Origin of the sequence: Leucobacter rhizosphaerae (assembly GCF_022919175.1) — a bacterium.
Classification (GTDB): domain Bacteria; phylum Actinomycetota; class Actinomycetes; order Actinomycetales; family Microbacteriaceae; genus Leucobacter; species Leucobacter rhizosphaerae.
The window spans coordinates 3,255,715-3,310,060 of the sequence record NZ_CP095043.1 but is presented as its reverse complement, the minus strand read 5'-3'; the positions used below and the strand labels follow the sequence as shown (position 1 = coordinate 3,310,060).

At 66.9% G+C, this 54,346-nt stretch carries 61 protein-coding genes and 2 tRNA genes (2 of these 63 running past the window's edge); 8 read left to right on the top strand and 55 right to left on the bottom strand.

Features of this window, described 5'->3' with window-relative positions:
* From MUN76_RS15285 to MUN76_RS15275, 3 genes are all read right to left on the bottom strand, one after another.
* Window positions 1-1,196: the 5' portion of a metallophosphoesterase family protein gene (locus tag MUN76_RS15285; RefSeq protein ID WP_244685950.1), read on the bottom strand. 136 nt of this gene lie to the left of the window's left edge; 1,196 of the gene's 1,332 nt are visible here — the first part of the coding sequence; the start codon lies at window positions 1,194-1,196; the stop codon falls past the left edge of the window.
* 761 nt (window positions 1,197-1,957) lie between these two features.
* Window positions 1,958-2,488 carry a hypothetical protein gene (locus MUN76_RS15280; RefSeq protein WP_244685949.1) on the bottom strand — a complete coding sequence of 177 codons (531 nt, stop codon included), beginning with the start codon at window positions 2,486-2,488 and terminating at the stop codon, window positions 1,958-1,960.
* Window positions 2,488-2,643, bottom strand: a complete 156-nt coding sequence (locus MUN76_RS15275; RefSeq protein WP_244685947.1) for a hypothetical protein — start codon at window positions 2,641-2,643, stop codon at window positions 2,488-2,490. The genes MUN76_RS15280 and MUN76_RS15275 overlap by 1 nt, the downstream gene beginning before the upstream one ends.
* Before the next feature lie 86 nt (window positions 2,644-2,729).
* Between MUN76_RS15275 and MUN76_RS15270 the strand changes: the two genes are divergently transcribed.
* Window positions 2,730-2,936 carry a hypothetical protein gene (locus tag MUN76_RS15270; RefSeq protein WP_244685945.1) on the top strand — a complete coding sequence of 69 codons (207 nt, stop codon included), beginning with the start codon at window positions 2,730-2,732 and terminating at the stop codon, window positions 2,934-2,936.
* A 30-nt stretch (window positions 2,937-2,966) separates the two neighbouring features.
* Here the strand turns inward: MUN76_RS15270 and MUN76_RS15265 are convergent, their stop codons facing one another.
* The 25 genes from MUN76_RS15265 to MUN76_RS15145 all read right to left on the bottom strand — a co-directional run bounded on the left by MUN76_RS15265 (window position 2,967) and on the right by MUN76_RS15145 (window position 15,846).
* The gene (locus MUN76_RS15265) at window positions 2,967-3,530 is read right to left on the bottom strand and encodes a hypothetical protein (protein WP_244685944.1); all 564 of its coding nucleotides are present in this window, start codon (window positions 3,528-3,530) and stop codon (window positions 2,967-2,969) included.
* Window positions 3,523-3,720, bottom strand: a complete 198-nt coding sequence (locus MUN76_RS15260; protein ID WP_244685942.1) for a hypothetical protein — start codon at window positions 3,718-3,720, stop codon at window positions 3,523-3,525. The genes MUN76_RS15265 and MUN76_RS15260 overlap by 8 nt, the downstream gene beginning before the upstream one ends.
* Window positions 3,717-4,076 carry a hypothetical protein gene (locus MUN76_RS15255; protein ID WP_244685940.1) on the bottom strand — a complete coding sequence of 120 codons (360 nt, stop codon included), beginning with the start codon at window positions 4,074-4,076 and terminating at the stop codon, window positions 3,717-3,719. Before MUN76_RS15255 ends, MUN76_RS15260 begins: the two co-directional genes overlap by 4 nt.
* Window positions 4,076-4,312, bottom strand: a complete 237-nt coding sequence (locus tag MUN76_RS15250; RefSeq protein WP_244685938.1) for a hypothetical protein — start codon at window positions 4,310-4,312, stop codon at window positions 4,076-4,078. The genes MUN76_RS15255 and MUN76_RS15250 overlap by 1 nt, the downstream gene beginning before the upstream one ends.
* Window positions 4,309-4,995, bottom strand: coding sequence for a hypothetical protein (locus MUN76_RS15245; protein WP_244685936.1), 687 nt, complete (start codon window positions 4,993-4,995; stop codon window positions 4,309-4,311). The genes MUN76_RS15250 and MUN76_RS15245 overlap by 4 nt, the downstream gene beginning before the upstream one ends.
* A gap of 267 nt (window positions 4,996-5,262) precedes the next feature.
* Window positions 5,263-6,057: a DNA adenine methylase gene (locus MUN76_RS15240; protein WP_244685934.1), complete on the bottom strand. Its 795-nt coding sequence runs from the start codon at window positions 6,055-6,057 to the stop codon at window positions 5,263-5,265.
* Between the two features lie 66 nt (window positions 6,058-6,123).
* A complete protein-coding gene (gene ssb / locus MUN76_RS15235) occupies window positions 6,124-6,597 on the bottom strand; it encodes a single-stranded DNA-binding protein (RefSeq protein WP_244685932.1) in 474 nt (157 codons plus the stop codon).
* Window positions 6,597-6,764, bottom strand: a complete 168-nt coding sequence (locus tag MUN76_RS15230; protein ID WP_244685930.1) for a hypothetical protein — start codon at window positions 6,762-6,764, stop codon at window positions 6,597-6,599. The genes ssb and MUN76_RS15230 overlap by 1 nt, the downstream gene beginning before the upstream one ends.
* A complete protein-coding gene (gene nrdH, locus MUN76_RS15225) occupies window positions 6,757-7,005 on the bottom strand; it encodes a glutaredoxin-like protein NrdH (RefSeq protein ID WP_244685928.1) in 249 nt (82 codons plus the stop codon). Before nrdH ends, MUN76_RS15230 begins: the two co-directional genes overlap by 8 nt.
* A gap of 285 nt (window positions 7,006-7,290) precedes the next feature.
* A complete protein-coding gene (locus tag MUN76_RS15220; RefSeq protein WP_244685927.1) occupies window positions 7,291-7,722 on the bottom strand; it encodes a hypothetical protein in 432 nt (143 codons plus the stop codon).
* Window positions 7,709-8,500 carry a hypothetical protein gene (locus MUN76_RS15215; RefSeq protein ID WP_244685925.1) on the bottom strand — a complete coding sequence of 264 codons (792 nt, stop codon included), beginning with the start codon at window positions 8,498-8,500 and terminating at the stop codon, window positions 7,709-7,711. The genes MUN76_RS15220 and MUN76_RS15215 overlap by 14 nt, the downstream gene beginning before the upstream one ends.
* A gap of 14 nt (window positions 8,501-8,514) precedes the next feature.
* Entirely contained in the window at window positions 8,515-8,802 is a 288-nt protein-coding gene (locus MUN76_RS15210; RefSeq protein WP_346730413.1) for an HNH endonuclease, read from the bottom strand.
* 503 nt (window positions 8,803-9,305) lie between these two features.
* The gene (locus MUN76_RS15205; RefSeq protein ID WP_244685921.1) at window positions 9,306-9,836 is read right to left on the bottom strand and encodes a hypothetical protein; all 531 of its coding nucleotides are present in this window, start codon (window positions 9,834-9,836) and stop codon (window positions 9,306-9,308) included.
* The gene (locus tag MUN76_RS15200; protein WP_244688815.1) at window positions 9,836-10,696 is read right to left on the bottom strand and encodes a PD-(D/E)XK nuclease-like domain-containing protein; all 861 of its coding nucleotides are present in this window, start codon (window positions 10,694-10,696) and stop codon (window positions 9,836-9,838) included. Before MUN76_RS15200 ends, MUN76_RS15205 begins: the two co-directional genes overlap by 1 nt.
* Window positions 10,686-10,832 carry a hypothetical protein gene (locus MUN76_RS15195; RefSeq protein WP_244685920.1) on the bottom strand — a complete coding sequence of 49 codons (147 nt, stop codon included), beginning with the start codon at window positions 10,830-10,832 and terminating at the stop codon, window positions 10,686-10,688. The genes MUN76_RS15200 and MUN76_RS15195 overlap by 11 nt, the downstream gene beginning before the upstream one ends.
* A 184-nt stretch (window positions 10,833-11,016) precedes the next feature.
* A complete protein-coding gene (locus tag MUN76_RS15190; RefSeq protein WP_244685918.1) occupies window positions 11,017-11,292 on the bottom strand; it encodes a hypothetical protein in 276 nt (91 codons plus the stop codon).
* Window positions 11,276-11,527, bottom strand: coding sequence for a hypothetical protein (locus tag MUN76_RS15185; protein WP_244685916.1), 252 nt, complete (start codon window positions 11,525-11,527; stop codon window positions 11,276-11,278). The genes MUN76_RS15190 and MUN76_RS15185 overlap by 17 nt, the downstream gene beginning before the upstream one ends.
* 347 nt (window positions 11,528-11,874) lie before the next feature.
* Window positions 11,875-12,429, bottom strand: coding sequence for a hypothetical protein (locus tag MUN76_RS15180; RefSeq protein WP_244685914.1), 555 nt, complete (start codon window positions 12,427-12,429; stop codon window positions 11,875-11,877).
* A 132-nt stretch (window positions 12,430-12,561) separates the two neighbouring features.
* Window positions 12,562-12,897, bottom strand: a complete 336-nt coding sequence (locus MUN76_RS15175; protein WP_244685912.1) for a hypothetical protein — start codon at window positions 12,895-12,897, stop codon at window positions 12,562-12,564.
* 205 nt (window positions 12,898-13,102) lie between these two features.
* Complete coding sequence (locus MUN76_RS15170) at window positions 13,103-13,270, bottom strand: hypothetical protein (RefSeq protein WP_244685911.1); 168 nt, start codon at window positions 13,268-13,270, stop codon at window positions 13,103-13,105.
* Window positions 13,271-13,566: 296 nt separating this feature from the next.
* Complete coding sequence (locus MUN76_RS15165) at window positions 13,567-13,827, bottom strand: hypothetical protein (RefSeq protein ID WP_244685909.1); 261 nt, start codon at window positions 13,825-13,827, stop codon at window positions 13,567-13,569.
* Between the two features lie 112 nt (window positions 13,828-13,939).
* Window positions 13,940-14,161, bottom strand: coding sequence for a hypothetical protein (locus MUN76_RS15160; RefSeq protein ID WP_244685908.1), 222 nt, complete (start codon window positions 14,159-14,161; stop codon window positions 13,940-13,942).
* 531 nt (window positions 14,162-14,692) lie between these two features.
* A tRNA-OTHER gene (locus MUN76_RS15155) sits at window positions 14,693-14,766 on the bottom strand.
* A 616-nt stretch (window positions 14,767-15,382) separates the two neighbouring features.
* The gene (locus MUN76_RS15150) at window positions 15,383-15,604 is read right to left on the bottom strand and encodes a helix-turn-helix transcriptional regulator (RefSeq protein WP_244685906.1); all 222 of its coding nucleotides are present in this window, start codon (window positions 15,602-15,604) and stop codon (window positions 15,383-15,385) included.
* Window positions 15,601-15,846, bottom strand: coding sequence for a helix-turn-helix domain-containing protein (locus MUN76_RS15145; RefSeq protein ID WP_244685904.1), 246 nt, complete (start codon window positions 15,844-15,846; stop codon window positions 15,601-15,603). Before MUN76_RS15145 ends, MUN76_RS15150 begins: the two co-directional genes overlap by 4 nt.
* Between MUN76_RS15145 and MUN76_RS15140 the strand changes: the two genes are divergently transcribed.
* Genes MUN76_RS15140 through MUN76_RS15130 form a run of 3 tightly spaced genes read left to right on the top strand, consistent with a single transcriptional unit; the run spans window position 15,847 to window position 17,969 of the window.
* A complete protein-coding gene (locus MUN76_RS15140; protein ID WP_244685902.1) occupies window positions 15,847-16,353 on the top strand; it encodes a helix-turn-helix domain-containing protein in 507 nt (168 codons plus the stop codon).
* 9 nt (window positions 16,354-16,362) lie between these two features.
* Complete coding sequence (locus tag MUN76_RS15135; RefSeq protein ID WP_244685901.1) at window positions 16,363-16,812, top strand: ImmA/IrrE family metallo-endopeptidase; 450 nt, start codon at window positions 16,363-16,365, stop codon at window positions 16,810-16,812.
* A complete protein-coding gene (locus MUN76_RS15130; protein WP_244685899.1) occupies window positions 16,812-17,969 on the top strand; it encodes a tyrosine-type recombinase/integrase in 1,158 nt (385 codons plus the stop codon). Before MUN76_RS15135 ends, MUN76_RS15130 begins: the two co-directional genes overlap by 1 nt.
* A gap of 67 nt (window positions 17,970-18,036) precedes the next feature.
* Here the strand turns inward: MUN76_RS15130 and MUN76_RS15125 are convergent.
* Together MUN76_RS15125 and MUN76_RS15120 are read right to left on the bottom strand one after the other, a co-directional pair.
* A tRNA-Leu gene (locus MUN76_RS15125) sits at window positions 18,037-18,110 on the bottom strand.
* Window positions 18,111-18,321: 211 nt separating this feature from the next.
* Complete coding sequence (locus MUN76_RS15120; RefSeq protein ID WP_244685897.1) at window positions 18,322-20,169, bottom strand: phosphoenolpyruvate carboxykinase (GTP); 1,848 nt, start codon at window positions 20,167-20,169, stop codon at window positions 18,322-18,324.
* A 131-nt stretch (window positions 20,170-20,300) separates the two neighbouring features.
* Between MUN76_RS15120 and MUN76_RS15115 the strand changes: the two genes are divergently transcribed.
* Window positions 20,301-21,770 carry a helix-turn-helix domain-containing protein gene (locus MUN76_RS15115; RefSeq protein ID WP_244685895.1) on the top strand — a complete coding sequence of 490 codons (1,470 nt, stop codon included), beginning with the start codon at window positions 20,301-20,303 and terminating at the stop codon, window positions 21,768-21,770.
* A 332-nt stretch (window positions 21,771-22,102) separates the two neighbouring features.
* Here the strand turns inward: MUN76_RS15115 and MUN76_RS15110 are convergent, their stop codons facing one another.
* The 10 genes from MUN76_RS15110 to MUN76_RS15065 all read right to left on the bottom strand — a co-directional run bounded on the left by MUN76_RS15110 (window position 22,103) and on the right by MUN76_RS15065 (window position 33,683).
* The gene (locus MUN76_RS15110) at window positions 22,103-23,434 is read right to left on the bottom strand and encodes an NAD(P)/FAD-dependent oxidoreductase (RefSeq protein ID WP_244685893.1); all 1,332 of its coding nucleotides are present in this window, start codon (window positions 23,432-23,434) and stop codon (window positions 22,103-22,105) included.
* A 189-nt stretch (window positions 23,435-23,623) separates the two neighbouring features.
* Window positions 23,624-24,106: a DUF501 domain-containing protein gene (locus tag MUN76_RS15105; protein WP_244685892.1), complete on the bottom strand. Its 483-nt coding sequence runs from the start codon at window positions 24,104-24,106 to the stop codon at window positions 23,624-23,626.
* The gene (locus MUN76_RS15100; RefSeq protein WP_244685890.1) at window positions 24,103-24,642 is read right to left on the bottom strand and encodes an FtsB family cell division protein; all 540 of its coding nucleotides are present in this window, start codon (window positions 24,640-24,642) and stop codon (window positions 24,103-24,105) included. Before MUN76_RS15100 ends, MUN76_RS15105 begins: the two co-directional genes overlap by 4 nt.
* Window positions 24,643-24,669: 27 nt before the next feature.
* The gene (gene eno, locus MUN76_RS15095) at window positions 24,670-25,950 is read right to left on the bottom strand and encodes a phosphopyruvate hydratase (RefSeq protein ID WP_244688814.1); all 1,281 of its coding nucleotides are present in this window, start codon (window positions 25,948-25,950) and stop codon (window positions 24,670-24,672) included.
* A gap of 132 nt (window positions 25,951-26,082) precedes the next feature.
* Complete coding sequence (locus MUN76_RS15090) at window positions 26,083-26,517, bottom strand: VOC family protein (protein WP_244685888.1); 435 nt, start codon at window positions 26,515-26,517, stop codon at window positions 26,083-26,085.
* A 100-nt stretch (window positions 26,518-26,617) separates the two neighbouring features.
* A complete protein-coding gene (gene hisS, locus MUN76_RS15085) occupies window positions 26,618-27,925 on the bottom strand; it encodes a histidine--tRNA ligase (protein ID WP_244685887.1) in 1,308 nt (435 codons plus the stop codon).
* 436 nt (window positions 27,926-28,361) lie between these two features.
* Window positions 28,362-29,726, bottom strand: a complete 1,365-nt coding sequence (locus tag MUN76_RS15080; RefSeq protein WP_244685885.1) for a toxic anion resistance protein — start codon at window positions 29,724-29,726, stop codon at window positions 28,362-28,364.
* Window positions 29,727-29,752: 26 nt separating this feature from the next.
* On the bottom strand, window positions 29,753-30,838 hold the full coding sequence (locus tag MUN76_RS15075; protein WP_244685883.1) for a hypothetical protein: 1,086 nt from the start codon (window positions 30,836-30,838) through the stop codon (window positions 29,753-29,755).
* A gap of 9 nt (window positions 30,839-30,847) precedes the next feature.
* Entirely contained in the window at window positions 30,848-32,668 is a 1,821-nt protein-coding gene (locus tag MUN76_RS15070; RefSeq protein WP_244685881.1) for a substrate-binding and vWA domain-containing protein, read from the bottom strand.
* Between the two features lie 199 nt (window positions 32,669-32,867).
* The gene (locus MUN76_RS15065; protein ID WP_244685880.1) at window positions 32,868-33,683 is read right to left on the bottom strand and encodes a MazG nucleotide pyrophosphohydrolase domain-containing protein; all 816 of its coding nucleotides are present in this window, start codon (window positions 33,681-33,683) and stop codon (window positions 32,868-32,870) included.
* 172 nt (window positions 33,684-33,855) lie between these two features.
* On the opposite strand from MUN76_RS15065, the gene MUN76_RS15060 reads away from it, so the two are divergent.
* The 3 genes from MUN76_RS15060 to MUN76_RS15050 all read left to right on the top strand — a co-directional run bounded on the left by MUN76_RS15060 (window position 33,856) and on the right by MUN76_RS15050 (window position 35,358).
* Window positions 33,856-34,098, top strand: a complete 243-nt coding sequence (locus tag MUN76_RS15060; protein ID WP_244685878.1) for a hypothetical protein — start codon at window positions 33,856-33,858, stop codon at window positions 34,096-34,098.
* Window positions 34,099-34,174: 76 nt separating this feature from the next.
* Entirely contained in the window at window positions 34,175-34,654 is a 480-nt protein-coding gene (locus MUN76_RS15055) for a hypothetical protein (RefSeq protein WP_244685876.1), read from the top strand.
* A 137-nt stretch (window positions 34,655-34,791) separates the two neighbouring features.
* Entirely contained in the window at window positions 34,792-35,358 is a 567-nt protein-coding gene (locus tag MUN76_RS15050; protein WP_244685874.1) for a hypothetical protein, read from the top strand.
* A 48-nt stretch (window positions 35,359-35,406) separates the two neighbouring features.
* Here the strand turns inward: MUN76_RS15050 and mfd are convergent, their stop codons facing one another.
* The 15 genes from mfd to glmU all read right to left on the bottom strand — a co-directional run.
* Window positions 35,407-39,048, bottom strand: coding sequence for a transcription-repair coupling factor (mfd, locus tag MUN76_RS15045; RefSeq protein ID WP_244685872.1), 3,642 nt, complete (start codon window positions 39,046-39,048; stop codon window positions 35,407-35,409).
* Window positions 39,045-39,635, bottom strand: coding sequence for an aminoacyl-tRNA hydrolase (gene pth, locus MUN76_RS15040; protein ID WP_429953381.1), 591 nt, complete (start codon window positions 39,633-39,635; stop codon window positions 39,045-39,047). The genes mfd and pth overlap by 4 nt, the downstream gene beginning before the upstream one ends.
* A gap of 156 nt (window positions 39,636-39,791) precedes the next feature.
* The gene (locus tag MUN76_RS15035; RefSeq protein ID WP_244685870.1) at window positions 39,792-40,376 is read right to left on the bottom strand and encodes a 50S ribosomal protein L25/general stress protein Ctc; all 585 of its coding nucleotides are present in this window, start codon (window positions 40,374-40,376) and stop codon (window positions 39,792-39,794) included.
* A gap of 194 nt (window positions 40,377-40,570) precedes the next feature.
* The gene (locus MUN76_RS15030) at window positions 40,571-41,332 is read right to left on the bottom strand and encodes a lytic transglycosylase domain-containing protein (RefSeq protein WP_244685868.1); all 762 of its coding nucleotides are present in this window, start codon (window positions 41,330-41,332) and stop codon (window positions 40,571-40,573) included.
* Between the two features lie 270 nt (window positions 41,333-41,602).
* Window positions 41,603-42,430 (bottom strand): DUF1684 domain-containing protein, encoded by an 828-nt coding sequence (locus tag MUN76_RS15025; protein WP_244685866.1) that lies wholly within the window; start codon window positions 42,428-42,430, stop codon window positions 41,603-41,605.
* Window positions 42,427-43,557 (bottom strand): LLM class flavin-dependent oxidoreductase, encoded by a 1,131-nt coding sequence (locus MUN76_RS15020; protein WP_244685865.1) that lies wholly within the window; start codon window positions 43,555-43,557, stop codon window positions 42,427-42,429. The genes MUN76_RS15025 and MUN76_RS15020 overlap by 4 nt, the downstream gene beginning before the upstream one ends.
* A 49-nt stretch (window positions 43,558-43,606) precedes the next feature.
* A complete protein-coding gene (locus tag MUN76_RS15015) occupies window positions 43,607-44,731 on the bottom strand; it encodes an LLM class flavin-dependent oxidoreductase (RefSeq protein ID WP_244685863.1) in 1,125 nt (374 codons plus the stop codon).
* A gap of 95 nt (window positions 44,732-44,826) precedes the next feature.
* The gene (locus tag MUN76_RS15010; RefSeq protein ID WP_244685861.1) at window positions 44,827-46,491 is read right to left on the bottom strand and encodes an ABC transporter substrate-binding protein; all 1,665 of its coding nucleotides are present in this window, start codon (window positions 46,489-46,491) and stop codon (window positions 44,827-44,829) included.
* Window positions 46,488-48,269: a dipeptide ABC transporter ATP-binding protein gene (locus MUN76_RS15005; protein WP_244685859.1), complete on the bottom strand. Its 1,782-nt coding sequence runs from the start codon at window positions 48,267-48,269 to the stop codon at window positions 46,488-46,490. The genes MUN76_RS15010 and MUN76_RS15005 overlap by 4 nt, the downstream gene beginning before the upstream one ends.
* Window positions 48,266-49,138: an ABC transporter permease gene (locus MUN76_RS15000; protein ID WP_244685858.1), complete on the bottom strand. Its 873-nt coding sequence runs from the start codon at window positions 49,136-49,138 to the stop codon at window positions 48,266-48,268. Before MUN76_RS15000 ends, MUN76_RS15005 begins: the two co-directional genes overlap by 4 nt.
* Entirely contained in the window at window positions 49,135-50,160 is a 1,026-nt protein-coding gene (locus MUN76_RS14995) for an ABC transporter permease (RefSeq protein ID WP_244685856.1), read from the bottom strand. The genes MUN76_RS15000 and MUN76_RS14995 overlap by 4 nt, the downstream gene beginning before the upstream one ends.
* The gene (locus MUN76_RS14990; RefSeq protein ID WP_244685854.1) at window positions 50,157-51,512 is read right to left on the bottom strand and encodes an amidohydrolase; all 1,356 of its coding nucleotides are present in this window, start codon (window positions 51,510-51,512) and stop codon (window positions 50,157-50,159) included. Before MUN76_RS14990 ends, MUN76_RS14995 begins: the two co-directional genes overlap by 4 nt.
* A gap of 116 nt (window positions 51,513-51,628) precedes the next feature.
* Window positions 51,629-52,600, bottom strand: coding sequence for an aldo/keto reductase (locus tag MUN76_RS14985; protein WP_244685852.1), 972 nt, complete (start codon window positions 52,598-52,600; stop codon window positions 51,629-51,631).
* Window positions 52,601-52,984: 384 nt separating this feature from the next.
* Window positions 52,985-53,962, bottom strand: coding sequence for a ribose-phosphate diphosphokinase (locus MUN76_RS14980; protein ID WP_244685850.1), 978 nt, complete (start codon window positions 53,960-53,962; stop codon window positions 52,985-52,987).
* 18 nt (window positions 53,963-53,980) lie between these two features.
* Window positions 53,981-54,346 carry the final stretch of a bifunctional UDP-N-acetylglucosamine diphosphorylase/glucosamine-1-phosphate N-acetyltransferase GlmU gene (gene glmU, locus MUN76_RS14975; protein WP_244685848.1) on the bottom strand. The gene runs 1,092 nt beyond the window's last position, so 366 of the gene's 1,458 nt are visible here — the last part of the coding sequence; its start codon lies beyond the right edge, outside the window; it ends in the stop codon at window positions 53,981-53,983.

Below are 54,346 nucleotides of genomic sequence, written 5' to 3'. Positions count from 1 at the left end.
TCGACCACTCGGGCGCTGGACCCGTCAGCATGGATCGCTCCGTGCACTGATGGCACTCGCCCGTCCGTGTGGCACAAAGCGCCAGGGTTTGCCGAGTACGTTTCGATCGGTTCACCGCGCGGCCCGATCACTGTTTTGTAGATGATTTCGGTGCGGTGCGTGTGCCCGGCCCACGTGTTGATGTGGGGTGCGTCCTGCACGTATTGGGCCATGGTGGATCCGCGACTGTTGGCGCGGGTTCCGTGGATGTTGCGGGTGGTGTCGTCGTCCCAGTGGGCGGCGGCAGGGTAGGCGTCCATGTAGTCGATGTTGAGCTCGCCCATCCGGAGGAGGTTGGGGAGTGACATGACGGGCCACGAGTCGGGCATGTTCGCTTGCTTCAGCCCGAATGCCGCCAGCGCGTTCTGTTCGATGAACGACTGCATGCGCTTGTCATGGTTGCCCTCAACGAGAACGATCTGACTGTTCGGGCATGCGGCACGCAGCAGCGACAGCATCAGGTGCCCGTCGTTCAACGCCATCTGAGTGGTGCGAGCGAACCCGGCCTCCTGCACGTACTTGCCCTGTGCGGCGAGGTCGAGGAAGTCGCCCAGGATGATGATGCTGTCGGGTTGTTCGGCACGGCATACGGCGATGAACACGTTGATCGCGGTCCAGTCGTGGAACGCTTCAATGGTGTTGCCGCCTGCACGGAACCCGATCTGAGTGTCAGCGCACTTCAACGAGAGTTTCAGGCCGTCTCGTGCGGGTTTCGGTGGCACCCACCCGGTGACGAACTGCACCCGTTCGGCGGGCTGGATCACGGGCCACTCAGGTGCGCCATCGTCCTTGCCTGCAACCTTCGGCCGCACGTTGTTGAGCTTGTTCCAGAAACCGCCACTCGGGTTCGTGGTGACACCCCAAGTGAACGTCACCTCGTCCGGGTTCTGGCCTTTGGACTCGATGAACCGGCAGAAGTCGGAATAGCCCCAAGCTTGTTCCGAGTTCAGAACGTAGTCGGCGCTACCGTCCGGGCGGTGCGTCTCCGACTCCCCCGCAATCACAGGTCCGGTGGTGGGGTTCTCGCGGCGTTCCCCGAGCTTTGCCCGGTCGCGCTTCACAGCATGCCGGGAGATCCCGTAGCGTGCCCCGATACTCGACGGCCATTCGTCGGTTCGGAGCACAGCAACATACTCGGGGTCGTTGAGACGCGACACTGTGCCTCCTGTGGTTCTGGACCCGCACTCGACCGCGTGTGTGCGCTCGTAGCGTGATGTTGGATTCGGCGGTGGGGGTTCCAAGAATGTGTGTCTGCCGCGTGCCATCGCACCGCAGACTCTCGACCGGCTGTCACCCCGAGGGCGTTTTCAGGTTGTCGAGCAACCCGGGCTAAGGGGTTGGGTTGGATGCCGCGGGGACGGCACCTCATGCGTGATGCGACCGTGCACAGTCGCTTGCCAAGATCACCCGTGGCGTTCATGCTCCCGTCACGCGCGGGAAGTCGTTCGGGCTAGACTGGCGCCCCAGCACGGAAGGAGGCGACGATGGTCAACCCGCAAGAGGAACAGATGCTCGAGCAGATGTTCGAGGATGAGTTCGGTCACTTGGGAGAGGGCGCTATGCGTGAACTCCGTGGCGAGAAGGACTGACCGCATGTTGTTCTGGGTGGGGTTCGGGCCTCTACCGCTCCCCACCCAAACAAAAAAGCCCCGATCGTGAGGACCGGAGCTGCCAGCGGAGCATAGAACTCCACCATCTATATTCATATTCTCACTTTTCTCACCTCACCGCAAGCCCTGACCATTCGTTTCTTGCTCAGCCGCCAGCAGATCAGGGACAGATAGCCACTTCTGACGCTTCGGACGCACAACCTTCACGCGCCCTTCCTTGATCCACCGGTAGATCGTTGCCTGCGACCTGCCGACTCTCGCGCCCGCGTCTTCGAGCTTGACGAAGTGATCCGTCAGCTGGGTTTCTCTCAACTGGCCTCCCGCTGCTCAAGCTCGATGAGCGTCACCGAGCGTTCGAACTCGTCATGGTTGAGGACGTACCCGCAGTAGCAGTCCACCCGGATCTCGTCACCCTCCCAACGTGGGGGCCTGTAGGTGAGGGTGAGTTGTTCGCACCCTCCGCAGCGCATGGCGTCGACCCTGTGCGGGCGGTCCTCCATCGGCCAGCGTGCGACCGCTGTGGACATTTCCCTGCCGAGTGATGCGAGCAGGAATTGGCCGAGCATGTCGTTCGCTGCGTCCTCTAGCTCCGTCCACCGGTTGAGTTCCCCGAGAAGCCGGTTGATTTCGATGTACGCGAGCTTGGTGGGCGGGATCCCGATGCCAGCACCCCCGGATGCGTCCACGCGCACGTCCTCAACCTCGAACCGCACGTAGCCGGCGATCCGCAACCAGGGCAGGAACTTGAGCGCGTAGTCAGCCGCCCACCGTGCCCGGTTCCACTCCTTCATCGACAGGTAGCCGATGTCCTCGTGTTCCAGCCGCTCAGTTGACTCCATCAGCCCTCCTTGTTCTTTGCTTCCGTTGCGTCGAGGTCGCCAGCGAGTCTCTTCACCCATTTCACGAGCGCCCACGGGTTCGGCTCTCTTCCTCGCCACTTGGCTGTTTCGAAATCCTCGACGGCGCGTCTCGCTTGGTCCGTGCGGTCGCTCATGTTTTCCTCTCTTTCAACGACGAAACCCCGACCAGCGGCCAGGGTTTGGATAGATAAACGCCGTCCAACCAAATAAGGTGGGCGGCATGGCATACGACATGGCTCGGCTCAAAGGCGCTTCGTCACAGATCATCTTCGACATCGCCGACCGCTACGGACACGAGCCCGCTGCTGGAATCGAAGCCCGCCTCCGATCCGCGATCGTTGCCGCTGGGCAGGAGCCCTCAGAGCACGTCGCCACGATCGCCCGCCGGATCGCGGACGGTGACAGAGGCGAGGAACTCTTCCGCTAGGCCTCCGCGGCGACTCGTACTGCATCAAGATCACACATCAGGGACCACCTCCCACGGGCCGGGATTGGCGGTCAGCCCGGGAGTTCGTCGGAGCAGTCGAACGTTATCTGGTGATTCATGCCGCAGATACTCGTCTTTGAATAAGATCGCAGCCTTGAGATCATGAGTAGCCGCAGGTCGAGCGCCGTTCAACGAGACGCCGTACTCCCACTTCTCTATCTCAATGCCGGCTCGCATATCTGCGAGGGCAGCGAGAATCCGGTCAGCGACCTCGAACACGTCTTGCGGTTGGCCTTCCCGCCCCTTGTCGTGGATCAGATCAAGGGGAATCAGGTTTGCAATCGCCTCCCGCATGGTTTCACGATCTAGTTCGCCGAACATGTGCCCGCCTTCCTCTGTCACCAATCTCCCTTCAGCGTACTTTGCCGCGCCTTCGCCGTCCCCGGTTTCGCTGCCGGTCAGTGACTCTTCGAGAGCATCAGCGCCTTTCTCGATCAAGTCGGCACCCCTGTGGTGGACGTGGATACTCGCTCGCAGCGCAGTCGCGTAGTCACGAAGCTCCTCGATCAGTTCGCGCTTCTCTGCGTCAGTCATCGGGCTCTCCCTCGTCATATTCGAACCATGCATTGACCCAGAAGCCGGGTCCGTAAGCGACGTTGAGTTCTCCGCCGATCCAGAACTCAAGCGCACCGCCGTTTGTTCGCATCTCATCAGCACCGACCTCGTGTTCCGTGAGGCCGTCCTTCACGTTTGGCGGCCGTTGAACAGTGAATCGCTTGCTCATCCTTCTCCCCTTTCTTCGTCATGCCCTACCACCAGAGACGGGGACAGGGCGCGGATCGTTGGGCACGGCCACTTCTTTCCCTCTCCACAGCACCAACAGTCAAACTGGCGTGATGGGTTCAGGTCTGTTCCGAAGTAGCGCGCAGGGACACTTCGGTGCAGCGCCTTCACTCGTTCGATGGACGCTTCAAGCTCCCGCACGCGGGCGATCATAGCCGGGACCACAGCATCAAGCGCAACGCCAGCATGCTTCCGGTAGTAGTCGTGGTCCTCATGGTCCGCACTCTTGCCATGAATTGAACGGGCGAGCGCAAACGTTGCATCGGACGTCATCCGGTCAAGATCCAGGTCAGACATCACGCATCCTCTCGTCGGTACGGGTTCATGGGTGCCTTGATGGGATCGACCCCCGGGATCCCCACCACCGTGCGCTTGTAGTACTGCTCGGTATCACGGCAGGCCTCGTCCCATGCTTTCTCGGCGGATGCACGCTCCACCTCAGCCAACCAACGGTCGAACTCCGAGTACCGGCACATGTTCAGCGTTGCTGCCGCACTCCGAACCTCCTCCGTCGTTGGCGTGTATTCACTCATGGTGTTGTCCTTTCAAGGTTCAGGTCGCCAGCAGTGACACCGAAACGGGTCAGGGTGGAGAGTTGGGTAGGGGTCAACGGGGTTTGCTCCATCAGTTGCTCCCCGATCCAGAACGTGTACGCGGGCGGGATCGCTTCTTTCAGGTCGCCCCACTCCATCCAGTCGATACCCATCGCCCGCTGCGCCTGCTCGAGCGAGGTGGCCTTCGCGCCCCGTCGTGTGCCGTCCGGACGGAAGTACTCACGAGTGTCCGGATGATCGCCGTACACCCCGACCGGTGTCCCCTGCGCCTTGTGCTGGCAGTTGGGCCGCTTCCTGAGTGGGAAGTTAGTTTCGAACATCCGATGCCGGCGAACCCCGAGCTCGCGGCCCTCCCAGAAGAACGACGACCCGCACAGCATCACCGGGTCGATCAACGGCGCAGCGGGCACGTTCTCCATGACGTACGGAAGCCCGATTTGCTCGAGCAGCGGACGTGCCGGGGTGATCAGGTCAGGGTGCTTGTCCGCATCCGCGGTCGAGGTCGCCCACCTTTGGCACGGCCAAGACATGTGGATCGCATCGATCGGGATCCCGTCGAAACGTCCCTCGTCGTGCAGCACATGTTCGAGCGCTTCAATCCCATCCATCTGGTAGAAGTCACCGCACGGGTAGTCGAACGCGTCACGATCAACACCGATCATCGTCCAACCCGCACGCCTATAGCCCTCTCCTGCGCCACCGCGCCGGCAGCATATATCGAGCATCACTGGCATGATTCGTCCCCTTCCTGCACGGGTCGAGTGATTGGCCAACCGTTCTCAATCGCTTCGTTGAGGCTCCTTCTGTCTTCGGCCTCGCGGATTGCAGCGCCCATTTCGCTCGCGTCGCTGGCTTTGACTCCCGGTTTCACGCCTGTCTCCTTTCGTGGTTGAGGGGGTGACACACAGCCACCCCCTCGGGTACAAAAATCACAGCCATCCGTCTGGCTGGTAGTTCATCCACACGATTTCGCGTCGTGCAGATACTTGGGTTTTCGCGCTGATCTCCACCCGCTGCCAATCTGAGAGCTCCTCCTCGTACAGAGGGTGCGAATACCCAGACAGGGCAACTCTCGCTTTCGTTTCGCGGAGAAGATCGAGCATCTCTTGATGCATCTCGAGGCTCTTCATCTCGACCCCGTACCTTTGCCCACTCCCCCTCGTCTCGCCAATGTAGGGCGGGTCAACATAAAGCAAGTTCGCGCTGTGCTTGCCGTAACTGTCGATGATCTCCGCAGCTGGCCGGTGCTCAATCTGCACCGTTCGCAAGCGCTCCGCGGCAGGGTGCATCCGGTCCCGGTAAGCACTCATGTACTTCTCGAATGCCGTGGGTGCGGCACCGTCCTGATAGTGACGCCACCCGGTGGAGGCCCATATCGCTGACCTTCCTTGTGTCATCAGCACCCACACACGACGCGCCCGCTCGATGTCGGATACGTCTTCTGCCAGATCTGCTAGCGAGAACTCTTCGCGGGCGTGCGGCGTGAGATCGCACGCCCGCTGCAGAGCTTCTGGATAATCTCGGAGCACCCGCCAGAAGGCAACGATGTGCCCATTGAGATCGTTCACCACCTCAAGTCGACTTGGGCACTTCGCGAAGAGGACACTCAGCCCGCCAGCGAACGGTTCGATGTACCCCGAATGCTCGGGAAACAGCGCGGTGATCTTCGAAGCGATCTTCTGTTTGCCGCCAAAGTATGGGATCGGCGGCGCAATCTGGGTCATCCTGGCCCCCTCTCGGGCATGAAAAAGCGCCCCATCTCTAGGGCGCTACCTATCGATTGTTGGGGGTCAGAAGGGCTGCTCGTCGTCAAACCCTCCGCCGCCCTGTGGCGCGTTCCACTCGTTCTGCGCCTGTCCGGTCGCACCAGCACCCGAAACACCGCCAGAACCCCCACTGCGGGCTTGTCCGCGCGTGACCTGTGCCGTCGCGAACCGGAGCGACGGGCCAACCTCTTCAACCTCGAGGTTCAACGCCGTGCGCTGCTGCCCGTCCTTCTCGTACGTCTGCTGCGTGAGCCGACCCTGCACGATGACACGCATGCCCTTCGTCAGCGTCGCGGCAATGTTGTCGGCGTACTCGCCGTAAGCGCGGCACCCCAGCCAGAGCGCCTCACCATCCGACCAATCCCCCGACTGACGGTCACGCACCCGCGGCGTCGACGCGATACGGAACGTCACCCACGACTTCCCCGCCTGCGAAACACGCGGCTCCGGATCAGCCACCAAATTGCCTACAACCGTGATGAGCGGTTCACCTGCCATTAGTTCTCTCCTTCTTTCAGCCATTGCTTCGCTTCTTCATGGGGGCAAAGCTCCCCCGGCTTTAGGCTCAGGTATCCGTGGGCCTGACACCCGCCGTGATGATCGAACCAACAATCATCCGGGTCCACGAGATCGGCAACCATCTGCCGGAGCTTCTTTTCATCCATCGCCGCCCTCCTTGATTCGTTCTGCCAATTCGTTGATACGGTCCGGGCGGAAGCCCGACCAGTGTTCGTCGTCCGTCACAACCACCGGGGCCTGCATGTAACCCAGGCCCTTCACGAGCTCCAACGCGTCCACCTCTTCAGACAGGTCACGCACCACATGCGCGATTCCACGCTCCTTGAACGCCCGCGCTGTCGCCGTGCACTGCACACACGACGGCTTACTAAACAACGTCACCGTCACCCGGCCACCATCCCTCTCTTGTTTGCTTTCATCCCCGCACGCCGCCTCACATCAGCGACGTACCCGCGGGTGCGGTCCAACTTGACCGCGATACTTCCGTCGTCCCAGCCCTGCTCCACGAGGTCAGTGACCCGTGCTCGAGTGAGTGCCGTCTGATCGGGCACCACGTTCGGGCGGGGGCCAGCCCCTCACGGATCACATCAGCCACCGGGATGCCCCGAGCCTCCGCGATCTTCCAGAGATCCCAGACCAACGGCCCGGGCAGAGACACCTGCACGGTCGCGGTCACGGTCGCCTCCCCACGTTCAGAGCGAGCGTGGAGACGTTCGGTCCCTCAACCGCGTACTGTGCCGCCGTCTCACGATCCACGGCACGCGCCGTATCCAACCGCGCCTGCACCTCCGGGGTCAGCGGAGTAGCTCGAGGCCACGAACCCTCCACCAGTCCGCGCGCCTTAGCAGCCCGCACATCATCCATCACCTGCTTCGGCAATCGACGCAACCGAGCCTTCGCCCCATCAATCAGATGCTTCACCGTGAAGTACTCCCCCGACGTCGCAAAGTGATCAATGATCACCTCCCGCGCCAACCCCACCTCAAGGTCCGGGATCTGCGAATCGATCGCGACCTTCCAACCGACCGCCGCTTCCTTCGTCACGTTCCGGTTGTCGTACGCCGAAGCGAGCGCCAACAACTCGGCAACCTCACTCGCCTGCATCCCCGCCCTCCAATCGTCTAAGTTCCTCGGCAACGCTCAAACCCTGCTGCACCCGTGACCCACCACCGCGAGGTTGCGGCAGTTCATCGGTCCACCGTTTCCGGTGCAACCATGAAGCGAGCGACGGAATGAACTGCTTCTCCGTCGTCGCCGAATACGCGCGCCCGAACACTGCGACCGCATCGGCAAGGTCCGGGACCGTGCGGGAGTGCTTCGCGTACTCCTTCTCGGCGCGGTCCTTCTCGGTCTTCTTCGGCCACGTCTCCCAGACCTGTTCGAAGTCCGGTCCGATCACTGCGAGCTCGCGTGAGCCTGTTCCCTTGTTCCCTTGTTCCTCTGTTCCCTTGTTCCTCTGTTCCCTTGTTCCAGGCGCGAGGATCTCGCGAGAGTCTCGCGAGGGTGTCGCGGAATCGTCAAAGATCGTTGAAATCTCGCCATTCTCGAACGGGAAACGCGGCTTGTTGGGCTTATCGATCCGCTGATGCTTCGACCAGTTCACAACCCGCAAAAACGACCGCCCAGACACCTCATATCTAGCGATGGAACCCGCTTCAGATAGTTTCAGCAATCCTCGCGAGACTCTCGCGAATGTCTCGCTAGGATCTCGCTCTATGTCGTCCGCGAACAGATCCGCCGCGACCTGAGACACCCGGTCCTCGCCGACCCCGTTGTCATCCACATAGGACCAAAGCCCGATGAACAACAACCGGTCCTCGATGTCCATGCGCGCCACGTCCTGCGACCGCCAGAACTCCGGCTTAATCGATCGGATCCTCATCGTTTCCCTCCTTCCTAGTAGGGCTGTGGTTGCCGGTCATGCCGCAAACCAGTGTCATCAAGCCAGTGCTCGCGGCCGAGTAGATCCGTGAACGGGATCGCCGATTCCGGGCGCGGGTTGTGCCGCGAAATGGATGTGCCGACCTCGCCACCGATGCCGGTGTGTGCCTCACCGTGGCAGCCCTCGAAGTTTCCGTTGCCGCAAAGGTGCAGCAGGTTCGCGAGGTTGTGCTTCCCGCCCCGCGACAGGTAACGGCGGTGATGGATCTCCGTCGCCGGGACCACCAAACACCGCTCACACATGCCACCAGAACGTTCAGCGACGATCCCCGGATGAGGCGCAGGCATCCGTCCAGTGCGCCGGTTACTCACTCTGATACCAGCCGTGGTAGTTCTCCGACCATCCGCGCAGATTCCAGCACGACTTGCACAGCCGGACCCCCGGAACCTCGGCTATGAACGTCGCCGCTTTCGCCACAAACACAAGCGTTGACCCCGACCAGCACGTCAGGCAGTCGTCACACTGCACCATCCAGTCAGGCCCGGGCTGCTTGATGCCGTGCACCTTTCCCGGGAGGTCAGGCAGCAGCCGCCCGGGATGGCTTTCAGTGAGCGCGCTGGACGCCATGCGCGCCAACCCATCACCCGAAATCGGCCCAACCTCTCGTGCTTTCAGCGGGACACCCATCACGCCACCTCCATTGGTTGTGTCCTGCACCGACAGGGACGAGTTAGGCCGGGGACGATGTTGATCCATCCCCGGCCACTGCAACCGCTGCACGACAGCAACGGGTCAAACACGACGGTCATTGAAGCTCCGCCTTCCGCGAGTCCTTCAGGTTCGCGAGCTCGGCGATCGCCCCAAGGCCGGCCCGTTGCACCATCCCCCACGCCTTCTGCAGTTCCTCGAGCGTGGTTGCTTCGGTCAGCCATGCGGTCGCGTCCTGTGGGGTCGCGATCGGCTGCACCGTGAATGGTGCACGCTTCCCGCGAGTCACCGTCAGATGAACAGTCACGGGCTCCGTGAGGTGCGACATGTGTGAGATGCGGATGCCGCCCACGGTCTGCCCGCCGAACTTCACCGTGGGGTCGCCGTAGAGCCGGAGAATGCGTCCCGGGTAGTTTGAGGCTTCACCGCCCCAAGCCGCGACCAGCACGCGCCGCATCGACTTCGACGGCTTGAACGGGCGGCCGGGGAACTCGACCAGGTGGATCTCCACCGGCTGCTCCGCGCTGCCCTTCTTCACCTCCGAAACAGTCACCGTCTTCGGTGCGGACTGGTAGTCATCGAAGTTCTGTTGGTCAGACTTCGGTTCAGTCGTTGTTGCGATATCCATTAGACCTGGATCTCCTCGCTCTCGTATTTGTCGTTGAAGTCGTACATCAGCCGCATGGACGGTTTGATCTTCGTGATGCCGTTCCGCAGGTAGCCGGGCCACTCCCCTGTTTCCATGCAGCGCGCGTAATCATCGACGGCCTGCAGCGCTTCGGTTTCCCCGAACCGGGCGAAGTCCTCGTGCTCATCAAACCGGATCACGTTCACCTCATAAGGTGGCTCCTTCTCCACGACGACGAAAACCATGTCTCGCTTCTCGCCCGTGATGCGTTCGAGAATGTCCATGTAGTGGCCGTACTGGATGTGGTAGCCGTAAGCTTCGACCGATCGCCGGAACCCGTTTCCCGATGCATCAACCGTGGTCTTCAGATCAACAACGAACCCGCCATCGGTCGGCATGTAGTCGATGCGCCCGCGCCGCTTCACCCCGCGCAGTTGATCGAAGATCGACACCTCCGAGTGGCCGTCACGCTCAAACAGCGCCCGCGACTCCGGCTCCTGCAGCACAGCCTCAGCCATGCCGTCAGCCTGCGCCGACTGTGCCGGCGTCAGGATGATCGCACCGTTAGCGCGTTGCTCCCGCTCCCATTCGACCGTCGCAGCCTTCGTAGATACGTTCCCCGAGGGCGTCAGGTGCTCTTCCGGGTACTCAATAAACCCGGCACCAACACCCAGCACCTTCGTGTGCACGGCCGTGCCAAGATCGAACGCCGGCCGGAACACCCGGTGCCCGTCGAGCACCTGATACTTGAACTTCTTCGGCGACTCGAGCAACAGCTTCGCGCCAGTCGATGAGAGCTCATCCTTCGGCGCGTGATACTCCGTCTCGGGGAGCCCGTATACGACACCCTCACGCTTCATTGCCAAGTTTCCGCTCCTCTCGTGCCATGTCGACGTTCGCGTCGAACCACATGGACTCGTACCAGGCGTGCCGGTCGTCGTACACGTCCCGGTCGCCGTCACCTTCAGCATCCTCAAACACGGTGTCGCGAGTCATGCGGGCACCTCGATCTCGTCCAGCGCATCAGCGAGACGGCGCGTCAGGCAGGGCCATTCGTCTCCGCACCATGCGCAGAACGTTTGCCCATCGCATCCCGGACGCCCGCAGCCACATCGCCGAGGCTCGCCCTCACTATGCTTCGCGGCCTCCGCGATGAGCTCGCGCTTCTTGGTGTCGCGGCTCATTTGTCCAGCCCCAACGCCTGCCGGATGGGACCGTCCGCGAGATGATCCCAAGCCTCATTCGCGAAGTCTGAAGCCGACCCGCCAGTCTGCTTTTCGGGATCATGATGATAGAGAGCAATGATGTTCGCGATACGTTGTTGCTCCACCATGGCGAGAGTCGCGTGAACATGAGCTTCAGCGACAAACTGCACCCGGTCGAAGTCGGAATAGCGACTGTCAAGCGGCTCCAGCAGGGTGCGCGCTTGCTCAGCGTGGTCAATTCGTTTGCTCATCGCCTGCCACCTTCTCTTCGATTTCTTCTGCGATCGCCCGTAGTACCGCCACCAGCGCGCGCGGGTTGCCACGTGTCTTGACCGAGTAGTTGCCAGCCGAGTCGATAAGGACTCCCGCGTACTCGTCCAGCAAGTACGCACCGCCCCGCATCACCCAGACAGGCGATTCCATGACGACAGCTGGTGTGACATCCGAGTCAAGAACCGCCTGACCCATCTCCTGCTGTTCGCTCATGCTGCCCATACCTCCTGTTGATCGAACGGCAACACGTACCGGCAATCCCGGCACAACCGTTTCGCCCGAAACGAGAACCGCTTATTCGTGGGTTCCGTGTTGAACGGTTTCCCGCAGTACTGACACACCACCTCGCGAGTGTTCTTGGCCATCATTTCCACCACCTTTCGTGCGGCGATACCGGGTAGTCCGGTTCACCAACCGGCGTGCTGGGGACGCGCGCCCACCCGCAGTTGCACTCCGGGTTATGACCAAACGGGTTCCGCGAATGCACACACCGTGTGACATGAGAAGGGGCCGGTGCACCGTAGTACCCAGCCCCCACATGGTTCACCTCAGAACGAACCTCACGAGTCATCAGACACCACCTCCGGCCAAATACGGCGAGCCCTCGTGATGCCTTTGTCCGTTAGGTCGAGGCCGTAGTCGCGCGTGCTGTCGTAGAACTGTTCCGGATCGACCGTGTAGGCGTACTCACCATCGAGGTTCTCAACCACCCACACCTCGCCGGGCTTCGCGTCATGCCACGGCTTCGGCTCAGGGTGGGCCTCGAAGTAGCCAGTAGCGGCGTCGTAGAAATGACGGGCCGCATCCGCTCGGCAGTCACCTGCCAGCTTTTGGCTCACTCCTTGCAGCCGCCCGGGGCCAAGCAGAGTTTTCGTCGCGGAGGATTCCCGAAGAACATCAACAAGCACATTCCCGACCGGGTAAACGACATAGTCCGGGTTCTCAGGCCACCGCCAGCGTCCGAGTTCCGTGTCCCGCTCATGCAGGAAGAACTCACGCAAGGCAGCCACCTCGCTATCTGACATCGAGATGTTGCGTCGCCCCTTATCGTCATAGACACCTCTTCCGCAGCGCGAGATCTCAACCCCGTTGCTTGCTACGAACTTCTCGCTCATGTCTCTTCTCCTGCCTCCATCACGAGCACCCGAGACAATGCCCGAGTCCACGCATCAAGTTCCTTTTGCTCGCATTCCTCTGATCGGGTTTCCATCCACCCGTTCTCTGCGCTCCCCGCAGAGCACCCGCAGCTACTCACGTTCGCCCCCTAGCAGCACTGCCAGGTCGGCCAACGTCATCACCACGTACGACTCACCCATCTGGGCCAGCCCCTTGCCGCGTCGCTTCGCGACCACAACACCAACCGCGGCGTCATCGTTGCCGCGCTCGATCTCCGCCTCACGCACCCACTCAGATGGGAGCAGACGCCCGCCGTAGTCCTTGCACTCCACGACCACACGTTTCCCGTCGATCGTGCGCACACTGCCCACATCGCCACGGTCCTTGCTGCCGTTCTTCGCGCGCCGCTCAATACGGTCATCGTCCAAAGCATCAGCAAGAAACCCGGCCACATGCGACTCGAACAACGAACCCGCCTGCTTCGCGCTCGATCTACTTCTGCTCATTGCGCACCGCCCGCCAGTACATGACCCAGATCGCTACACCAGCAGCGACATAGAACAGGACACTCAACCCGTTCACGGCCACCTCCCTAGAAAGAACTGCGCGACCCCCATCGCGAAGATGAGAGCCGCCGCCGACAGGACAAGCAGATAGAACGGACGCCAACCCCTATTCACGAGACGCCACCGCACGCTCAATCACGCCCTCGTACGTCTCCCCCACGAACTCCCGCAACAGAACACCCAACTCCCCATTCACCAGCAAGGCCGCGAGTTGCAACGACGCCCACTGCTCAACCTCACTGTCATCCGGATACACCGTCACCTGACGAGCCATCACTTCCACCTCTCCACCAACGAATACAAACCAGCCACCAGCACCCAAAACGGGACCACAGCAGCAACAAGAACCGCTTCCATCACGCCTCCAAAACTTGAGGGGTGGATGCGATGACGGGTCGTTCCATCCCGCCACCACCCATCTAGGTACGACCGCTACGCAGCCCCTCCCATCGGACAACCACCCATGCCCTGCAACCACCCCAGTGGATGCGAAATAGACGCAATCGAGCGTCCGTGCCCGTGGGAGGTTCTACGCCTCCACAACCAATCCCAGGCTCACGGGCTAACCATTCAGAAGATCGAGGCGTTCGCAGCGCTCCGGTAATCGCGGGCCGACTGCTCGTACCCGCTCACCGTGCGCTTGTTCATCAGCCACATCGCCGCCGTCACTGCCGCAACGATGAGATTGATTGGAGGATTGCCAAACACGATCTGGCCGACTGCGGCCCCGACATTCGCCACAGTCATGACCAAGTAAAACCAGCCAAAGCCCCGATTCATGCGCGCCATCTTCGCCGCCTCAGCAGCCTTCTTCTCGTAGATCTCCTTCACTTCGCCTCCCTCGTTGAAAGCGGACTATCCGCCGTGACGGTCGAGGATTCGAACCCCGCAACGCACCGGGTAACCCAGTCATGCGCCAGCACCATGCACCGCCTGTTACCTGTCAGCCCTGAATGTCACTTGCGCGGTAGACATACCCATAACCTGCCGGTTCGGGTTCCTGCCCTGACTCCATGTATCCCGCTTCGTCTAGTGCGGCGAGCGCAGCCTTCGCGATGGCATGGGCATCGTTGGCGAGAATCACTTGCATCGGCTCGATGAGACGCAGGCCCCAGATCGCACGTGCAATCGTGTCTTCCGCACTCAGGCGCGAGTTCGTGCTCATGCTGCTCCCCGCGAGATCAAATGACCCACTGTCGGCCCGTCGGAGGAATTGCTATTTCCCCGGGCTGCGACGAGTCGGTCAACCTCGGCTTGCATGCGTTCAATCTGCGAGTCGAGGTTCGAAGCGCGCTGCGCCTCCCACTCGGCCCACCGATTAGCATCACGATCTCGCCGTTCAATCTCAGCGAGCGCCGCCACCGAGTAAGGCGGGTCCGGGTCTACGCCAGGCGCGGTAACCCAACCTCCAGAAACCCACCGAGCTCGGCGGTCATCTACAGGCGGAGGGCATTCGGCGAACCCGCCATCCGCGTTGCGGAGCGTCCAAGAACGCCACCCGAGAGTGTGCGCATGCTTCCACGCATCCGTAATCACTGCGCCAGAGAACTCAAACCGCCGCGGGAACCGGCCATGAGGGTATTCGCCAATGGAATCCCCCTGTCGCAGCAACAGCATCTCCCCCGTCTGATCGCATTCGATCGCAACCGCTTTCTTGCTTCCCATCTCAGAACCGCCTTTCCTGTGTGTCGTGTAGTGGCGGTGACGGGATTCGAACCCGCAACGCGCGCCCGGTCTTTCGCCTAGGTCACGCGCCACCAATGCACCGCCTGGCGCGGCAGAGTCACCTCACCTCCGCACCATGAATTGCCTGCGGGACATACCGCAGGACTTTCCCACCACCACAACCCCCGAAGCGCACCCACCACGATGCGGACCAACGTCAACTAAGACGGGAACTGGCGATCTGTTAAACGCTTCGGCGCTACGTAACTGGCGACCCGGGTGGGGATCAGAATCCGCGCGACCCCTATCAGTAGGGGCAAAGCTATGTGTCGTGAACCGGCCAGTTATGAGGCCGACCGGCCCGTTTTTAGGTGCACTTGTTAGACCCCCACCACCAATGGGGTCGAACCTTGCGGTTCAGATCAGGCGGCAGCTTCCCAAACCTGCGCCGCACGCCCGTACTTCGTCAGCCGCGTCCGCTCAGTACGAACCACCAGACCATCCGCCTCCAGCTCCGTCACCGCCGCCCGAATCCGCGAAGGCGACCACCCGGGAAGCAGATACTCAAGCTCCCCTTGAGTGCGATTCCGGCCACCAGTCATGCACGCCATGACAGCCGCCTGAGACGCACACAACCGTGCCGAACGGCCGGCGTCCACCGACGTCACCGGATCCGTAGACCGCGACCGCGCCGCCACACCATCCAAAACCATGCTGCTCATCAGATTCCCTCCGTCTCGTTCAGTCCGAGCGACTTTGCCCGGTACTCCGCCACTTCGGACGGAATGAATGCGTTTAGTCGGCCTTGCTTTCGCGGCTTTGGAAACCCCTCGACGTTGCCGAGCGAGTTGTACACGGTCTGCACCGCCAGACCCAGAAACTCCGCCACTTGCCTCGTTGTCCAGGTGGGCTCGTAGCTCGTACCCGCGAAGCCGGTGCTCATGCCGCTACCGCCGCAGCTGGCCGCGTGAAGATGCTCGGGGTGAACTTCCACGGGGGAACACCCAAGGCTTCCGCGATAAGAAGCAGTTCGCTGAACTTGAACTCCGCCTTCTCCGCGAGCTTGCGGTTCAGGGTGGGGTACGGGATGCCGGTTTCATCCGAGATAGACCGCTTGGTGCGTCCGGAATCTTCGATTGCTTCCTGGACCGCTGCTGCGCTGCTGCCGGTTCGTTGATTGCTCATGTGAACAAGTCTGATACCTATTCGAGCAATCCGCAAGCCAGTTCGTTTACCAATACGGACACTTGCGTTGTCCAAAATGAGCAGTATGATGCTTATATGAACAATCGCCAGCGCTCAGAGACGTTTGCCCGTTACCTTGGACTCGAGCTGAAGGGCAAGATCATCCGCCAAGGCCATACCGCAAAATCCGTCGCGGACGCCATCGGACGGAGCCCGGCGGCGTTCAACCGCTGGCTGAATGGCAAGGTTGAGATTCCGTTGAGCGTTTTTGTCGAAGCGTGCGAAGCCATCGACCTCGAGCCCCAAGGCCTCGTCGAAGACGCATACAGCCGCCTATGCTTCGAGTTCGGCGAGCGCGACGGTTTCTCTTACCCCGCAGAACCCGAATCAAATGTGATTGTCGGTGGCTTCGGGCAGAATGCCGAGCTCCACGAGGATCGCCTAAAACGAGTCGCAGACAGTGTTGATGAGAACGACGAATCAGGCGAAGACCAAGACGGGATCTAGGGAGGAAACGTGGAAGCCCTTTACGACTACGCAATGGAGCTAGGCGTGCAGGTAGAGTTCACCGATCTTCGGCACCTGCGACGCAACGGCGACTACTGCCACGAGCTCAAGCTAATCCGACTGCAGGACGGCATGACCCCACGCAAGACACGCCACACCTTTGGGCACGAGCTTGGGCACGCAACGATGGGAGATGAGCCGTCGATGCTTCCCCACATTCACCAGCGGCAGGAGGACCGCGCCGACGAATGGGCGGCGCACTTCCTGATCGACCCGGACGCGTTTCGGGAGTCTGAGCAGCGCCATAACGGGAAGGTTGATGCCATGGCGGTCGACCTCTACGTGCTCGACAAGACGATCCACGCGTTCAAGCGCACCCTGAACCGAGTGGGCGACAGCCTCTACGTCGGCGCAAAGATGGGCGTCGGGCAGTGGGCGCGGCGTTTCGAGGTGGCGTAGTGGCGCGCGCACCCCTCGTGCTCGAGACACACGGCAAGATCACCCGCAAGAAGGTCAACGGCACGCCCACAGCATTCACCCGCTACCGGGATGCGGACGGCATCACCCGGAAAGTGCAACGCATCGGGCGAACACTCTCCGAAGCTGAACAGAACCTGCAGCATGCACTCAAGACCCGCCACATTGAGGACGAACACGCAGCGCTCTCCCCCGACTCCACGGTCGACCAGCTGATCGCCGAGTGGCTGGACGAAGCACGATCCGCGGGAAGGTATGCGGCCGCGACTCTGCGGACCTACTCTCAGCGAGCAGCGTCAACGATCACACCTGGCATCGGGTCGGTGCGGATTCGTGAAGCGACGGTTTCGAAGATGGATCGGTTCGTGAAGCTCACGACGAAGAACCATGGCCCCGGAACCGCACGGACAGTGCGCACCATTCTGGTGAACGCGTTCGAACTTGCTCTGCGCCACGGCCTCGTGGACTTCAATCGCGCGAAGAACACCGCGCCCGTGCCTGCGACGAAGAGCACGCCTGCAGCACCAAGCCTGGCAATGATCCGGGATCTACTGCCGTTCCTTAAGGCCCACGACGCGGCCCTGATCGAGCGCGGAAGGCCGGCGTATCTGCATGACCTCATCGGGCTTTACCTCGCGACAGGTGCGCGCACGGCGGAACTCCTGGCGCTTGAATGGCCGAGCGTGGAAATCGGAACCGATGTGACGAAGGTCAGCATCGAGGCAACCCTGATCGTGAATGAAGCGGGCAAGCTCGAAAGACAGAAGTTCACGAAGAGCGACGCTGGGATGCGGAGGCTCACACTGCCCCCAGCGGCCGCTCTCACGCTGCAGGAACGACGTGCCGCCTCCTACTGCCCGATCGTCTTTCCGTCCTCCACAGGGACGCACAGGTGGCCGCACAACCTGCGTCGAGAGTGGCGCGAGGCAGTTAAGGGAACCCAGTTCGAGGGGCTTACCCCGAAGTCGTTCCGCAAGGCTGTCGCGACGTTGCTGCGTGACGACATGGGCATCGAGGCTGCACGCGATCAGCTGGGCCACTCCGATGAGAGGGTGACGAAGGCGCACTATGCGCAGCGGCTGGCGGATGCTCCGGACGCTACTTTGGCGCTCGAGAAGTTCTTTCAAAGCGCCGAGTAAACGCCGACTTGGCCACCGTTTCGGATCTCACGCCGATCAGGAAACGTTATCTGATCTGGACTTTTAAGTCCCCCACTGGGACTCGAACCCAGACTGAACCGATTTTAAGTCGGGTGCCTCTGCCAATTGGGCTATGGGGGGCCTTCCGATTCTGTCAGACCTCGGCGGTCGATCCGCGCAGGTCAGCCGCCCGGGCGCCCTGCGACCCGCGCCACCCGCGCCACTCCGCGCCCGAGCAGACAGAGTAAACCCCGCCGTTGGGCAGAACGGCGGGGTTTACGGTTCGTGGGAGCGCCTGAAGTGCTCAGGGTGCTCGGCGACGGGCTCGGTCTGCAGCACCGAGCCCGTACGCTCAGGCGCCGAGCCTGGTGCGGAGGTTCGCGAGCTGCTCACGGAGCGCTGCAGGCAGGCGGTCGCCGAACTGCGCGAAGAACTCCTCCGTCAGATCCGCCTCGGCCAGCCACGAGGCGGGCACGATCGAGAAGAGCTCCTCGAGATCCGCCTCGGGCACCTCGATGCCGTCGAGGTTCAGTTCGCCCGGGTTCGGCAGGGTGCCGACGGCGGACTCGCGGCCCTCGACCTCTCCCTCGACCCGGCGGATGATCCAGTCGATGACGCGGGAGTTCTCGCCGAAGCCCGGCCACAGGAACCGGCCGTCGGCTCCCTTGCGGAACCAGTTGACCTGGAAGATCTTCGGCGCCTGCGCACCGAGCTTCTCGCCCATGGCGAGCCAGTGACCCCAGTAGTCGGCCATGTTGTAGCCGCAGAACGGCAGCATCGCGAAGGGATCGCGCCGCAGTTCTCCGACGGTCCCCTCCTGGGCAGCGGTCTTCTCCGAGGAGATGGTGGCCCCGACGAACACGCCGTGATCCCACGACAACGACTGCGCGACGAGCGGCACGTTCGTGGCGCGGCGTCCGCCGAACAGGATCGCATCGAGCGGCACGCCGTTCTGCTCGTACCAGTCCTGCGCGAGGGTGGGGGTCTGCTGGATCGGCACCGTGAAGCGCGAGTTCGGGTGCGCAGCGACGCGCCCGGACTCGGGGGTCCAGTCCTGTCCCTGCCAGTCGATCAGGTGCGCGGGCACCTCGTCGGTCTTGCCCTCCCACCACACATCGCCGTCGTCAGTGAGCGCGACGTTCGTGTAGATCGTGTTGCCCCAGAGGGTCTCCATGGCGACGGGATTCGTCGACTCACCGGTACCCGGCGCGACGCCGAAGAAGCCGGCCTCGGGGTTGATCGCGTAGAGGCGACCGTCGGGGCCGGGGCGGAGCCAGGCGATGTCGTCGCCGATGGTCTCGACCTTCCAGCCCGGGATCGTCGGCTGCAGCATCGCGAGGTTCGTCTTGCCGCAGGCCGACGGGAACGCCGCGGAGAGGTGGTAGGCCTTGCCCGACGCGGTATTCGTGAGCTTGAGGAGCAGCATGTGCTCGGCGAGCCAGCCCTCCTTCTTGCCCATCACACTCGCGATGCGGAGCGCGAAGCACTTCTTCGAGAGCAGTGCGTTGCCGCCGTAGCCGGAGCCGTACGACCAGACCTCGAGCGTGTCGGGGAAGTGCGTGATGTACTTCGTGTCGTTACAGGGCCACGCGACGTCGTCCTGGCCGTACTCGAGCGGTGCGCCGATCGAGTGCACGGTGCGCACCCACTCGCTGCCGGGGGTGATCCCGTCGAGGGCGGTCTGCCCCATGCGGGTCATGATGCGCATGTTGAGCACCGCGTAGGGGGAATCGGTGATCTCGATCCCGAGCTGCGTGATCGCACCGCCGACGGGACCCATCGAGAAGGGCACCACGTACATCGTGCGCCCGCGCATGGCGCCGTCGAACAGCGGCTGGAGCTCCGCCTTCATGGCGTCGGGGGCCATCCAGTTGTTCGTGGGGCCGGCGTCCGCCTCGTCGACGGAGCAGATGAAGGTGCGATCCTCGACCCGGGCGACGTCGCCGGGGTGCGAACGCGCCAGGAAGCTGCCCGGCCGCAGATCCTTGTTGAGCGGGATCAGCGTGCCCGCCTCGACCATCTCGGTGGTGATGCGGTTCCACTCGTCCTGCGATCCATCGCACCACACGACCGCGTCGGGCTTCGTGAGTTCAGCGACCTCGGTCACCCACTGCAGCACCTCGGCGTTGGTGGTGGTGGCTTCGGCGCTCACCAGCTCCGCGATTGACGTCTCGATGTCGACGACCTGGCTGTTGCCCATAGCGTTCGTTCTCCTCGGGTGTGGACCTTGGATGGTAAGAATCCGTCTGATATCCATTCTCTGCACTCCGGTTACCTCGAGTTCACTGTTTGGCCAGTAAACTTTGAGCCTTCTTGACATATAGTCAAGTTATGGCTCCCGACGCGACCCCGGCCCTCACCGAGACGGAACTCGATCGACTGCTGCTCGGCAAACGACTCCGCCACTTCCGTACGCAGGCCGGACTCACGCTCGACCAGCTCGGCGAGCGCGTGGGTGTGGTGGCCAGTCAGCTCTCGCTCGTCGAGAACGGCAAGCGGGAACCGCGGCTCGGCCTGCTGCAGAGCGTCGCGCGTGAACTCGATGTCGATCCCGCGGAGCTCCTGAAGCACGAGGCGCCGGATCACCGCAGCGCCCTCGAAATCGAGCTCGAACGCGCGCAATCCGCGCCCGGGTACACCCGCCTCGGACTCCCCCACGTCCGAACCCCCCGCACGCTGAACGATGACACACTTGAGGCCATTGTTGGCCTGCACCGGGAACTGGCCCGCCGATCCCGCGCCGCCGCGACCACCTCCGAGGAGGCCCGGCGCGCGAACACCGCGATCCGGTTGCAGATGCGCGAGCGCGACAACTACATCCCGGAGATCGAGCTCGTCGCCTCGGATCTCATGCGCCGGATCGGGCACACGAACGGCGCAGTCACCCACCGGCAGGTCGCGATGCTGGCCGAGCTGCTCGGGTTCACCCTGATCTTCGTCGACGATCTGCCGTCGAGCACCCGGAGCATCACCGACCTCGAGAACGGGCGGATCTATTTGCCGCCGGCGTCGATCCCGGGCGGTCACGGCCTGCGCTCTCTGGCGCTGCAGGCCATGGCGCACCGGGTGCTCGGACATGCCGAACCGGCAAGTTATGCGGAATTTCTCGAGCAGCGCCTTCAGATCAACTACTTCGCGGCCGCGTGCCTGCTGCCGGAGGCCCGCGCGGTCGACTTTCTGCAACAGGCGAAGCGCAACCGGAACCTTGCGATCGAGGATCTGCGCGACGCGTTCGGCGTGACCCACGAGGCCGCGGCGCACCGCTTCACGAATCTCGCGACGCGGCACCTGGATCTCAAGGTGCATCACTACCGTGCGGATGGCGCGGGCTCCCTGGTGCGCGGCTACGAGAACGACGGCCTGCCGTTCCCGAGTGATGCTTCGGGATCGATCGAGGGCGAGATGCTGTGCCACAAGTGGGGTGGGCGGGCGGCGTTCAACCGGACGAACCGCACCAGCGAGTTCTACCAGTACACGGACACCCCCGCGGGGACCTACTGGACGAGCGTGCAGACCGGGGATGCGGAGCACGGGCCGTTTGCGATCGCCTGTGGGGTGGCGTTCAACGACACCCGGTGGTTCCGCGGGCGCGACACGACGGTGCGGGCCGTGTCGACGTGCCCCGACGAGTCGTGCTGCCGCACGCCGCGCCCGGAGCTGCTCAGCCGCTGGGCCGGGAATGCGTGGCCGAGCGCGCGCATGCACGCGCACGTGCTGACGCCGCTGCCGACCGGCACCTTCCCCGGGGTCGACGATACGGACATGTTCGAGTTCCTCTCGCGACATGCACCCTCTGCTTAGAGAGAAACGCGCATCAGCGTTTCTCGGCAGAGGGTGCCGGGCCCACCGGCCCGGTCGGCGTAGAGAGAAACGCGCATCAGCGTTTCTCGGCAGCGGGCGCCGGGCCCACTGGCCTCACTCATCCCGAGGTGTGAGCGGAATCTGGGCAGATCTCGCCCGCGAACAACAGCAATCGCTCACACAGCCTGAGGTGTGAGCGGGATCCGGGCAGATCTCGCCCGCGAACAACAGCAATCGCTCACGCTTCCCAGGGCGCAGACCTGTGCAGCCCCGCCCCGCATACGCGTGTGGCCCGCAGCGAATCATCGCTGCGGGCCACACGCTGAGAACTGCTACGCCTTGGGGCGCGACGCGAACTCCTCGAAGATCGCCCGGGGCTGCTGCACGGCCTCGATGTTGACGATGTCACGGCCGAGGAAGAAGTGCCCGACCCAACCGCCGAACACGCGCCACTTGCGCTCCCACGTCGGGATCGCGAGACCGTGGTAGAAGCGGTGCGCGAGCCACGCGAAGTAGCCCTTCATCGCGAACTTGCCGGACTGGAACACACCCGTGTTCACGCCCAGTCCGGCCACCGCGCCGGCGTTCTTGTGGTTGTAGTCCGCCGCGCCCTCGCCGCGCAGATCCGCGACGATGTTCTTCGCGAGCAGACGGCCCTGGCGCACCGCGTGCTGCGCGTTCGGCACGCAGAATCCGCCGGGACCGGGGGTCGGGGAGATATCGGGAACCTGCGACGTGTCGCCCGCGGTCCACGCTCCGACGAGCTCCTCGCCCTCTTCGGTCGTGATGCGGAGGTTCGGGCTGGCAACCACGTGACCGCGAGGCCCGATCGGGAGGTCGGTGCCGCGCAGGAACGGACGGGGCATGACGCCCGCGGTCCACACGATGAGGTCCGACTCGTAGGTCTCACCGGTCGAGAGCTCGATCTTGCCGTCGACCGCGGAGGAGAGCTGCGTGTCGAGGTGGATGTCGACGCCGCGACGGGTCTGGTCTTTGACCACCCAGTTCGCGGTCTCCTGCGACACCTCGGGCATGATCCGGCCCATGGCCTCGACGAGGTGGAACTTCGTCTCGTCGAAGGTGATCTCGGGGTAGCGGCGGAGCAGCGAGGTTGCGAAGGAGCGGAGCTCGGAGATCGTCTCGATGCCGGCGAATCCACCGCCGACGACGGTGATCGTGAGCAGGCGGGCGCGCTCGGCCGAACCGGCGGGCAGCGACGCGGCGCGCTCGAAGTTGCCGACGAGGCGGTCGCGCACCGCGACGGCCTCTTCGATCGTCTTCATGCCGATCGCGTTGTCCGCGATGCCTGCGATCGGGAAGGTGCGCGACACCGACCCGGTGGTGACGACGATGTGATCGTAGGCGAACTCGAAGGGCTCCCCCTCGTTCGGGGTGACCGTCGCGGTCTTCGTCGCGTGCGAGATTCCGGTGACCTTGCCCGAGATGTTCGCCGTGCGGTTCAGGTGGCGACGGCGCGCGACCACCGCGTGGCGCGGCTCGATCGATCCCGAGGCGACCTCGGGGAGGAAGGGCAGGTAGGCCATGTAGGGCAACGGATCGACGATCGTCACCTCTGCTTCGCCGGCGCGAAGAAGCTTCTCGAGCTTCCATGCGGTGTAGAAGCCAGCGTAGCCACCACCAACGATCAGAATCTTCTTCGCCACGAAGCGGTCTCCTTGATGCAAGTCAGGATCGGTTCCATGCCCGTCGCGGGCACAGAAAAAACAGGGCGAGGATCGCCCATGCCTCTATTGTAGACCGGTCTCAGAGCTCCCGACGCGCATTCCACGGCCCAGAGGAAGAAAATCGATGATTCTGTCCGAAACTGGCACAGAACCGGTGCTTTCCTCTGCTTACGCCACCCATCCGCTGCGCTCGAGCGCGAGATCCCCGATGGGGTTCACTCCGGGCCCCGCAGCCAGTGCGTGCCCGATGAGCGCGTGCAGGCACTTCACCCGTGTCGGCATCCCCCCGGCACTCACACCGACGAGCTCGGGCACCTCGCCGACGGTCTCGCGGTCCGCGATGTACTGCTCGTGCGCGCGCTGGTACTGGGCGCGCACCTCTTCGTCCTCGGCGAGCAGTGCGTTGAACTCCGCCATCACCCCGGCGGCCTCCAACCGGGACGCCGCTGCTACCGCCTCCGGGTGCGACAGGTAGTAGAAGGTCGGGAACGGGGACCCGTCCGGGAGCCGCGGAGCGGTGGCGACGACCGTCGGGCTGCCATCGGATGCGCGGGCCGCGATCCCGACCACCCCGCGTGCCTGGCGCTCGAGTTGCTCGCTCACCGCGGCGATGTCGGCGGCAGTGGGCTCGGTGTACGGTGGCCGGCTCATGGGCTGGTCTCCTCTGATTCAGTCGTGGAAGATTCGGTCGCGGCGGGATCGGCGGCCGCGGGATCGGCCGCAGGATCCACGGCCGCGGGATCGGTCGCGGCGAGCTCGTCGGCCGTCGCGTCCGTGGTGCCCGCGCTCAAGAACGACACCACGAGCCCCTGCGCCCAGTTGCCCTGAATGCGCGACAGCTCGGGATCGGTATCCTCGACGGACTCCACGGGCATGATGATGTCGTCGATCACACTCAGCTGGGTCTCGCCGGGAAGGACGTAGAAGAGGCGATCCCGCGCCTGCGCTCGCACGTACACCGGATCCTTCCACTTCGCACGCTCCGCGTCGATCTCATCGACCGCCTCCTGGCTCAGCCGCACGCTCTCGCGCAGCTCGGCGATCTCGCGCTGCTGCTGCACGAACGTGGAGAGGCTCGGGCTCACGATCACGGCGCCCGCGAGCACCAGGATCACGACGAGCACGGTGAATCCGCTGAAGCGCAGGCTCGAGACCCAGGCCCCGAGGTCCTCGGTCCAGCGTGTCACCGTGTCGTCGTTTCCGTGGGGTGCGGGTTAGGCGGAGAACCGCGGGAAGGCGCCGCGGCCGGCGTACTTCGCGGCGCCGCCGAGCTCCTCCTCGATGCGGAGCAGCTGGTTGTACTTCGCCACGCGGTCGGAGCGGGCGGGAGCGCCGGTCTTGATCTGCCCGCAGTCCGTGGCGACGGCGAGGTCGGCGATCGTCACGTCCTCGGTCTCACCCGAGCGGTGCGACATGACGGCCGTGTAGCCGGCGCGCTGCGCGAGCTGCACGGCGTCGAAGGTCTCGGTGAGCGTGCCGATCTGGTTCACCTTGACGAGGAGCGAGTTCGCGACGCCCTTCTCGATGCCGTCGGCGAGGCGCTTCGGATTCGTGACGAAGAGATCGTCGCCGACGAGCTGGACGCGGCTGCCGAGGCGGTCGGTGAGGTGCTTCCAGCCGTCCCAGTCCCCCTCGTCGAGCGGGTCCTCGATCGAGACGAGCGGGTAGCGGTTCAGCAGATCCTCGTAGTAGGCGGTCATCTCCTCGGCCGTGCGCTGCTGACCCTCGAACGTGTAGACGCCGTCGGCGTAGAACTCCGACGAGGCCACGTCGAGCGCCACCGCCACGTCGCGACCCGGCTCGAGACCCGCGCGCGTGATCGCCTCGACGATCAGGTCGAGCGCCTCGGCGTTCGTCGGCAGGTCGGGGGCGAAGCCGCCCTCGTCGCCCAGGCCGGTCGAGAGGCCCTTCTCGTTCAGCAGCGCCTTGAGCGCGTGGTACACCTCGACGCCCCAGCGGAGGCCCTCGGAAAAGGTCTCGGCGCCCAGCGGCACCGCCATGAACTCCTGGATGTCGACGCCGGTGTCGGCGTGCGCGCCACCGTTGATGATGTTCATGAGCGGCACGGGCAGGGTGCTCGCGTTGGGGCCACCGAGGTAGCGGTAGAGCGGGAGCTCGGCGGAGGCGGCCGCGGCGTGCGCGACGGCGAGGCTGATGCCGAGGATCGCGTTGGCGCCCACGCGCTGCTTGTTCTCGGTGCCGTCGACCTCGATGAGCACCTGGTCGATGATCCGCTGGTCGTCGGCTGCGAAGCCCTCGACCGCGGGGGCGAGCACGTCGAAGACGGCGTCGACGGCCTTGGTGACGCCCTTGCCGAGGTAGCGGTCGGCGTCGCCATCGCGCAGTTCGTAGGCTTCGAACGCCCCGGTCGAGGCACCGGACGGCACCGCGGCACGGCCCACCGAATCGTCGGTGAGGCCAACCTCGACCTCAACAGTCGGGTTGCCACGCGAATCGAGAATCTCGCGTGCGATTACCGCGTCGATAAATGCCACCATGCGCTCCTTGGGGTGTCTGCCAGTGTTCGGGATCGTGTGCGGCACGGGAAGACCCGCGCCGCACACCAGTTTAGCCGTCAGCCGCGGGGCGTCGGTCCGAATTCCACAGACTCGGAGCGCGGTCGCGGGCTACTCGGAGTCCGCCATGAACGCTTCGGGGCCCTGCTCCACAGCTGCGGGATCCATGTAGAGGAACTCGAGGATGTTGCCGTCGGGATCCTCCAGGTCGCGGGAGTACATGAAGCCGTAGTCCTGAGCCGCCTTGGGCTCCGATCCGCCCGCGGCCAAACCCGCCTCGAGCACCGCGTCCACGGCCTCGCGCGACTCGCGGGAGAGTGCGATGAGTACCTGGGCCGTGGTCGCGGTGTCCGCGAGCACCTTGTCGGTGAATGTCGCGAAGTACTCGCGCGTGAGCACCATGAAGAAGACCTGCTCGTCCCAGACGACACACGCCGCGTTCTCGTCGGTGAAGAGCGGATTGATCTCGCACCCGAGCGCGGTGTAGAACGCCTTGGCGCGTTCGAGGTCGGCGGTGGCGATGTTGACGAAGATCGAGGTACTCATAGGAACTCCCTAATTTCACACAATGAGGAGTACAGAGTGCCAGTCGGCCCTCTCCCCCGTCAAGCGTTTCTCGCGGGCGGAGTGGGGGGTCGGCGAGCGCCTAGGAGCGCTCGTCGGCGAGCGGGCGGAATTCCAGCGCGTCGACGTCGCGAACGCCGGGGCGCACCGCGGCGAAACTCGCGAAACCTTCCGCGGTGACGCGCGCGAGCAGCGTCTTCATGTTCTTCTGCCGCTTCTCGAGCCGGACCCGGTGACCGCGCTCGACGAGCTCGCGCTTCAGGCTCAACAGGTCGGCGAACTCGGCCTCGGCATCGTGGACGAGCACGACGGCGTCGGGTCCATCCGTCTCCGGGAGCTCGATGAGATCCACCACACGCTCGAAGCCGATCGAGAATCCGACGGCGGGGACGTCCTGCCCCAAGAACCGACCCACCATGCCGTCGTACCGACCCCCACCGCCGACCGAACTGCCCGACCCCGGGTGGGCGACCTCGAAGATCGTGCCGGTGTAGTACCCCATGCCGCGCACGAGGGTCGGGTCGAACTGCACCGCGACCCCGTCGGGCAGCCCGCCCGCGAGCGCCTCGCCCAGGGCTGCGAGATTGGCGATGCCGTCCGCTGCCGCACCATCGGGCAGCACCGCAGTGATGGCGTCGCGGGTGAGCGCGATCCCGTCGCCGGCGAGTGCGGGCTCGATCCCGCCGAGCACGGCGCCGAGCCGCTCGGCCGCCGCGGGGTCGATCCCGCGCAGCTCCTCGACCACTCCCGCGGCGCCGATCTTGTCGAGCTTGTCGATGGTGATGAGGGCGCCGTCGTGGGTCTCGGGGGCGAACCCGCAGTGATCCAGCAGCCCGAAGAGGATGCGCCGGTCGTTGACGCGGATGACGCAGCCCGAGAGGCCGAGCTCGGACAACGCCTGCGACGTGGCGGTGATGAGCTCGATCTCGGCGAGCAGCCCGGCCTCGCCGATGATGTCGATGTCGGCCTGCACGAACTGGCGGTAGCGCCCCTTTTGGGGGCGCTCGGCGCGCCAGACCGGCGCGATCTGGATAGCGCGGAAGACGGCGGGGAGCTCGGCTCGGTGCGAGGCGTAGAATCGCGTGAGCGGCACGGTGAGGTCGAAGCGGAGACCGAGGTCGGCCAGCTGCTCGACGTCGCCGGATGCAGCGGCGGCCTCGAATGCCTCGGGCCGGATCCCCCGCTTCAGGATCGAGAAGGAGAGCTTCTCGTTGTCCCCGCCGAGACCGGCGTGCAGGCGTGCGTAGTCCTCGACCACGGGGGTCTCGATCTCGTCGAAACCGTGCGCGCGGTACACTCCGCGGATCACCCCGAGCGCGTGCTCGCGGCGGGCCTTGTCGGCGGGGAGGAAATCGCGCATGCCGCGCGGAGGATTCACGGGGGTTGCCATGGGATCCATTCTTTCATGCGGACGCGCGGTGGCCGGTTCGCGGGGCGGGGGCTGGGCTGGGCTGGGCTGGGGTGGGGTGGGGTGGGCTGGGGGCACACCAAGCGGATCCTTCAGTTCACGCGGATGGATCCCACGGTTCCTGACCGCGGGACGTGCAGGATCCGCGTGATGTGCCGGCCCCACGCCGATTCCCGACCCAGCCCAAGCGGGTGTGAGCGAATTCGGGGTTCAATCTCGCGCCAGACCCCAAAAATCGCTCACACCGCGACGAGGCAGCCCGGGTGTGAGCGAATTCGGGGCAGGATCCTGGGAGGTGCAACAGAAATCGCTCACACCAGGAAACCCAGGAACCCAGGAACCCAGGAACCCAGGAACCCAAGACCCCAAGACCCCAAGACCCCAAGGTCACAGGATCCCGGGAGTCCCAGAGATCCTGCTAGTTGGTGAGCTTGTTGAGGAGGTCGTCACCGGCGTCGGCCGACGCCGCACCGCGATCCCCCGCCGCGACCGCGGGGGTCGACCGGCTCGCATTCGCCACGGCGCGCTGCGACGCGATCACGGCGTCCTCGATGGTGGCCTCGCCGCGCTCGAGCGCCTGGAGGTTCCGCGCACGGAGCGCCCGCCCGGCACGATCCGCCGTCACGATCGCCGCGCACTGCGCTTTCACGGAATCGATGACGGCCCAAATCGTGTCCTCGGTGATGACCGGAGCCTGGGACGCGTTCGCCACGGCCTCGACGGACTTCGCGGTCTCCGCGAACGCCCCCTGGATGAGCTTGTTCGTGCCCTCCTGGACCGCTGTGCCGAGCTCGGCACCCTCGCGGGCGAACACCGCCTGCTGCCACATCACGAGCGACTGCCGGGCCGACGGCAGACCCATGGTGCGGAAGGTCGCGAGGCGACGGCGCAGCGCGAACGTCGTCACGATGAGGTTGCGGGTGGCCGGCGCGTGCGCGAAGCCCAGGAAGAACTGGGTGCGCCAGTCCGACCACGACTTCTCGGTCTCGGAGAGCACGAACGACAGCTTGCTGTGGATCTCGCGGAGCTCGGACACGGAGATGGTCTCGTCGCGGTAGACGACCGACTCGGCTTTCGCCGCCTCGGCGTCGCGCAGCAGCACATCGACCTCGTCAAAGTCCTCGCGCAGTTCCTGGATCACCTGCTCCAGCGCCGCGAGCACCGCGACGACGTCATCCATGTGCGCGAGGGTCTGCTCATGGAGCAGCTGCCCGCGAGCGATGTTGTCGGCGAGCGCCGACTCCATCTCCTGCAGTTTCACCTCGGCGAGGTCGATCTTGTCGGAGATGGGTCGGGACTCGCGCACCATCGTCGACAGCGTGTACTTCGTCTTCTTGAACCAGCCGACGACGGTGTTCACCGCGTCCTCGAGCTTCTGCGACCGCCACTTCTTCTCGAAGCCGTCCATCGTGCGCAGCATGTCGTTCACCACGGCGTCGGCCTCGGGGATCTTGATGTCGCGCTGCGCCTCGAGCAGCTGCACGGAGGCGCTGTTCATCTTCTCCATGACCGGCCCGCCGAACGACACGATCTGGTTCACGTCGTCGATGAACTTCTTCGCCAGCACGGGCGCGCCGCGCTCGAGATCCTCGAGCTGCTTCGGGGTCAGCAGGCTGCGGAACGTGAACGCCGCATCCTCGGGGCGGGCGGCCGCCGCATCGGTCCCCGGAGCGTCGGCGATCGCGCGCTCCAGGGGCGTCGCCTGCACCTCGGTCGCCTGCGTGTCACCGGGCTCGATCAGCGCGGCGAAGTCGATGGCCACGGTTTGCGGTTCGTCGGACATGCGTTCCTCCTGTGTGGGGCGTGGGACTACTGCTCGCGGTCGGTGTAGACGTCCGACAGCTTGGCTTGATTGACGGTCTGGATGAGGGAGTCGAGTGCCACCTTGAACTCGAGATCCCGCGACTCGTTCACCTGGCGGATGTTCTCGACGGCCTGCTGGTCGACGGAGTCGATCGCGAGGCTGACCTCGGCAAGTCGACCCTCGGGGTTGCTCCAGTACTGCGGGTTCTGCACGATGTCGCCGTAGTAGTCGTCGTTCAGCGCCTTGCGCAGTTTGGAGAGCGTGTCCTTGTACTTCGACTGCAGCAGTCGGAGCTGCTGGTCGGATCCTCGCTTGTGCACCCGCACGAACAGCTCGGAGACGTGGCGGGTCATCCCGGTCACGCGGGGGCCGATCGTGGGGAACGGGGCCGACCATCGATCGAGCTGCTCGATCGAGTCCTGGATGTACGCGCCGTCCTCGCCGTTCAGCGCCGCGGTGAGCTCCTTCTCGAGCCGGGCCGACCGCACCCGCGAGGTGTGCCCGCGCGCGTTCCGGCGCCGCCGGGCGAAGAGGATCACACCGAGGGTCGCACCCGCGACCGCGATGAGCGCGACGGCGCCGAAGATCACGGCCGTGCCGTCGAATCCGACGCCGGGGGCTTGCGCCGGTGAGCCGGGCACGAGCGTCTCGCCGATCGCCGCCACCGCGATCCCGCCATCCGATTCACCCTGTGAGTAGAGCGCCTCCGTGATCGCGGTCGCGTCGCCGTCGGAAGCGACCGAGAACCGATCCTTCGCACGATCCTCGATGATGATCACGGTCTCGGCGCCGGTCGCCGCCTGCACCTGCGTCGCGATGACACTCGACTGCACACTCTCGGCCTGATTCGGCTCCGGGATCACGATCACCCGGACGCCCTCGGGCAGCGCGCTCGCGAGCTCGGGGGCGTTCGAGATCGTGGCGCCGTCGAAGAGGCACACCGACTGCGTGCCGCAGGCCTCGACGATCTCGTTCGCATCGGTGACGGCGTGCACGGGCGCCGCGACCGCCGGCGCCGCGACGCCCACAAGGCACGCCGCAGCGATCCCGGTGGCGGCCGCCGCCGAGCGGATCGTCTCGAGGAATCTCACGTTCGCAGCTTAGAAGTTGTTCATGACGGACTGGAAGGTCTCGGTGATCTTTTCCGGATCGGTGGCGTCGAAGACCTGGCCGCCCGACGCCCGCGCCAGCTTCTCCAGCGACTCGACGTCGGCCGACTGCGAGTACGCGATCGCGAAGATGCGCACCGGCTTATCGTTGCCGCCCTCCTTCTGATCCGCGTTGATCTTCTGGATCAGCGTGTCGAGGCGCGTGAGCGAGTCCGTGTCCTCGCCGTCCGACAGCACGACGATCGCGTTGATCCGTCCCGCCTCGGCGTGGGTCTTCATGTAGTCGTAGGCCGCGGAGATCGCGTCGTACATCGGGGTCCCGGCGCGCTGGCTGTTCGCGAGATCCTCGATGTCGTTCTGCAGGCCCTCCTTGTCGCCGCCGAGCTCCCCGAACGGGCGCACGACGCCGATGCCGTCGACCGTCTGGTCGTCGATGCTCGAGCGCAACCCGGTCGTGAACGCCCAGACGCCGATCTCATCGGTGGGACGGATCTGGCCGAGCGTCGCCGCCGAGCCCTCAATCGCGCCGTCGAGGCGACTGCGCCCGTCGCCGATCCCCTCGTCCATCGACCCGGAGATGTCGATGAGCTGCAGGATCGCCGAGGGCTTCCGGATCGAGGCCCACTGGTCGATCGCCGTCGAGACGACGTCGGGGGCGGGCCGCGGCAGGGTCACGGTCGGCTGCGCGGGATCGATCCCGACGTCCGCGTTGAGATACTCGCTGACGTCCGCCGAGTCGTCGAGCGGGCGGAAGCCGTACTTCGGCAGGATCGCCTGGGCCTCCGGGGTCTGCAGGAACTCGACGAACGCCGTCGCGGCCGTCTGCTGCTCCGGGGTGACCCAGTCCGCATTCAGCACGACCGCGGGGTTGTCGCTCCACATCGACCCCTCGCTCGGGTACACGGCCACGAGCTTCTCGTCGGGGGGCGTGAGCGTCTCCCCCGGCTGCACCGTGTGCGAGTCGGGGTTGCCCAGGTTGTAGTTGAAGAGCGAGGTCTCCTCGAGCGCGATCGCACTGACATAGGAGGATCCGGATCCCGACGCCCGATCGGCGAGGTTCTGCAGCACCTTGCCGGTGGTGTCGCCGTAGTGGATCGCGCCGGACTCGAAGCCCTGCGAGAAGTCTTTCGCGGCCGTGACGTCCGCCGCCGTGAGGTCCGCGGCCTTACCGGAGGCGGCGTAGGACTGCATCAGCAGCATCGACAGGCCGGTGGTCGAGCTGTTCGGGTTGGTCTTCGCGATTTTGAACGTGCCCCACATGGGCTTGCCCTCGGCACCCCAGCCGTCGGGGCTCGCGATGAGGTCGTGGATCTGCTGCAGGCTGATCGGGGTGTCGGGGTATCCGAGTGCCTGCGCCATCGACTCCGGCATGCCGAACACGACCGGCGTCTTCGTGAAGCTCTCGGCGCCCGCGACGACCTTCTCCCCGGCGATCGAGGCGACACGGTCGGTCCAGACCGTGGAGGCGGGCGACCACACCGAGGGTGCGGTGTCGGCCCCGAGCGCCCACTCGGCCGTGGAGTCGGACAGGTATTCAGCGGCCTTGCCCGAGGCGACATTGACCGGAAGCACCGTGGCGCACTCCTCGAGCCCCGAGTAATGCGACGACTCGGTGAACGCCTCGCCCAGCTCCTCCATGAGGTTGACCTTCTCGGAGGAGGTGGCGACCACCACGGGGGTGCAGCCGTCCGAACCGGCCGCTCCGCTCGAACCACCGAGACCGCCGGGGGCGCACCCGACGAGCGTCAGGGATGCCACACCGATCGCGGCCACCGCAACCGTGAGCTTCCGATACCCTGCTGCTTTGGCCACGACGCGACATCCTCTCCGGAGTGATCATCCGGTGCGGACCTGGCCCTGCGTGCTGGCTCCGGCTTCACTGCGCACCGCTTTCCGCTCCCAGCCTATGTCACGCGCGGGCCTCGTTCGCTGTCAACTCGTCGGTGCGGGCGTCACCCGGGCACCACCCTGGGCACCACCCCGGCATCACCCGGCCAGTGCCGATGCGAGGCTACTCGGTATGCAGCACACGGGCGGCCATGCGGTCGACCGCACGGCGCAGCGCGCGATCCGGATCGACCCCCGCGGCGTTGGCCCGGGTGACGAGCGCGAGCATCGCGTCGCCGATCCCGAACTCGGCGAGCCGCTGCTCGTCGGCGCCGATCGCCGTCGACAGCGGATCCTCGGGCGAACTGCCACTGGCACCGGGATCGATGAGGCGCGCGCGCTTCAGGCGCTCCACGACCTTCGCAGCACGCGCGAGCGACGGCATGCCCGCGGGGATCCCCTCGAGCGGGCTGCGGGATCCGCGCTCCTCCCCCGCCGCGTCCTCCTTCAGCCGCTCCCACTCCGCATGCAACTCCTCGACGGTCATGTACCCGCGATCGCCGAAGACGTGCGGGTGCCGGGCTATGAGCTTGTCGTTCAGCGTGTCGGCGACGGCGGCGAGGTCGTATCCCTCGCCGTCCCGCTCGGCGATGGTTGCGTGGAAGAGCACCTGGTAGAGCACGTCCCCGAGCTCGCCCTGCACCTCGTCGGCGGGCAGCTCGCGCTCGATCGCGTCGATGAACTCGGCGGTCTCCTCCACCAGGAACGGGGTGAGCGATGCGTGGGTCTGCTCCTCGTGCCACGCACAGCCGCCGGGCGACACCATACGACGCACCGTCGCGGCCACTCGAGCGAGCGCCCGTGCGGCGTCGGTGAGTGCCATGGCCTCGGTGGTGTCTGCGGCATCGGTGGTGTCTGCGGGGCCCGCGGCGTCGTGCGCAGCCTCCGACTTCGCCGTGCCGGCCGATGGATCCTGGGCTTCCTCGCGCGCGCTGACCATACGACCAGCCTAGTGATCGCGTCTCCGAGCGGTTCCCAGTCGCTCCCGTGCCGAGCCTCGCCTCCGCCTCGCGGCGGTGCACGTTCCCCCGCACGGCGGAGGTGACGGCGGTTCCGATGTGGTGCGATAGAACCCTCGACGCACCGTTCAGCCGAAGGAAAGAGGGCCCGAGATGGATCACCGCACGTCGAAACTGCGAGTCACACTGAAATGGATCTCCGCCGCCGCGATCCTGGGCATCGTCGCCGCCGCAGTCTGGTTCGTGTTCGCCGCCCAGGCCGGATCTGGTGGACAAATGGTCGCGGCGAGCGCAGCGGCAGCCGCACTGGGATCCGGGTGGTCCGGAGCCTATGCAGCAATCACCGCAAAGATCAAGGCCCCCGCCCCGATTTCGCTCGCTCCCGTCGACCGATAGGCTGTTTCCGGGGTTCGGGGGGATCGAGCATTCCCGTGAACACGAGATCGCACACCGAACCAAGGAGTACACACGCATGAAGTCCACACGACGCATCGGCGCAGTTGTTGCCGCTCTCGCCCTCGCTTCGACCCTCGCCGCATGCTCGGGCGGCCAGAGCGTGGCCGACGCCTGCAAGATCGCCGACACGACCGTCAGCGAGGCCAACAGCGAGATGCAGTCGCTGATGAGCGACGCGATGTCGGGCAATGGCGACCTCGCGACCATGTTCGAGCCGGTCAACAAGGCGCTCGACGATGCACAGGCCAAGGTCACCAACCCCGAGGTCTCCGAGGCGCTCGCCTCCGTCGCCGACGAGTTCGCGGGCATGAGCGAGGAGCTCGCCGGCTACAAGCTCCCCGACATGAGCAGCATCGACGCGACCGACCCCGACGCGATGGCCGAGCTCGAGGCGCTCCAGGCGGAGTCCGAGGAGCTCGCGGCGTCGCTCGAGACGCGCGCCTCGGCGCTCATGGAGGCGGGCACCAACCTGCAGGAGGTCTGCGCCGCCGGCTAGGTTCCAGCGCGAGACGAGTGGGGGCGGGTTCCGAGCGGAACCCGCCCCCACTGCGTTGCGGTCGGGGCGCACCACGCACTCAGCCGGTTCCGCAACGCGCCTCGTAGACTCCTGGGACGCCCGTCGAAAGGATCCCCATGCCGGTCATCCGCCGCTCTCCCGCGCTCATCACGCTCACCGCACTCGCCTGCCTTGCACTGCCGCTGGCCGGGTGCAGCGCACTCGGCATCGGATCACCGTCGTCGAGTGATGCGGCGGAACCGAACGGCGCGGGTGACGCGGGTACGACGGCCAACGGCAGCTGCCAGGCCGCGGCCGAGACGATCGACCGGGTCATCGCGGAGGCGCAGCAGAACGCCCCGCAGCTGATCGAAGACCTGCTCGCCGGGAAATCCATCGACCCGGGCGCGCTCATCGAGCCGGTGTTCACCTCGCTCGACGCCGCGGGCTCGGGCGCGACGGATCCCGCGGTCATCGCCGCCATCGACGACGCACGCACGGAGTGGGTCGGACTCGGCGAGGACATCCAGGGGCTCGGCACACCGGACCTCAGCGGCATCGATCTCGGCGACCTCGGCACGCTCGGCGAGCTCGGCAACCTGCAGACGTATGGCGAGGACGTCTCGGCGATCGTGTCGGAGCGGCTGCCGGCCCTGCAGCAGACCGGTACCGCGCTGCAGGAGGCCTGCACCGCCGCGAAGTAGACGCACGGAGCCGACGAGTTTGGGAACGACCGACCCCGCGGCCGGCGCTTATCCCTCCGCGGGCGGATCCTCCTCGAGCAGCGTCGACAGCACCCGCCCGGTCCAGGCCACCACATCTCCTTCGTCGCCCAGGTGGCGTTGCCCGACCCCGGCGAGCGGGCTCTTCGAGGACGCGGTGCCGCCCGGCAACGGAATCTGCAGGTTCTGCGTCGACTCGGTGTAGCGCGCACCGGGGTACATCCGGCTCATGCGCATGCGGCGGGAATCGAGCAGCTTCACCGGTTCGAGGCGGAGCGACGGTCCGGCGGCCACCACCTTCGAAAGCCCCAGCCGCGACGCGCGGCGTCGCAGCGCGGAGATCGCCGCGAGCCGCTGCACCTCGGCCGGCGGCTCGCCGTAGCGGTCGGTGAGCTCGTCGAGCACGAGGGTGACGTGATCCTCCGGCGCCTGCGGGTGCGAGGCCGCCGAGAACTTCTGGTAGGCCTCGAGCCGCAGCCGCTCGCTCTCCACGTATTCCTCGGGGATATGCGCATCGACCGGCAGCTCGAGCACGAGCTCGGTGTTCGACTGCACGTCCTCGCCCTTGAACGTGCTGACGGCCTCGCCGATCATCCGGAGGTAGAGGTCGAACCCGACCCCCGCGATGTGCCCCGACTGCTCGCCGCCGAGCAGGTTGCCGGCACCACGGAGCTCCAGGTCCTTGAGGGCGACCTGCATGCCGGAGCCCAGCTCGTTGTTCGTGGCAAGCGTATCGAGGCGCTCGTGCGCGTGCTCGGTGAGCGGCTTGTCCGGGTCGTAGAGGAAGTAGGCGTACGCCCGCTCTCGGCTGCGACCGACTCGCCCGCGCAGCTGGTGCAGCTGGCTCAGACCGTACTTGTCGGCCGCATCGATGATGATCGTGTTCGCGTTGGCGATGTCGAGACCGGTCTCGATGATCGTCGTCGAGACGAGCACGTCGTATTTCCGCTCCCAGAAGTCCTGTACGACCTGCTCGAGCTGGTGCTCGCTCAGCTTGCCGTGCGCCACGGCGACCCGGGCGTCGGGCACCAGTTCCGAGATCTGCGCGGCGACGCGGGAGATCGAGGACACGCGGTTGTGCACGAAGAACACCTGGCCCTCGCGGAGCATCTCACGGCGGATCGCGGCGCCGATCTGTTTGTCGCTGCGCGGCCCGACGAACGTGAGGATCGGGTGCCGATCCTCAGGGGCCGTCGCGAGGGTCGACATCTCGCGGATGCCGGTGACGGCCATCTCCAGGGTGCGCGGGATCGGCGTCGCGCTCATGGCGAGGATGTCGACGTTCGTCTTGAGCTTCTTCAGCGAGTCCTTGTGCTCCACGCCGAAGCGCTGCTCCTCGTCGATGATAAGGAGTCCGAGGTCTTTGTAGAGCACGTTGCTCGCGAGCAGCCGGTGCGTGCCGATGACCACGTCGACGGTCCCCGCGGCGAGGCCGTCGATGGTCTCCTTCGCCTCCTTGTCGGTCTGGAACCGGCTGAGGGCGCGCAACTGCACCGGGAATCCCGCGAAGCGATCCTGGAACGTCTCGATGTGCTGGTTCACGAGCAGCGTGGTCGGCACGAGCATCGCGACCTGCTTGCCGTCCTGCACCGCCTTGAACGCGGCGCGGACCGCGACCTCGGTCTTGCCGAAACCGACGTCGCCGGCGACGAGGCGATCCATCGGGATCGAGCGCTCCATGTCGCGCTTCACCTCGTCGATCGTGGTGAGCTGATCGAGGGTCTCGGCGTACGGGAACGCCTCCTCCAGCTCGTGCTGCCACGGCGTATCGGGCGAGAACGCGAACCCCTGGGAGGCGACGCGCGCCGAGTAGAGCTTCACCAGCTCGACCGCGATGTCGCGCACCGCCTTGCGGGCCTTCTTCTTCGCGTTGGCCCAGTCGTTGCCGCCCATCTTCGACAGGGCGGGAGCCTCACCGCCGACGTAGCGCGAGAGCTGATCCAGCTGGTCCGTCGGCACGTAGAGCTTGTCCTTGGGCATGCCGCGCTTCGTGGAGGCGTACTCGAGCACGAGGTACTCTCGGAGCGCCTTCGTCGCGTCGCGGCCGATGCCGGTCGGCACCATGCGCTGGGTCAGTTCCACGAACTGGCCGATGCCGTGAGTCTCGTGCACGACGTAGTCGCCCGGAACCAGCTTGAGGGGGTCGACGACGTTCTTCGTGCGCCGCTTCGCGAGCTTCTGGCCGCTCGCGGCCTGGCTCGAGACGGCCCGGCCGAAGAATTCGGCCTCCGTCGCGAGCAGGACCTTCGCCTCGGCGCTCTCGAAGCCCGACCACGCCGTGCCGGTCGTGAGGTAGACGACCCCGCGCTCCAACTCCTCGGGAATCTCGTCGACGATGCGCGCCGCGGCGCCGGCCTCGGCAAGCACGTCGCGGGCGCGCTCCACGAGTCCGACGCCCTGCGCCGTGACGATGGTGCGCCAGCCGTCGGCGAGCCGATCGCTGAGCAGGCGGATGGCGGCGCCGGTCGCCTCGGCGCCCGCGGCACGGGTCACCGGTCCACCATGCACCGCGATCACCGCCGGATCGTCGTCGGTGCTCGGGGCGTCCTCGGCGTCATCCGCCTCGGGCAGCGCCTCGTCGCGCACGAAGTTCGACACGGACCACCACGGGCGGCCGTGAGACGCGGCCCGCAGATCGCCGACGGAGAGCAACCCGCTGTCGTCGACCGGCACGGGGGCGTCGGCCCCCGCGGTGGCCGCGTGCCAGGCCGCCTCGAGGAACTCGCGGTTCGTCTCGGCGAGGCTGACCGCGCGGCTCGCGACCCGCTCGGGTGACGCCACGAGCACGGCCCCGCCCTCGGGCAGGAGTGCGGTGAGCGGCCGGAGCCCGTCGAGCACCTGCGGCAGCAGGCTCTCCATGCCCTCGACCGGAATGCCCTGGCTCATCTTCTCGAGCAGGGTGGCAAGTGCCGGATAGCGCGGCAGCAATTCCGCGGCGCGCAGCCGCACCGGATCGGTCAGCAGCAGCTCCCGAGCGGGCCAGAGCTCGAGCTCCGCGAGCGGATCCCCGGCGCTGCGCTGATCGGAGACCGCGAATCGGCGGATCTGATCCACCTCGTCTCCGAAGAAGTCGACGCGCACCGCGTGCTCGGCCGTCGGCGGGAAGACATCGAGGATGCCCCCGCGCACCGCGAACTCGCCGCGCCGCGTGACCATGTCGACGCGGGTGTAGGCGAGCTCGACGAGGGTGCGCGACACTTCCTCGAGGGGCACGGACGCCTCGCCCGCGCGGAGCAGGATCGAGTGGGCGTCGACCGCGTGCGGCGACACGGGCTGGAGAGCCGCCCGGACCGAGGCCACGAGCACGAGGGGCACCTCGCCCGTGTGGTCTCGGAGCACCCGCAGTGCGGCGGCGCGACGGCCGACCGTCTCCACACTGGGACTGAGCCGCTCGTGCGGCAGCGTCTCCCAGGCCGGGAACTCGGCGGTCACCGCGTCGGGGAGCAACGACGCGAGGGCGCTGCGGAGCGCATCGGCCTCGCGGCTCGTGGCCGCAATGACGAGCAACGGGCCGCGATCCCCGGCGGCGCGCCGCCGAGCCACGAGCCCCGCGATGAGCGGGGCGCGGAGGCCCTCGGTCACGGAGAACTCGGCGTCGCCGCCGCTCGCGTCGAGCGCACGGGCGAACGACGGGGAGGCCTCGAGCAGGCGGTCGATCCCGCGCAGCGTCACTGGGCGGCCCGTCCGTGGAAGCGCTGCTGCGCGGCGAGCAGCCCGTCGGTCGTGAGCATCTCGGCGGCGTCGGCCGCGTCCTCGATCAGCACGGCGAGCGACTCCCGCTCGGAGCTAGCGAAGGGGCGCAGCACGTAGTCGGCCGGGTCCTGCTGCCCGGGCGGACGCCCCACGCCGATGCGCACGCGCTGGAACTCGGGTGATGCCATGGCCTTCGCGATGTCGCGGAGGCCATTGTGCCCGCCGTGGCCGCCGCCCTGCTTCAGCTTGACGGTGTCGAAGGGCAGGTCCAGGTCGTCGTGGAGCACGATGATGCGCTCGACCGGCACGTCGAAGTACCGTGCCAGCGCCGAGACCGGGCCGCCGGAGGTGTTCATGTAGCCGTTCGACTTCGCGAGGATGAGCTTCGGACCGCCCGGAGTGCTCCGCCCCTCCGCGATCCGCGCGTGGGTGCGGTGGGGCGAGAAGCGCGCGCTCATGCGCTCGGCCAGCACGTCGAGCGCCATCTGGCCGACGTTGTGCCGCGTCGCCTCGTACTTCGCGCCCGGGTTGCCCAGGCCGACGATGAGCCAGCTGTCACTCGACACGCGGTCCTCCACCTTCTTGTTGCTCCGCCAGAACACTGCGTCCTCCTTGTGCACCATGATCGCAGGTGCGTCCGACATCGGGGCCGACGCAGACGACCGGGCCCGTCGGATCGGCCACTGGTGCCGACCCGACGGGCCCGGTTGAGCGTATGCGGACTACTCGGCCGCGTCCTCGGTCTCGGCGGCGTCATCCTCGGCTGCGCCGCGCGGGGTGACGACGTGCACCACGAGCTGCTCGGGATCGTCGAGCAGCGTCGCGCCCTTGGGCAGCGCAACCGCGCCGGCGAGCACCTGGGTGCCGTCCTCGAAGCCCTCGACGTTGACCTCGACGAACTCCGGGATGGAGGTCGCGGGGACGCTCAGACGGAGCGTGTTGAGCTCCTGCAGCGCGTTGGTTCCGGAGAACGGCTCGCCGGTGACGTGCACGGCGACCTCGACCTCGACGACCTCGCCCTTCTTGATGACGATGAGGTCGACGTGCTCGATGATCTGGCGCACGGGATCCTTCTGCACGTCCTTGACGAGCACGAGCTCCTTGCGGCCCTCGATGTCGAGCTCGATGACGGCGTTCGCCTGGCGGATGATCAGGCCGAGCGGGTGCGTCTCGAGCGAGACGTGCACGGGATCGGTGCCGTGCCCGTAGACGACGGCCGGGGTGCGGCCGGCAGCGCGGAGCTTGCGTGCCACGCCCTTGCCGAAGGTCTCGCGGCTGGCGGCGACCAGCTTGTGGGTTTCGCTCATGATGATTCTCCTAGACGGGCTTTCGCCCAATGAGGGCGGCAGTGCCGCCAGGATTGGTGTCTCGCACTCGCGTGAATACGCAGCAAGATGGCCCGCAACGGCAGCCCGTCCCGCGTCGATAACGGGCGCGAACGCCCCTCGCCGAAGTACAGCTCACAAGCTTACACCACGGCGCGCCCGGGTTCCCGCACCGCTCAGCCCACCACCCCGGCGTAGTGGGTCGCCGCGTCCGCGACGCGGTGGTTGTACTCCACGGTGTCGTTGTAGGCCGCGACGGCGGCGATCCAGCGCTCGGGATCCGCGAGGTCGCCGCCGATCCCGCACAGGTAGCGCGCGGCCGACAGACTCGCGTCGTCGATGTTCTGCGGATCCGCGATCCCGTCGCCGTCGCCGTCGACGCCCCACAGCACCCAGGTCGACGGGATGAACTGCATCGGCCCCACGGCCCGATCCCACACCGCGTCGCCGTCGAGGGCGCCGCCGTCGGTGTCCGGGATCGCCATCGTGCGCTGCGTGCCGTCGAGCGGGATCCCGAGGATGGGCGGCGTCGCCGTGCCGGATGCATCGAGCGCGCTGCCGTTGATCGTGCCGTGATACGACTCGACGTACCCGATGCCGGCGAGGGTGTTCCAGCCGATCCGGCACTCCGGGAACTCCTCGGCGACGCGGGTCACCGCGTGGGTGTAGGCGGCGAGCGCCCGATCGCCGATGCCGGTGGCCGCCGCGGTCTCCTGCACCCAGACGGGATCCACCCGGAGCCCATCCCCCACGGGCACGGCGGGGTCGGCCTGCTGGGCCGCGCGGGGAGCCGTGCCGCCGGTCCCGTCAGCCTCACCGGCTCCCGCCGTCATAGGCCCGGCCGCGGCGGTGCCGAAGAGGATCGCACCGACCACCAGCGCCACCCCGGCGAGCCCGGTGCCGAGCGCACCGATGAGCAGCCACTTCCCGCCGCTCATCCGCCTCGCTCCCCTGGTCACGGCTCACCACGCTAGCAGCGGAGTGTGGGAAGGTACCGCGAGTCGGCCGCCGCGGCCCGTCCACACGTCACTCATGGCGGAGATGTCACGGATGCAGGAACGATTCGGGCGCATGGATCCTGCATGTGTGACATCTCCGCCGTGAGTGGTGGCGGGTGGCGGGTGGCGGGTGGCGGGTGGCGGGTGGCGGGTGGCGGGCGGCGGGCGGCAGCAAGGCGGGCGGCAGCAAGGCGGGCGGCAGCCCGCATCCTACTCGCGGACGGTCAGCCGCTCCCCCGCGCGGATCGCCACCGGCAACCGGTTCTCGGGCGTCGGCAGCGGGCACACGAACTGGTCGCTGAACGCGCACGGCGGCAGGAAGGCCCGGTTGAAATCGATGACGGTCGCACCGTCGGCGTCGGGCAGTCCCACGGTCAGGAACCGGAAGCCGTAGCTCTCGTCGCCGTTGGTCGTGTCCCCGAACACCACCGAGATGCCGTCCGGGCGCAGGGTGCCGGTGAGGCGGCGCTCCACCCCGTCCCGTGTGAACACGATCGACCCCGAGGTCTCCGTCTCCTTCTGGTAGCCGTCGGCGAGCTCGATGGTGCGTGCGCGCGGATCCGGCTCGAACCGGGCCTCCAGCCGCCACGCGGGATCCGGATCGAACGCCGCGATCCCGCGCAGGCTCGTGCGCCCCTCCGCGGCGGGATCGAAGATCCGCAGCGCGGGGACCCCGTCTCGCTCGAAGCGGCGCAGGATCCGCTCCCCGGCATGCACGTCGCCGGTCGTGGCGTCGAGCACCAGTGGCGCCGTCGCGTCCGCGCCGTCGGCGAACCGGACCTCGCCCGGCGCGAAGCCCGTCGCGACGAGCCGCTCCCCCTCGGCGGCCCACTGACCCGGCAGACCGGGCACCGACTGCGGGGTGTCGTCTGCGAACCAGAAGGTCAGGGTGAGCGACGCGGGCCCGTGCGGCGCACCGGCCGCAGCGAGACGGCGATCCTGCCAGCCCTGCCAGTCGCGCGCGAACGCCTCATCTGCCGCCACCGCAGCTCCGGCCCCGGAACCGACTCCGGCCGCGACCTCAGCACCGACGCTCACGAGCCCACCACCGCCTCCTCCGCGGCCAGCAGCTCGGCGCGTCCGGTCGCCCAGCCCGCGCGCACCAGCGGCACGACCTCGTCGAGCAGGATCTTCGCCTTGGCGATGGTCTCGTCGATCGTGTGCAGCGCGGGGTGGATTCCGAGCACGAGCTCATCGGTCAGCAGCACCGTCGGGTCGGCGAGCAGGTCGGCGGCGAGCGCCGCCGGATCGCCCCAGATGAAGTTGTCGGAGAGCAGCTGGTCGGCGGGCGAGTCCTCGGGGTTCACGCGGCCGAGGATCCCGGCGTACTCGTTCCAGCGCGCGGCCGTGACCGACGCCTCGGCGAGCGCCGCCTCGGTCGTCACGCCCGGGTAGGCGCTCCGCGAGGTCACCACGTACGGGGTGCGGGTGTCGCCCCACGTCTCGCGGAACACACGACGGTAGTCGAGCACCGTGCGGAGCTGCCGGCGCTGGAAGGTCTGGCGCTCGCCGGGCTCCCGCTCGGGCCCGTTGCCGAAGCGTTCGAGGATGAAGCCGTCGCCCCGCTGCGCGGCGAAGCGGATCGTCGCGTCGTTCGAGCTGCCGTGGAAGAGGCGGCCCTGCAGGGAGGTGTTCGCGGGGTAGATCGACTGCGTGCCCCCCTCGACCTGGTGGCCCTCGAGCGCCCAGTGCAGGGTGTCGATCTTCGCCTCGAAGTTCTTGTCGCGGTCCGGGGTGTACGCCTCGAATACCTGGTACGAGTCGCTCGGCACGCCCTTGCCGAGCCCGACGAGCAGCCGGTGCCCGGAGAGATGGTCGATCACGGAGAGCTCCTCCGCGGCGCGCACGGAGTCGTCGAAGATGATCGGGAGCACGGCGGTGCCGAGCCCGATCCGGTCGGTGGAGGCGGCGAGCGCGCCGAGCACCCCGTATGGGCTCGGCGCGGCGGCCCACCCGCTGCCGAAGTGGCGCGTCGCGATCCACGCGCTGTCGTACCCCTGCTCCTCGAGGGCCTGCACGAGACGGATGTTCTCGCGATAGATCGTGGCGGTGTCCTCGCTCTGGTCGAAGTGGGTGATGAAGCCGATGCGCAGTCGCTCACCGATGTCGGTGCTGCCGAGCGGGCTCCGGGTGCCGAGTACCGGGTGGAGGGGCTGAGTGGTCATGGGAATCTCCTGGAATCTGCGGCGATGCTCCGCCGCGAAAAGTGGTGGGTTATTGCGTGGCGCTCGTCGCGGGTTCGCGCCAGGGCTGACTGACGTCGGGATCCCGCACGCCGTCCTCGTACGGGGTGAGCTGGGCGGGGACGGGGCGATCCGGGATCCCGCGATCCACCCACGGCACGCTCGTCTGCGGCGCGTCGGCCTGGAGCTCGGCGAGCTGCGGTGCGAAGAGCTCGATCGACTCGAGCACGTGCTGGTGCTGCACGTGCGGACCGTGGAACTGGATCGCCGTCTCCTCGGTGCCGCCGAACTGGTCCGTCCACTCCCAGATCTTGTCGGCGACCTCGCTCGCCGTGCCGACGGCGAACGACAGCTTCTCCGCGATGTCGTCGAAGGCCGCGCTGTCGGGTCCACCGGTCCACCGGGTCCGCAGGTACACCGCGGCGTACTCGCGCAGGAACTCGACAGCGCGCTCGCGCGCGATCTCCCGGGTCGGGCCGACGAGACCGGAGCGGAGGTGGATCACCTCGCCCCCGGGCACGGCCGCGCGGTACTCGTCGTTGATCTTCAGGCGCTGCGCGAGCGGCAGCGGGCGCGGGATCATGAGGCGGAAGCCGTGCTCCGTGGCGAGCGGGATCGCGTTGCGACCGGCGGCCGTCCAGATCAGGTCCTTCGCGGGCCGCCCAGGCGGCGGCGAGATCTGCACGTTCGAGAACCGGTAGAACTCGCCGGTGTAGTCCACGACCCCGGTATCGAATGCCTGCGCGAGGATCTCGTGCACCTCGCGAGCGCGCTGCGCCGCGTCGTCGGGGGTGAACCCCCACACCGCCGCCAGTTCGGGGGTCGTCATGCCGGTCCCGACGCCGAGGTCGAGGCGCCCGCCGGACAGGGCGTCGACCAGGGCGACCTGCTCGGCGAGCCGGATCGGGTGGTAGTACGGGGCGCAGGCGATGGCGGTGCCGAGCCGGATGCGCTGGGTGGTGCCGCTCAACCGCGCGAACAGCGTGAGCGGATCCGGCACCTCTCCGCGCGCGGAGAAGTGGTGCTCGGTGACCCAGGCGCCGTGGTAGCCGAGCTGGTCGCCCAGTACGATCTGCTCCTCGATCTCACGGTAGAGCTGTGCGGGCGACTGCCCCGGGGAGGTGTCGCCGTAGTAGAAGAGGTCGATGCGTGGCATGGCCCCGGTCCTTTCATGTGGGGTGCGGGCGGGCGGGCTGAGCGTGTGCGCTCGCCCGCCCGACCGCGCTGAGGGTCGCTACGGGTGGGTGCGGACTACTGCTGCAGCCAGACGTCGTAGAACGAGTCCGTGTAGCCCACGGCGTCGAACTTCCAGCCGTGCACCTCGTCGGTCGTGCCGACGATCTTCTTGGGCACGTAGACCGGGACCGCGAAGCCCTCGTCGATGATCCGGTTCTGCGCGACCTTCGCGGCCTCGATGCGCTCGGCCGGGTCGAGGGAGCTGCTGATCGTCGCGTACGCCTCGTCGATCGTGGGGTCGCTGAGCAGCCCGTAGTTGATGCCGGAGCCGCCGTTCGAGCTCGGGATCGCGATCGTCGTGAACGGGAACACCGAGGTGCCGACATCCGCGAAGCCGCGGGACGAGTCCGCGAGGTGGTGCTCGCCCTTCGCGAGCTCCACACCATAGGCCGCCGTGTCGAACGGGGTGCGAATGACCTCGAAGCCCACGTCCTTCAGCGAGGAGGCGATCGCCTCGCCCAGCTGCTGGCGCTGGTCGGTCTGCTGGTAGAGGCTGTCGACGTACCAGTTGAGCGTGAGCCGCTCGCCGTCCTTGACGCGGTACCCCTCGTCGTCGACCTCGGTATAGCCGGCCTCTTCGAGCAGCTCCACGGCCGCGTCGGCGTCGTAGCCCCAGCTGTCGACGAGCGTCTCGTCGAAGGCGCCCTCCGGCGGGGTGCCGGGCAGAGTGGTGCTCCAGGCCTTGTCGTAGACCCCGGCGTAGACGCCGTCGAGCAGGCCGTCGATGTCAATCGCCTCGCGGAAGGCGAGCCGCACGTTCTTGTCGTCGAACGGTGCGAGGTTCGGGTTCAGCGCCACGTAGTACGGGGTGCCCGTGTTGTCCTTCTCGAGTACCTGGAGCCCGGCGCCCTCGACCTCGGGGATGTTGAGCGGCGGCACCTGGTCGATCGCGTCGGCCTGCCCCGACGTGATGGCGCCGATGCGCGCCTGCGTCTCCGGCACGAACTGGATGGTGACCTCGTCGAGGTAGGCGGCGCCCTGGTGGTCCCAGGTCTCCGGGGCCCAGTTGTAGTCCTCGTTGCGCTCGAGCACGAGCTTCGCGCCCTTCGAGTACTCCTTGACCTTGAATGCACCGGTGCCGATCGAGAGCTCCGGGGAGGCCGCGAGCTCGGCCGGGGTGTGCTCTGTCAGCACCTTGCCCGAGTAGATCGGCCAGTGCGGCGTCGAGAACGCGTGGATCAGCCCGGCGTTCTGGCGGCCGAGCTTCACCGCGAGGGTGTACTCGTCGACGACCTCGGTCTCGACGATGCCGTTCGACACGGTCGCGAGATCCGGCTCGTTGATCGGGCGATCGATGTTCTGCTTCAGCACCTCGGCATTGAACGGCGTCCCATCGTGGAACGTGACGTCGTCTCGCAGCGTGAAGGTGTAGGTCAGCCCGTCTTCGCTGATCTCCCAGTCCGTGGCGAGGCCCGGCTTGTAGGTGCCGTCCTCGTCCTGAGCGATGAGCGTGTCGAAGATCGAGCTGTTGATCGAGTTCGCGTTCAGGCTCGGGATCCGCTGGCCGTCCCACACGGGCGGCTCGGTGTTGGCGAAGTAGGTGAGGGTGCCGCCCTCGACCGGGGTGGCGTCTGCGGCGACCTCGTTGGCGGCCGAGTCGCCGCCGCTCGACGTGCAGCCCGCGAGCCCGAGGAGGGCCGCGATGGCGAGGGACGGGAGGATGAGTTTCTTTCGATTCATGATCGGGAGATGCTTTCGGTTGATGTGGATACGACGGGTGGTGCGTCTGCGGGGCCGGGTGCGGCGTCGCGCGCGGCGCGCGGCAGCCCGGGATGCTGCGGCCCGGTGGGGACGTGCAGCGTCGGAATCGCGTCGATGAGTTCGCGCGTGTACTGGTGCCTCGGGTCGGTGAACACGGCCTCGGTGTGACCCGCCTCGACCACCCGGCCGCTGCGCATCACGAGGACCTCGTGCGCGATGTGCCGGATGACTCCGAGATCGTGCGAGATGAAGAGGAGCGAAACGCCGAGCCGTTCCTGCAGGTCGGCGAGCAGGTCGAGCACCTGCGCCTGGATCGACACGTCGAGGGCCGAGACGGCCTCGTCGCACACGATCACCTCGGGATCGGTGGCGAGCGCGCGCGAGATGGCGACGCGCTGCCGCTGACCACCGGAGAGCTCCAGCGGGTTGCGGCCGAGGTGCGCGCTGCCGAGTTCGACCTGCTCGAGCAGGGCCACCGAGCGGTCGCGCTGCTCGCTCCTCGGCACTCCGATCGCGTCGAGCGCCTCGGAGAGGATCGCCTGCACCGACGCGCGGGGGTCGAACGACCCGAGCGGATCCTGCGAGATCGACTGGATCCGGCGGCGGCGAGCGCGGCGATCCCGCTCCCGAGCCGACGACCAGGGCTGCCCGTCGAGCAGCACCTCACCGGACTCGGGAGTCGTGAAGCCGAGCACCACGTGGGCCGCGGTGGATTTGCCGGACCCCGATTCCCCGACGATGCCGAGCGTGCGGCCGCGCTGCAGGGCGAACGACACCCGGTCGAGCGCGGTCGTCTCCCCGCCGCCCGGGCGCGGGTAGTGCTTCACGAGGTCGAGCGCCTGGAGCACCGGGGTGTCGCGGTCGACCTCGGAGGCTGCTGCGGGTGCCGCCGCCTCCGTGAGTCGCGGGGCGGTCGACGCCGGGGCTGTCGACGCCGGGGCGGCCGAGGCGGGAGTCGCCGAGAGTCGCTGGCCGCGCGAGCGCTGCGACGGGATCGCCGCCAGCAGCTGCTTCGTGTACTCCGAGGTCGGAGCGCCGAGCACCCGATCCGGCGCGCCCTGCTCCACGACCTCGCCCCGGTGCAGCACGAGGATCTCGTCGGCGAGCTGCGACACGACCGCGAGGTCGTGACTCACGAGGATCAGGCCCGTGCCCTGCTGCCGGAGGCGATCCAGCAGCGCGAGCACCTGCGCCTGGACGGTGACGTCGAGGGCCGTCGTGGGCTCGTCGGCGATGAGCACCCCGGGCGACGCGGCGACGGCGCTCGCGATGAGCGCGCGCTGCCGGAGCCCGCCGGAGAGTTCGTGGGGGTACTGCCGCGCCCGGACCGAGGCGTCGGGCACTCCGGCGCTCTCGAGCAGCTCGATCGCGCGCTCTGCACGGCCCGCGCGACCCAGTCGACGGTGCGCGCGGAGCGGTTCGGCGACCTGCGCACCGACCCGGGCGAGCGGATCGAGGGAGACGAGCGCGTCCTGCAGCACCAGCCCCACCTCGCTGCCGCGCAGCTCGCGCCACTCGCGCTCGGTCAGGTTCAGGAGATCGTGATCGCCCAGGCGAAGCGTGGTCGCGGAGACCGTCGAGCCGCGCCCGACGAGGCCGAGCAGACTGCGCGCGGTGACCGACTTGCCCGATCCCGACTCCCCCACCAGCGCGACGCACTGGCCCGGGGTGAGCTGGAAGCTGAGGCCGCGGACGGCCGTGAGGTCGCCGAAGGTCACCGACAGATCCTCGACGTGCACGAGCGGTGTGACCGTCATAGTGAACTCCGTTTCGTGATGAAGCGCTGCTGGAACCAGCGGCCGACGACCGTGATCGAGACGACCGTGACCGTGATGAGGAGTCCCGGCCAGATCGCGATCCACGGCGCGATGCTGAGGTACTGCCGGGCCTCGGAGAGCATGAGGCCCCACTCCGGGGTCGGCGGAACCGCGCCCAGCCCAAGGAAGCTCAAGGAGGCGCCGAAGATGATGCTGACGCCGACGCCGAGCACGGCGTGCACGAGCACGGGGCCGAGGCTGTTGGGCACCACGTGCCGGATGATCAGGCGGGCCGGGTGCAGGCCGAGGCCGATCCCGGAGCGCACGAAGCCGGACTCCCGGATCCGCAGCACCTCACCACGCACGAGGCGCGCGGAGCCCGGGATCCGCCCGAGCCCGACGGCCCAGATGAGGCTCCACTCGCCAGGACCGAGCACCGTGATGGTGACGAGGGCGACGAGCACGTCGGGGAACGCGAGCAGTACGTCCAGGAAGCGGGTGATGACCCGGTCCCAGGTGCCGCGGGCGTACCCCGCGAGCACCCCGAGCGCGATGCCGCCGACGAGGCCGATGAGGGTCGCGCCGACGCCGAGCAGGATCGAGTAGCGGGCACCGTACACGAGCCGGGTGAACTGATCGCGACCGAGCTGATCCGTGCCGAGCCAGTGCTCCGCGCTGGGCTCAGCGAAGGCGTCCGCGGGGTTACTGGCGTAGGGGTCCTGGCCCGAGAACACACTCGGCGCGAGGGCCGCGACCACGAGCAGCAGGAAGACGACCAGGGCGAGCAGCACCCCGAGCGGGGGCAGCTCGAACCGTCGCACGGCGGCACGGGCCGCGGGCGCGGCACTGCGGTTGGCCTGCAGCGTCATCGCGACTCCTTCAGTCTCGGGTCGATCAGCGGGAGCACGAGATCGACGATGGTGTTGATGACGATGAAGACGAGCGCGGCGAAGATCACGAAGCCGAGCACGACGGGCACGTCGCGATCCTGCAGTGCCATCACGATGACACGGCCGATGCCCGGGCGGGCGAACAGCGTCTCGATGACCACGGTGCCCGTCAACAGGGAGCCGAAGATGATGCTGCTGAGGGTCAGCGCCGGCACACTCGCGTGCCGCAGCAGGTGCCCCGAGCGGAGCCGGGACTCGCTGACCCCGCGGGCCCGGATCGTGGTGACGAACGGCTCGTGGAGCTGGTGCTCGATCCGCTCGCGGAGGATCTGGGTGATGACCCCGACGAGCGGCACCGCGAGGGTGATGACCGGCAGGATCAGACCGGCGGGCGAGTCGCCGCTGAAGGCGGGCACCCAGCGCAGACCGAAGGAGAAGATCGTCATGAGCACGATGCCGAGCCAGAACGACGGCACCGAGACCGCGACGATCTCGAGGCCCTGCGCCACGATCCGCACCCCCGGGCGCTGCCCGCTGGTGAGCAGCGCGAGTGCGATCGAGGCGGCGACGGCGACGAGCATCGCCGCGACGGTCAGCTCGACCGTGGCGCCGAGTTCGCTGAAGAGCACCTGCGTCACCGGGGAGCCGCGGTGGTAGCTCGTGCCGAGATCCCCCTGCACGACCCCGAAGAGGTAATTGAAGTACTGCACGATGGTCGGCTGGTCGAGACCGTAGTGCGCGGCGATCTCGGCGCGCATCTCGGGCGTCGCGTCCTGCACACCGGAGAGCAGCACGTCGAGCGGGTTGCCGGGAATGAGCTGGAGCGCGAGGAACGCGATCGTCGCCGCGAGCCACACGACCAGCACCAGGTCGAAGATGCTGCGCACGAGCACACGCGCCCAGCGGGGCGCGGATCCCGCGCGGGGCGTGCGGAGCGCAGCACCGGAGCGCGGCTCCGGGACGTCCGCGCCGCTCGTCTCGTCGAGGGTCGGGAGGCTCACTCCTCCCACCTCCGCACGCCGCCGTTGCGGTCGAACTCGTCGCGGACCGCGGCCCGGAGCTCGGCATCGGCCAGGTAGTCGGCGGCGAGGCCGGCGAGGGCGATCGCTGCGTCGACGAGGGCGTCGATTGCGGGCGGCTCGATCGTGCTCGCGGCGAAGGCCGCGTTGTGCGGCAGCACGTCGGGGGCGCCGCCGAGTCCGAGAGCTGGGTGGACCGCGGGGATCGCCCAGCTCACGTTGCCCATGTCGGTCGAGGGGCCGCCCTGCGTGGGGCGCGCCGGAGCGAGCGGCACGGTGCGGCCGCGGGTCTCGAGGTGCCGGGCCCAGTGCGTGTTCATCAGCACGTTCGGCTTGAGCGGGAGGTACGGCGGCTCGAAGTCGGCATCGATCTCGGCGGTCGTGCCGGTGGCGAGGGCGGCGGCCTCGAGAATGTCGAGCACGCGCTCGGTCAGCACCTTGAGCGTCTCGATCTCGGAGGAGCGCACGAGGAACTCCGCCTCGGTGAGCTCCGGCACGACGTTGGGCGCGACGCCGCCGTTCGTGATGATGCCGTGGATGCGGTCGATCGGGAGAATGTGCTGGCGCAGCTGCGCGATCGACTGGTAGGCCGTGACCACCGCGTCGAGGGCGTTGAGGCCGAGGTAGGGGCTCGCGGCGGCGTGACCGGCGCGGCCGCGGTAGCGGACCCGGATCCGGCGCACCCCGCTGGTGCCGGAACCGGTGATCGGCGAGACCTGGTTGCCCACCGAGGGGTGCACCATGCCGGCCGCGTCGACGCCGTCGAACCCGCCGGCGCGGAGCACGTGCTCCTTGCCGCCACCGCCCTCCTCCGCCGGGGTGCCGATGATGCTCAGGCGGCCACCGAGCGCCTCGACCTCGGGGGCGAGCGCGAGGAAGGCGCCGGTCGCGAGAGCAGCGATGATGTTGTGGCCGCAGGCGTGCCCGATCTCGGGCAGCGCGTCGTACTCGGCGACGATCGCGAAGTGGGGGGCTGCGCTTCCGGTTGTCTCGGAGGTGTGTGCTGCGGTTGCCGCGCCCACCGAGGCGGCGAAGGCCGTTTCGAGGCCGAAGGTGCCGATCTCGGGGGTGATCCCGTGCCGGGAGAGCACCTCGGCGATGCGCGCCACACTGCGGTGCTCGTCGAAGCCGAGCTCCGGATCCTCGAACAGTGCGATGGCGAGCGCGCGGAGTTCGTCGCGCAGTCCTTCGACGCGCTCGGCGATGCGGGCGTGGACCTCGGGCGCGGCGCCCGGGAACGCGGCGACGGGTGCGACGTCGGACGCGGGTGTGGACGGTGTGGCCGACGCGTAGGCGGTGTAGACCTCAAGCGGGTCGGTGCCGGTGCGGGTCATGGGTGCTCCTGTGGGGGGGTGGGGTGTGGGCAGGTGCTGCGCTGGTGTGAGCGGGTGCTGGTGCTGGTGTGAGCGATTTCTGGTGCCGGTGTCGGTGTGAGCGATTCCTGGTGCCGTCAGTCGTGCTCGGGGTACCGGGGATCGAACGGTGTGTCGCCGATCGTGGCTGTGACCGCAGCGTCGATCTCGGCGACCACCGCGGGATCGAGCTTCGCGTCGGCGGCGCGCTGATTCTCCGCCAGGTGCGCGCTCGACCGGGATCCGACGACCGCCAGTGCGTGAGGCTGCGTGGTGAAGATCCAGGCCAGGCTGAGCTGGTGCGCGGAGAGTTCGAGGGGCGCACCGATGCGCTCGAGCTCGGCGAAGAGCTGGGACTTGTGCTCGGGGCGCAGGCCGCGGCCGATCAGCGGCCAGTACGCGATGAACGGGATCCCCCGCTCACCCAGACGCGCGATGAGGCGGTCGTTCTGGCGTGCAGCGAGGTTGTAGAGGCTCTGCACCGCGGCGAGGCGAGGCTCCAGCGCGAGGATAGCGTCGAGCTGCTCGGTGCTCGGCTCACTCACGCCGATGGCACCGACATCGCCGCGATCCCGCGCGTCCTGCAGCACGCCGATCTGATCTTCGAGCGGGAAGTTCGGGTCGATCCGGTGCAGGTAGAGCAGCTCGATGCGCTCGCGCCGCAGCCGCTGGAGGCTGAGCTGGATCTGCTGGCGCAGGTAGTCGGGATGGCCGAGGATGCCCCACTGGTTCGCGGCCGGGCGGAGCATGCCGATCTTCGTGGCTACGAGCACATCGTCACGGGCGCCGAGGGCATCGCCGATGAGCTGCTCGCTCACACCCGGGCCGAGGGCGTCAGCGGTGTCCACGTAGCCGAAGCCGGCATTCACGGCGTCGAGGAGCAGGCGCTTCGACTGCTCCGGATCCACCGGCACGCCCCAGCCGTCACCCGCGGTGAGCCGAGCCGCGCCGAAGCCGACGCGGGAGACCGTGCGGCCGGCGAGTTCGAGCGTGCCGGGGTGCGGCGCGGCGCCTGGGGTGCCGGAGGCCTGCGTGGTCGCGGCGGTCTGCGTGAGGGTGTCTGCGCTCATGTCTGCTGTCCTTGCTCTGCGGGGGCGCGGTGCGAACACGCACCGACCCTGATCCAGAACCTCAGCGTATGGGAGTCATAACTCCAGCCTCTTGTTTGTTACGCCGTGAGCGTCACTTTTCTCCGGCTCGGCGTCACGCAGCGACACAGTTCGTCACACGTCCCGTCCCCCTCGGCGCGTGTGCAATGGGAGCGCGCGGCGATCCCGCGCCGCTTGCCTCACGTTCCACGGATATCGCTCACGCGGGGTTCGGGAATGGGGGTGGCGGGCACCGCAGCCGCCCCGGGCGAAGCAGCCCCACTCGGGGCACAGAGCCCCCGGGCACACGAAAACGGGGCGGCGCACCCGAAGGTGCACCGCCCCGTCGCGCGGAAGCCTTGCGCGCTACGCCGCGCCCTCGAACATCGAGGTCACGGAACCGTCCTCGAACACCTCGTGGATCGCCTTCGCCAGCAGCGGCGCGATCGGCAGCACGGTCAGCTTGTCGAACTGCTTCTCGGGACCCACCGGCAGCGTGTCGGTGACGACCACCTGGTCGATGAAGTCCTTCGACAGGTGCTCGGTCGCCTGGCCGGAGAAGATCGCGTGGGTGCACGCGATGGTCACACCCCGTGCCCCCGCAGCCTTCAGCGCCTCGGCCGCCTTCGCGATCGTGCCGCCCGTGTCGATCATGTCGTCGACGACCACGCACCAGCGATCCTTCACGTCACCGACGATCTCGTGCACCGAGACCTGGTTCGGCACGAGCGGATCGCGACGCTTGTGAATGATCGCGAGCGGCGCGCCGAGCTTGTCGCTCCAGACGTCGGCGACGCGCACGCGGCCCATGTCCGGCGACACGACGGTGAGGTCGTCGCGGTCGATCGTCTTGCGGAAGTGGTCGAGCAGCACCGGCATGGCGAAGAGGTGATCCACCGGACCGTCGAAGAAGCCCTGGATCTGCGACGCGTGCAAGTCCACCGACATGATGCGGTGCGCACCGGCCGCCTTGAACAGGTCCGCGACGAGCCGCGCCGAGATCGGCTCGCGACCGCGGCCCTTCTTGTCCTGGCGCGAGTAGGGGTAGAAGGGCGCCACCACGGTGATGCGCTTCGCCGAGGCGCGCTTCAGGGCGTCGACCATGATGAGCTGCTCCATGAGCCACTCGTTGATCGGGTTCGTGTGCGACTGGATCACAAACGCATCGGACCCGCGCACGCTCTCGTCGAAGCGCGCGTAGAGCTCCCCGTTCGCGAAGGTCCGCGAATCGGTCGGCACGAGCTCGGCGCCGAGTTCCGCGGCCACCTGCTCCGCAAGTTCGGGATAGGCCCGGCCCGTAATCAAGACGAGCTTCTTCTGCCCCGCCATCTCGATATTGCTCATCGCTGCGTGTTCCTCATCTCAGCCGTTCTCGCCGTCGTTCGCCGTGTTCGTGGTGTTCTGTGCCCGTTCCGCCGCGGCCGCCGTGGGGGTTCCCGGCCGGTTCGCCGCGACCCACCCCTCGATGTTCCGCTGCGGTGCAACGCTCATCGACAGCGACCCTGCCGGCACGTTCTTGCGCACCACGGTTCCCGCCGCGGTGTACGTGCCGTCTTCAATGGTAACCGGAGCGATGAGCACATTCTTCGATCCGACCCGCACCCCGTCGCCGATGACGGTCTGGTGCTTCTCGACGCCGTCGTAGTTCGCGACGATCGTGCCGGCGCCGATGTTCGAGCCCGTGCCGATCACGGTGTCGCCCACGTAGCTGAGGTGGGGCACCTTGCT

What these genes read in the sequence shown, in the direction of transcription:
- MUN76_RS15280 (WP_244685949.1), bottom strand. Translation starts at nt 2,488, where the DNA reads ATGGAGTCAACTGAGCGGCTGGAACACGAGGACATCGGCTACCTGTCG.
- MUN76_RS15275 (WP_244685947.1), bottom strand. Translation starts at nt 2,643, where the DNA reads ATGAGCGACCGCACGGACCAAGCGAGACGCGCCGTCGAGGATTTCGAA.
- MUN76_RS15270 (WP_244685945.1), top strand. Translation starts at nt 2,730, where the DNA reads ATGGCATACGACATGGCTCGGCTCAAAGGCGCTTCGTCACAGATCATC.
- MUN76_RS15265 (WP_244685944.1), bottom strand. Translation starts at nt 3,530, where the DNA reads ATGACTGACGCAGAGAAGCGCGAACTGATCGAGGAGCTTCGTGACTAC.
- MUN76_RS15260 (WP_244685942.1), bottom strand. Translation starts at nt 3,720, where the DNA reads ATGAGCAAGCGATTCACTGTTCAACGGCCGCCAAACGTGAAGGACGGC.
- MUN76_RS15255 (WP_244685940.1), bottom strand. Translation starts at nt 4,076, where the DNA reads ATGTCTGACCTGGATCTTGACCGGATGACGTCCGATGCAACGTTTGCG.
- MUN76_RS15250 (WP_244685938.1), bottom strand. Translation starts at nt 4,312, where the DNA reads ATGAGTGAATACACGCCAACGACGGAGGAGGTTCGGAGTGCGGCAGCA.
- MUN76_RS15245 (WP_244685936.1), bottom strand. Translation starts at nt 4,995, where the DNA reads ATGATCGGTGTTGATCGTGACGCGTTCGACTACCCGTGCGGTGACTTC.
- MUN76_RS15240 (WP_244685934.1), bottom strand. Translation starts at nt 6,057, where the DNA reads ATGACCCAGATTGCGCCGCCGATCCCATACTTTGGCGGCAAACAGAAG.
- ssb (WP_244685932.1), bottom strand. Translation starts at nt 6,597, where the DNA reads ATGGCAGGTGAACCGCTCATCACGGTTGTAGGCAATTTGGTGGCTGAT.
- MUN76_RS15230 (WP_244685930.1), bottom strand. Translation starts at nt 6,764, where the DNA reads ATGGATGAAAAGAAGCTCCGGCAGATGGTTGCCGATCTCGTGGACCCG.
- MUN76_RS15220 (WP_244685927.1), bottom strand. Translation starts at nt 7,722, where the DNA reads ATGCAGGCGAGTGAGGTTGCCGAGTTGTTGGCGCTCGCTTCGGCGTAC.
- MUN76_RS15215 (WP_244685925.1), bottom strand. Translation starts at nt 8,500, where the DNA reads ATGAGGATCCGATCGATTAAGCCGGAGTTCTGGCGGTCGCAGGACGTG.
- MUN76_RS15210 (WP_346730413.1), bottom strand. Translation starts at nt 8,802, where the DNA reads ATGTGTGAGCGGTGTTTGGTGGTCCCGGCGACGGAGATCCATCACCGC.
- MUN76_RS15205 (WP_244685921.1), bottom strand. Translation starts at nt 9,836, where the DNA reads ATGGATATCGCAACAACGACTGAACCGAAGTCTGACCAACAGAACTTC.
- MUN76_RS15200 (WP_244688815.1), bottom strand. Translation starts at nt 10,696, where the DNA reads ATGAAGCGTGAGGGTGTCGTATACGGGCTCCCCGAGACGGAGTATCAC.
- MUN76_RS15195 (WP_244685920.1), bottom strand. Translation starts at nt 10,832, where the DNA reads ATGACTCGCGACACCGTGTTTGAGGATGCTGAAGGTGACGGCGACCGG.
- MUN76_RS15190 (WP_244685918.1), bottom strand. Translation starts at nt 11,292, where the DNA reads ATGAGCAAACGAATTGACCACGCTGAGCAAGCGCGCACCCTGCTGGAG.
- MUN76_RS15185 (WP_244685916.1), bottom strand. Translation starts at nt 11,527, where the DNA reads ATGAGCGAACAGCAGGAGATGGGTCAGGCGGTTCTTGACTCGGATGTC.
- MUN76_RS15180 (WP_244685914.1), bottom strand. Translation starts at nt 12,429, where the DNA reads ATGAGCGAGAAGTTCGTAGCAAGCAACGGGGTTGAGATCTCGCGCTGC.
- MUN76_RS15170 (WP_244685911.1), bottom strand. Translation starts at nt 13,270, where the DNA reads ATGGCTCGTCAGGTGACGGTGTATCCGGATGACAGTGAGGTTGAGCAG.
- MUN76_RS15160 (WP_244685908.1), bottom strand. Translation starts at nt 14,161, where the DNA reads ATGAGCACGAACTCGCGCCTGAGTGCGGAAGACACGATTGCACGTGCG.
- MUN76_RS15150 (WP_244685906.1), bottom strand. Translation starts at nt 15,604, where the DNA reads ATGAGCACCGGCTTCGCGGGTACGAGCTACGAGCCCACCTGGACAACG.
- MUN76_RS15145 (WP_244685904.1), bottom strand. Translation starts at nt 15,846, where the DNA reads ATGAGCAATCAACGAACCGGCAGCAGCGCAGCAGCGGTCCAGGAAGCA.
- MUN76_RS15120 (WP_244685897.1), bottom strand. Translation starts at nt 20,169, where the DNA reads ATGGGCAACAGCCAGGTCGTCGACATCGAGACGTCAATCGCGGAGCTG.
- MUN76_RS15115 (WP_244685895.1), top strand. Translation starts at nt 20,301, where the DNA reads ATGGCTCCCGACGCGACCCCGGCCCTCACCGAGACGGAACTCGATCGA.
- MUN76_RS15105 (WP_244685892.1), bottom strand. Translation starts at nt 24,106, where the DNA reads ATGAGCCGGCCACCGTACACCGAGCCCACTGCCGCCGACATCGCCGCG.
- MUN76_RS15090 (WP_244685888.1), bottom strand. Translation starts at nt 26,517, where the DNA reads ATGAGTACCTCGATCTTCGTCAACATCGCCACCGCCGACCTCGAACGC.
- hisS (WP_244685887.1), bottom strand. Translation starts at nt 27,925, where the DNA reads ATGGCAACCCCCGTGAATCCTCCGCGCGGCATGCGCGATTTCCTCCCC.
- MUN76_RS15080 (WP_244685885.1), bottom strand. Translation starts at nt 29,726, where the DNA reads ATGTCCGACGAACCGCAAACCGTGGCCATCGACTTCGCCGCGCTGATC.
- MUN76_RS15065 (WP_244685880.1), bottom strand. Translation starts at nt 33,683, where the DNA reads ATGGTCAGCGCGCGCGAGGAAGCCCAGGATCCATCGGCCGGCACGGCG.
- MUN76_RS15060 (WP_244685878.1), top strand. Translation starts at nt 33,856, where the DNA reads ATGGATCACCGCACGTCGAAACTGCGAGTCACACTGAAATGGATCTCC.
- MUN76_RS15055 (WP_244685876.1), top strand. Translation starts at nt 34,175, where the DNA reads ATGAAGTCCACACGACGCATCGGCGCAGTTGTTGCCGCTCTCGCCCTC.
- MUN76_RS15050 (WP_244685874.1), top strand. Translation starts at nt 34,792, where the DNA reads ATGCCGGTCATCCGCCGCTCTCCCGCGCTCATCACGCTCACCGCACTC.
- MUN76_RS15035 (WP_244685870.1), bottom strand. Translation starts at nt 40,376, where the DNA reads ATGAGCGAAACCCACAAGCTGGTCGCCGCCAGCCGCGAGACCTTCGGC.
- MUN76_RS15030 (WP_244685868.1), bottom strand. Translation starts at nt 41,332, where the DNA reads ATGAGCGGCGGGAAGTGGCTGCTCATCGGTGCGCTCGGCACCGGGCTC.
- MUN76_RS15020 (WP_244685865.1), bottom strand. Translation starts at nt 43,557, where the DNA reads ATGACCACTCAGCCCCTCCACCCGGTACTCGGCACCCGGAGCCCGCTC.
- MUN76_RS15015 (WP_244685863.1), bottom strand. Translation starts at nt 44,731, where the DNA reads ATGCCACGCATCGACCTCTTCTACTACGGCGACACCTCCCCGGGGCAG.
- MUN76_RS15010 (WP_244685861.1), bottom strand. Translation starts at nt 46,491, where the DNA reads ATGAATCGAAAGAAACTCATCCTCCCGTCCCTCGCCATCGCGGCCCTC.
- MUN76_RS15005 (WP_244685859.1), bottom strand. Translation starts at nt 48,269, where the DNA reads ATGACGGTCACACCGCTCGTGCACGTCGAGGATCTGTCGGTGACCTTC.
- MUN76_RS15000 (WP_244685858.1), bottom strand. Translation starts at nt 49,138, where the DNA reads ATGACGCTGCAGGCCAACCGCAGTGCCGCGCCCGCGGCCCGTGCCGCC.
- MUN76_RS14990 (WP_244685854.1), bottom strand. Translation starts at nt 51,512, where the DNA reads ATGACCCGCACCGGCACCGACCCGCTTGAGGTCTACACCGCCTACGCG.
- MUN76_RS14985 (WP_244685852.1), bottom strand. Translation starts at nt 52,600, where the DNA reads ATGAGCGCAGACACCCTCACGCAGACCGCCGCGACCACGCAGGCCTCC.
- MUN76_RS14980 (WP_244685850.1), bottom strand. Translation starts at nt 53,962, where the DNA reads ATGAGCAATATCGAGATGGCGGGGCAGAAGAAGCTCGTCTTGATTACG.